Origin of the sequence: Cupriavidus agavae, from assembly GCF_004217045.1 — a bacterium.
Lineage (GTDB): Bacteria > Pseudomonadota > Gammaproteobacteria > Burkholderiales > Burkholderiaceae > Cupriavidus > Cupriavidus agavae.
In genome coordinates this window covers 573,952-631,314 of sequence record NZ_SGXM01000002.1, presented here as the reverse complement: position 1 = coordinate 631,314, position 57,363 = coordinate 573,952, and the positions used below count along the sequence as shown (strand labels likewise).

General features: G+C 68.6%; 47 protein-coding genes (2 of these 47 cut by a window edge). 23 read left to right on the top strand and 24 right to left on the bottom strand.

Translation table 11 applies throughout. The features are described from left to right. On the top strand, positions 1–315 hold the end of the coding sequence (locus EV147_RS13785) for a DUF1120 domain-containing protein (RefSeq protein ID WP_130391722.1). It extends 363 nt beyond the left edge of the window; 315 of the gene's 678 nt are visible here — the last part of the coding sequence; its start codon lies off the left edge, out of view; its stop codon occupies positions 313–315. A 77-nt stretch (positions 316–392) separates the two neighbouring features. Here EV147_RS13785 and treY read toward each other — a convergent pair whose 3' ends face one another. The 4 genes from treY to EV147_RS13765 form a co-directional block, all read right to left on the bottom strand. Next, entirely contained in the window at positions 393–3,074 is a 2,682-nt protein-coding gene (gene treY, locus EV147_RS13780) for a malto-oligosyltrehalose synthase (protein ID WP_130391721.1), read from the bottom strand. A 7-nt stretch (positions 3,075–3,081) separates the two neighbouring features. Beyond that, positions 3,082–5,031: a malto-oligosyltrehalose trehalohydrolase gene (gene treZ / locus EV147_RS13775; protein ID WP_407923234.1), complete on the bottom strand. Its 1,950-nt coding sequence runs from the start codon at positions 5,029–5,031 to the stop codon at positions 3,082–3,084. A gap of 47 nt (positions 5,032–5,078) precedes the next feature. Then, a complete protein-coding gene (gene glgA / locus EV147_RS13770; protein WP_235844733.1) occupies positions 5,079–6,677 on the bottom strand; it encodes a glycogen synthase GlgA in 1,599 nt (532 codons plus the stop codon). 272 nt (positions 6,678–6,949) lie between these two features. Beyond that, positions 6,950–9,469, bottom strand: coding sequence for a glycogen/starch/alpha-glucan phosphorylase (locus tag EV147_RS13765; RefSeq protein WP_130391808.1), 2,520 nt, complete (start codon positions 9,467–9,469; stop codon positions 6,950–6,952). A 263-nt stretch (positions 9,470–9,732) separates the two neighbouring features. Between EV147_RS13765 and EV147_RS25960 the strand changes: the two genes are divergently transcribed. Together EV147_RS25960 and EV147_RS13760 are read left to right on the top strand one after the other, a co-directional pair. Beyond that, positions 9,733–9,894, top strand: coding sequence for a hypothetical protein (locus EV147_RS25960; RefSeq protein WP_157994689.1), 162 nt, complete (start codon positions 9,733–9,735; stop codon positions 9,892–9,894). Between the two features lie 156 nt (positions 9,895–10,050). Further along, the gene (locus EV147_RS13760; RefSeq protein ID WP_235844732.1) at positions 10,051–11,991 is read left to right on the top strand and encodes a hybrid sensor histidine kinase/response regulator; all 1,941 of its coding nucleotides are present in this window, start codon (positions 10,051–10,053) and stop codon (positions 11,989–11,991) included. Positions 11,992–12,013: 22 nt separating this feature from the next. Here the strand turns inward: EV147_RS13760 and malQ are convergent, their stop codons facing one another. The 6 genes from malQ to EV147_RS13730 all read right to left on the bottom strand — a co-directional run bounded on the left by malQ (position 12,014) and on the right by EV147_RS13730 (position 26,783). Continuing rightward, the gene (gene malQ, locus EV147_RS13755; protein WP_130391720.1) at positions 12,014–14,212 is read right to left on the bottom strand and encodes a 4-alpha-glucanotransferase; all 2,199 of its coding nucleotides are present in this window, start codon (positions 14,210–14,212) and stop codon (positions 12,014–12,016) included. After that, entirely contained in the window at positions 14,209–16,356 is a 2,148-nt protein-coding gene (gene glgX, locus EV147_RS13750; protein ID WP_130391719.1) for a glycogen debranching protein GlgX, read from the bottom strand. Before glgX ends, malQ begins: the two co-directional genes overlap by 4 nt. A 100-nt stretch (positions 16,357–16,456) precedes the next feature. Then, positions 16,457–18,709: a 1,4-alpha-glucan branching protein GlgB gene (gene glgB / locus EV147_RS13745; protein WP_130391806.1), complete on the bottom strand. Its 2,253-nt coding sequence runs from the start codon at positions 18,707–18,709 to the stop codon at positions 16,457–16,459. Positions 18,710–18,716: 7 nt separating this feature from the next. Further along, positions 18,717–22,112 carry a maltose alpha-D-glucosyltransferase gene (treS, locus tag EV147_RS13740; RefSeq protein WP_130391718.1) on the bottom strand — a complete coding sequence of 1,132 codons (3,396 nt, stop codon included), beginning with the start codon at positions 22,110–22,112 and terminating at the stop codon, positions 18,717–18,719. Continuing rightward, positions 22,109–25,399, bottom strand: coding sequence for an alpha-1,4-glucan--maltose-1-phosphate maltosyltransferase (locus EV147_RS13735; RefSeq protein ID WP_235844730.1), 3,291 nt, complete (start codon positions 25,397–25,399; stop codon positions 22,109–22,111). Before EV147_RS13735 ends, treS begins: the two co-directional genes overlap by 4 nt. Before the next feature lie 364 nt (positions 25,400–25,763). After that, positions 25,764–26,783: a sigma-54 interaction domain-containing protein gene (locus tag EV147_RS13730; RefSeq protein ID WP_407923230.1), complete on the bottom strand. Its 1,020-nt coding sequence runs from the start codon at positions 26,781–26,783 to the stop codon at positions 25,764–25,766. 329 nt (positions 26,784–27,112) lie between these two features. Here EV147_RS13730 and EV147_RS13725 point away from each other — a divergent pair, with 329 nt between their 5' ends. From EV147_RS13725 to EV147_RS13705, 5 genes are all read left to right on the top strand, one after another. Beyond that, positions 27,113–28,516 carry a sigma-54-dependent transcriptional regulator gene (locus tag EV147_RS13725; RefSeq protein ID WP_130391716.1) on the top strand — a complete coding sequence of 468 codons (1,404 nt, stop codon included), beginning with the start codon at positions 27,113–27,115 and terminating at the stop codon, positions 28,514–28,516. Between the two features lie 105 nt (positions 28,517–28,621). Next, positions 28,622–29,443, top strand: a complete 822-nt coding sequence (locus EV147_RS13720) for a sensor histidine kinase (RefSeq protein WP_235844729.1) — start codon at positions 28,622–28,624, stop codon at positions 29,441–29,443. 188 nt (positions 29,444–29,631) lie between these two features. Then, complete coding sequence (locus EV147_RS13715; protein WP_130391715.1) at positions 29,632–29,991, top strand: hypothetical protein; 360 nt, start codon at positions 29,632–29,634, stop codon at positions 29,989–29,991. Between the two features lie 75 nt (positions 29,992–30,066). Next, positions 30,067–30,636 (top strand): hypothetical protein, encoded by a 570-nt coding sequence (locus EV147_RS13710; protein ID WP_130391714.1) that lies wholly within the window; start codon positions 30,067–30,069, stop codon positions 30,634–30,636. A gap of 63 nt (positions 30,637–30,699) precedes the next feature. Next, complete coding sequence (locus EV147_RS13705; RefSeq protein WP_130391713.1) at positions 30,700–31,173, top strand: PRC-barrel domain-containing protein; 474 nt, start codon at positions 30,700–30,702, stop codon at positions 31,171–31,173. An 88-nt stretch (positions 31,174–31,261) separates the two neighbouring features. On the opposite strand, the gene EV147_RS13700 is transcribed toward EV147_RS13705, so the two are convergent. Further along, on the bottom strand, positions 31,262–31,615 hold the full coding sequence (locus EV147_RS13700) for a BON domain-containing protein (protein WP_130391712.1): 354 nt from the start codon (positions 31,613–31,615) through the stop codon (positions 31,262–31,264). A gap of 200 nt (positions 31,616–31,815) precedes the next feature. Here EV147_RS13700 and EV147_RS13695 point away from each other — a divergent pair, with 200 nt between their 5' ends. From EV147_RS13695 to EV147_RS13675, 5 genes are all read left to right on the top strand, one after another. Beyond that, on the top strand, positions 31,816–32,337 hold the full coding sequence (locus EV147_RS13695; protein ID WP_130391711.1) for a low affinity iron permease family protein: 522 nt from the start codon (positions 31,816–31,818) through the stop codon (positions 32,335–32,337). A gap of 105 nt (positions 32,338–32,442) precedes the next feature. Beyond that, entirely contained in the window at positions 32,443–33,639 is a 1,197-nt protein-coding gene (locus EV147_RS13690; RefSeq protein WP_235844728.1) for a DUF3182 family protein, read from the top strand. After that, on the top strand, positions 33,626–34,546 hold the full coding sequence (locus tag EV147_RS13685) for an alpha/beta hydrolase family protein (RefSeq protein WP_130391710.1): 921 nt from the start codon (positions 33,626–33,628) through the stop codon (positions 34,544–34,546). Before EV147_RS13690 ends, EV147_RS13685 begins: the two co-directional genes overlap by 14 nt. Before the next feature lie 136 nt (positions 34,547–34,682). After that, positions 34,683–35,780, top strand: a complete 1,098-nt coding sequence (locus tag EV147_RS13680; RefSeq protein WP_130391709.1) for a DNA topoisomerase IB — start codon at positions 34,683–34,685, stop codon at positions 35,778–35,780. Between the two features lie 95 nt (positions 35,781–35,875). Continuing rightward, the gene (locus EV147_RS13675; protein ID WP_130391708.1) at positions 35,876–36,451 is read left to right on the top strand and encodes a hypothetical protein; all 576 of its coding nucleotides are present in this window, start codon (positions 35,876–35,878) and stop codon (positions 36,449–36,451) included. A 37-nt stretch (positions 36,452–36,488) separates the two neighbouring features. Here the strand turns inward: EV147_RS13675 and EV147_RS13670 are convergent, their stop codons facing one another. After that, positions 36,489–37,241: a ParB/Srx family N-terminal domain-containing protein gene (locus EV147_RS13670; protein WP_328591117.1), complete on the bottom strand. Its 753-nt coding sequence runs from the start codon at positions 37,239–37,241 to the stop codon at positions 36,489–36,491. Between the two features lie 257 nt (positions 37,242–37,498). On the opposite strand from EV147_RS13670, the gene EV147_RS13665 reads away from it, so the two are divergent. The 3 genes from EV147_RS13665 to EV147_RS13655 are packed head-to-tail and all read left to right on the top strand — an operon-like array spanning position 37,499 to position 39,492. Further along, positions 37,499–38,356 (top strand): SDR family oxidoreductase, encoded by an 858-nt coding sequence (locus EV147_RS13665; protein ID WP_130391707.1) that lies wholly within the window; start codon positions 37,499–37,501, stop codon positions 38,354–38,356. Positions 38,357–38,389: 33 nt separating this feature from the next. After that, positions 38,390–38,857: a hypothetical protein gene (locus tag EV147_RS13660; RefSeq protein ID WP_130391706.1), complete on the top strand. Its 468-nt coding sequence runs from the start codon at positions 38,390–38,392 to the stop codon at positions 38,855–38,857. Between the two features lie 2 nt (positions 38,858–38,859). Then, positions 38,860–39,492, top strand: coding sequence for a ParB-like protein (locus EV147_RS13655; protein ID WP_130391705.1), 633 nt, complete (start codon positions 38,860–38,862; stop codon positions 39,490–39,492). Positions 39,493–39,588: 96 nt separating this feature from the next. Here the strand turns inward: EV147_RS13655 and EV147_RS13650 are convergent, their stop codons facing one another. The 4 genes from EV147_RS13650 to EV147_RS13635 form a co-directional block, all read right to left on the bottom strand. After that, positions 39,589–39,777 (bottom strand): DUF3008 family protein, encoded by a 189-nt coding sequence (locus EV147_RS13650; protein ID WP_130391704.1) that lies wholly within the window; start codon positions 39,775–39,777, stop codon positions 39,589–39,591. Positions 39,778–39,820: 43 nt separating this feature from the next. Next, on the bottom strand, positions 39,821–39,979 hold the full coding sequence (locus tag EV147_RS13645) for a DUF3309 family protein (protein ID WP_130391703.1): 159 nt from the start codon (positions 39,977–39,979) through the stop codon (positions 39,821–39,823). 197 nt (positions 39,980–40,176) lie between these two features. Beyond that, the gene (locus EV147_RS13640) at positions 40,177–41,334 is read right to left on the bottom strand and encodes an iron-containing alcohol dehydrogenase (RefSeq protein WP_130391702.1); all 1,158 of its coding nucleotides are present in this window, start codon (positions 41,332–41,334) and stop codon (positions 40,177–40,179) included. A 13-nt stretch (positions 41,335–41,347) separates the two neighbouring features. Continuing rightward, entirely contained in the window at positions 41,348–42,796 is a 1,449-nt protein-coding gene (locus tag EV147_RS13635) for an NAD-dependent succinate-semialdehyde dehydrogenase (protein ID WP_130391701.1), read from the bottom strand. A 146-nt stretch (positions 42,797–42,942) separates the two neighbouring features. Between EV147_RS13635 and EV147_RS13630 the strand changes: the two genes are divergently transcribed. The 4 genes from EV147_RS13630 (at position 42,943) to ubiT (ending at position 46,342) form a co-directional block, all read left to right on the top strand. Next, positions 42,943–43,746, top strand: a complete 804-nt coding sequence (locus tag EV147_RS13630) for an IclR family transcriptional regulator (protein ID WP_130391700.1) — start codon at positions 42,943–42,945, stop codon at positions 43,744–43,746. Between the two features lie 122 nt (positions 43,747–43,868). Continuing rightward, a complete protein-coding gene (gene ubiU, locus EV147_RS13625; protein ID WP_198680239.1) occupies positions 43,869–44,933 on the top strand; it encodes a ubiquinone anaerobic biosynthesis protein UbiU in 1,065 nt (354 codons plus the stop codon). Positions 44,934–44,969: 36 nt separating this feature from the next. Then, positions 44,970–45,893, top strand: a complete 924-nt coding sequence (locus tag EV147_RS13620; protein ID WP_130391699.1) for a U32 family peptidase — start codon at positions 44,970–44,972, stop codon at positions 45,891–45,893. Continuing rightward, the gene (ubiT, locus tag EV147_RS13615) at positions 45,890–46,342 is read left to right on the top strand and encodes a ubiquinone anaerobic biosynthesis accessory factor UbiT (protein WP_130391698.1); all 453 of its coding nucleotides are present in this window, start codon (positions 45,890–45,892) and stop codon (positions 46,340–46,342) included. Before EV147_RS13620 ends, ubiT begins: the two co-directional genes overlap by 4 nt. A 36-nt stretch (positions 46,343–46,378) precedes the next feature. Here the strand turns inward: ubiT and ahbB are convergent, their stop codons facing one another. Together ahbB and EV147_RS13605 are read right to left on the bottom strand one after the other, a co-directional pair. Continuing rightward, positions 46,379–47,203 carry a siroheme decarboxylase subunit beta gene (ahbB, locus tag EV147_RS13610; RefSeq protein WP_130391697.1) on the bottom strand — a complete coding sequence of 275 codons (825 nt, stop codon included), beginning with the start codon at positions 47,201–47,203 and terminating at the stop codon, positions 46,379–46,381. A gap of 144 nt (positions 47,204–47,347) precedes the next feature. After that, positions 47,348–48,568: an MFS transporter gene (locus tag EV147_RS13605; RefSeq protein WP_130391696.1), complete on the bottom strand. Its 1,221-nt coding sequence runs from the start codon at positions 48,566–48,568 to the stop codon at positions 47,348–47,350. 97 nt (positions 48,569–48,665) lie between these two features. Between EV147_RS13605 and EV147_RS13600 the strand changes: the two genes are divergently transcribed. After that, complete coding sequence (locus tag EV147_RS13600) at positions 48,666–49,619, top strand: LysR family transcriptional regulator (RefSeq protein ID WP_130391695.1); 954 nt, start codon at positions 48,666–48,668, stop codon at positions 49,617–49,619. Between the two features lie 254 nt (positions 49,620–49,873). Next, the gene (locus tag EV147_RS13595) at positions 49,874–50,422 is read left to right on the top strand and encodes a hypothetical protein (protein WP_235844727.1); all 549 of its coding nucleotides are present in this window, start codon (positions 49,874–49,876) and stop codon (positions 50,420–50,422) included. Positions 50,423–50,448: 26 nt separating this feature from the next. On the opposite strand, the gene EV147_RS13590 is transcribed toward EV147_RS13595, so the two are convergent. Both EV147_RS13590 and EV147_RS13585 read right to left on the bottom strand, forming a co-directional pair. After that, the gene (locus EV147_RS13590) at positions 50,449–50,766 is read right to left on the bottom strand and encodes an H-NS histone family protein (protein WP_130391693.1); all 318 of its coding nucleotides are present in this window, start codon (positions 50,764–50,766) and stop codon (positions 50,449–50,451) included. 440 nt (positions 50,767–51,206) lie between these two features. Then, a complete protein-coding gene (locus EV147_RS13585; RefSeq protein ID WP_130391692.1) occupies positions 51,207–52,607 on the bottom strand; it encodes an NCS2 family permease in 1,401 nt (466 codons plus the stop codon). A 436-nt stretch (positions 52,608–53,043) separates the two neighbouring features. Here EV147_RS13585 and EV147_RS13580 point away from each other — a divergent pair, with 436 nt between their 5' ends. Continuing rightward, complete coding sequence (locus EV147_RS13580; RefSeq protein WP_130391691.1) at positions 53,044–54,006, top strand: chemotaxis protein; 963 nt, start codon at positions 53,044–53,046, stop codon at positions 54,004–54,006. Positions 54,007–54,215: 209 nt separating this feature from the next. Here EV147_RS13580 and EV147_RS13575 read toward each other — a convergent pair whose 3' ends face one another. The 4 genes from EV147_RS13575 to pdhA all read right to left on the bottom strand — a co-directional run. Beyond that, complete coding sequence (locus EV147_RS13575) at positions 54,216–54,872, bottom strand: peroxiredoxin (protein ID WP_130391690.1); 657 nt, start codon at positions 54,870–54,872, stop codon at positions 54,216–54,218. Between the two features lie 148 nt (positions 54,873–55,020). After that, on the bottom strand, positions 55,021–56,163 hold the full coding sequence (locus tag EV147_RS13570) for a dihydrolipoamide acetyltransferase family protein (RefSeq protein WP_130391689.1): 1,143 nt from the start codon (positions 56,161–56,163) through the stop codon (positions 55,021–55,023). 27 nt (positions 56,164–56,190) lie between these two features. Next, positions 56,191–57,171 (bottom strand): alpha-ketoacid dehydrogenase subunit beta, encoded by a 981-nt coding sequence (locus tag EV147_RS13565; RefSeq protein ID WP_130391688.1) that lies wholly within the window; start codon positions 57,169–57,171, stop codon positions 56,191–56,193. Beyond that, positions 57,164–57,363, bottom strand: the final stretch of a protein-coding gene (pdhA, locus tag EV147_RS13560) for a pyruvate dehydrogenase (acetyl-transferring) E1 component subunit alpha (protein WP_130391687.1). Its footprint extends 892 nt past the window's final position; 200 of the gene's 1,092 nt are visible here — the last part of the coding sequence; its start codon lies beyond the right edge, outside the window — the gene reads right to left on this strand; the stop codon is at positions 57,164–57,166. The genes EV147_RS13565 and pdhA overlap by 8 nt, the downstream gene beginning before the upstream one ends.

The window sequence follows — 57,363 nt, the reverse complement described above, 5'->3', positions numbered from 1 at the left end:
GGCAAGAACCTCGGCGCCTTCGCGATCCGCGCCCTGCCGGCCGACGCTTCGGGCGACGGCAGCGCAGTGGTGGGCAGCACCCGCTCGACGGACGGCGGCGCAACGTGGAGCGGCACGTCGTCGGTCTCCAACTACGTCGCTCCGGAAACGGTCTATGCCTGGTCGACCAGCGACGGCGGCTCGCCGTCGAGCTTCACCACGATCTCGCAGGTCCTGAAGGTCATCGGCGCGCTGAACAGCACGGCCAACCTGCCCGATCTGAAGTCGGACGTCTCGCTGGACGGCTCGGCCACGATCTCGGTCGTGTACCTGTAATTGACCGGCTGTGCCCGCCGCTGCGCGGCAACCTGGAACCCGCATCCCCGCGATGCGGGTTTTTTTCGTTCCGGCGCCTACTGGCGGACCAGCAGCGCGACGGGCAGTACGGCGAACAGGTCGCGCGCACGGAACCAGCCCGCGTGGGCGCTGACCGTGTGGCCGGTGAGGACGTCGGTCCAGGTGCCGTCAGCGCCGCCGTCGCCGAGGTGCAGCCCCGTGTCGCGCCAGCAGTGCGGTGGGATGCGCGGCAGCGCCGGCTCCACGTGGCGCGCGGCCAGGCGCGAGACCGCCACCACGGCCTGCGCACTGCCGTGTCGACGGCAAAACGCCAGTACGCTGGCCGCCAGTTCGCCGCTGGCCGCCAATGGCTCGTAGCTGCCCAGCGCAAACAGTTCGGGCTGCGCGCGCCGCGCAGCCAGCACGCTGCGAATCAGTTGCTGCTTGATGCGGCCGTCGCGCCAGTGCTCCAGCCATTGCGCCCAGCCGGCGCGGCAGCCGAGCCGGGCCCGCAGCTGCGCGTAATCGGGCGCGCGCCGGTTGTCGGGGTCGACCAGGCTGAAATCCCAGGTCTCGTTGCCCTGGTAGCGGTCCGGGACGCCGGGCGCCGTCAGGTGCAGCAGGGTTTGCGACAGGCTGTTCAGGGCCGCCGCCGGCCCGATCCTGGCGGCGAAGCGGCCGATATCTTCGAGCACGCTCCCCGCATCGCCCATCGCCAGCGCCGGCAGGAACGCTTCGCAGGCCGCCTCGTAGGCGGTGTCCGGGTGCGTCCAGCTGCCGTGCCGCTTGGCTTCGCGGATCGCTTTCTGCTGCCACGCCTGAATGCGGTCGATCAAGGCGCGCTGCGCGCCCTCGTCGTTCAGCGCGTCGCCATCGGCGGGCCAGGCACCGACCAGCGTCTGGTACAGCATGAGCCGGTCCACGCCATCGGGGCCGTGCGGCGAGGCCGCCAGCAGCGGCGCCAGCCGGCTTTCCCATCCCGCCACGGCTTCGGCCCATTCGTCAGCCAGTTCACTGAGCACCGCCAGCCGCATGCGCGCGTCTTCGCCGCGCTTGTGATCGTGCGTGGCCACGGCCAGCATGGCGTGCGGCCAGTGGGCGCTGCGCGCCCGCATGCGGTCGTGGAACCGCTCGGGCGCCATGCCGACGGTGCCGGGATCGCTGCCTACCTCGTTGCGCGAGAGCAGCCGCCCGTAGCGGTAGAACGCCGTGTCCTCGGTGGACTTGGCCGCCAGCGCGGGCATCAGTTGCTGCAGGCGGGCGCGGAGCTTGCCGGCGCGGTCTTCCCCGTCGTCGTCGGCGGCAGGCAGTTCGTCGTGCAGGAAGGTCAGGATGAAATCGAGCGCCGCGGATTCATCGGGCGCCAGTTGGGCCCGGGCAGCGCCGGCGGCGCCCTGCACCATGGCGTCATCCGCGGCGCAATCGCGCGACGCCTGCCCGGCCGGCACCGCCGCGTAGTAGCTGCGGTAGACCGGAATCTGGCACAGGAAGGCGGTCAGCGCGTGGCGCAGCGCGTGCGGTGTCAGGTCGCGGGTGGCCGCGCCGGCACGGGCCAGCGCGTGCAGCCGGTGCACCACGCCATCGAACTCGGCCACCAGGTGCCGGGCCAGCACGCGATGCCGTCCGGCCAGCACGTAGGCCGGGAACGCGCGGTCATCGCCGCTGATCTGCATCCAGAGCATGTTCAGCGGGCCGGCGCCGTGCACGTCGTGCAGTACTGCACTCACCTCGTCCATGAAGTCGTAGCCCGTGGTGCCGTCCACTTGCCAGCCGCGCGGCAGCGCTTCGTTTTCGCCGAGGATTTTCTCGATCACGAGCCACGGGTGCAGGCGCGCCAGCCCGGCCGGCCGGCCCGGGCGCAGCAGGTCGAGCCGCTCGCGCACGCGCCGGCAGTAGCCGGCCGGATCGGCCAGCCCGTCCACGTGATCGATGCGCAACCCATCGATCCAGCCTTCGCGGTAGAGCCGGAAGACCAGCGCGTGGACGGCCTCGAACACGTCGTCCGCCTCCTCGCGCACGCCGGCCAGCTCGGTGATCTCGAAGAAGCGGCGCCAGTTCAGCGCGGCCGCCCCGGTGCGCCACCAGGCGAGCCGGTAGTGCTGGCGCTCCAGCAGGCGGTGCAGCGCCGCGCTGTCCTCGGGCAGCGCATCGACACCGGGCGGCAGGCTCAGCGGCAGGTCGAGGTCGCCGTAGCGCAGCACCGGCTCGCCGGCGTCATTGCGTGCGGCCGTCAGGCTGCCGGCGTCGAGCGTGTGCTGGTAGGGATCGCCAAGAATCGGCAGCAGTACCTTGCCGCGCAGGTCGGGGTCGGGCGCTTGCCAGTCGATGTCGAAATAGTGGGCGAAGTCACTTTGCGGGCCATGCGCGAGCACGTCGCGCCACCAGGAGTTGTGGGTGGCGTCAGCTGCCATGTGGTTCGGCACGATATCGATCACGATACCCAGCCCGGCCTCGCGTGCCCGGCGTGCCAGCGCGACGAAGCCCGCCTCGCCGCCCAGCTCCGGATTGATGCGCGTGAAATCGGTCACGTCATAGCCGTGCGTCGAGCCGGGGCGCGCCGTGGTGATCGGCGAGAGGTAGAGGTGGCTGATGCCGAGGTCGGCGTAGTACGGCACCAGCGCCTCGGCATCGGCGAACGTGAAGCCCGCGTGCATCTGCAGGCGCGCCGTGGCGCGGGGCACGCCCGCGTGTTCCAGATCGGCGAGCGGGGTGGGAGCGGCCGGATTGGCAGGCACGGCGGGTCTTGCGGCGTCGGTCATCGGGTCGTCAGTCGGAGTGCAGGCAGGTCACGCAGCAGTGTTCGGCCAGGGTGCCGGCGCGCAGTTGCGCCACCGCGCCGGACTGGCTGGCGTGGAGCATGCGCCCGCCGCTGCAGTCCGCCAGCACCGGTTCATCGCCGAGGTTCAGCCAGATCGACAGGCGGCTGCCGTCGCCAAGCCGCCAGCGCGCCACGAGCGCCTTGTCTGCCAGCAGCGTCACGCCCAGCGAGCGGCTGCCCGGCAGGCGCGGCATGATCTCGTGGCGGCGCAGCGAGAGCAGTTCGCCGTAGTAGTGATTCCAGGCGCGGCAGTAACCGTCGGTGTCGTCGCAGGCTGGCCGCGACTGGTCGAAGGTTTCGGGCGCGTTGGGGTCCGGGATGCGTGCGGCATCGGCCTCGTTGCGAAACGCTTCGGAGGCCCCGAACTCGCGGCGCCGGCCGTCGCGCACGGCCTGCGCCAGTTCCGGCGGATGGTCGGTGAAGTACAGGAACGGCGTGCGCGCGCCGTGTTCCTCGCCCATGAAGACCAGCGGCACCTGCGGGCACAGCAACTGCAGCGCCACGGCCGCGCGTAGCGCTTCGGGCTCGGCCAGCGCCGCCAGCCGCTCGCCGAACGCGCGGTTGCCGGTCTGGTCATGGTTCTGCAGGAACATCACGAACGAGGTGGGCGGCAGCTCGGCGCTGGGCTGGCCGCGCCGCACCTCGCGGCCCTGCAGCGGGCCGTCGGAGTCTCCGCTGCGGTGCGGCGAGACCTCGCCCTGCCAGGCAAAGCCCTCGGCGAGGATCCGTGCCAGGTGGTGCAGCGCCGGCGTACCCTCGGGGGCGGACGCCCTGGCGCCCGGCAGGCCGGACTGGTACTCGCGATAGTAGCCGTCGGCCTCGCCGGTCAGGAGCACATGGAGTGCGTGGTGCGCGTCGTCGTTCCACTGCGCCTCGTAGCCGCTGCGCAGCAGCGCCACGTCGTTGTGGTCGTTTTCGAGCACGAGGTGAAGGTGGCGCCGTGGCAGGCAACCGCGCAGTTCCTGCGCCAGTTGGGGCAGCCAGCCCTCGTCCTCGATGGCATGTACCGCATCGAGCCGCAGCCCGTCGAAGCGGAACGATTCGAGCCAGTAGCGCGCGTTCTCGGCAAAGAAGCGGCGCACTTCGGGGCGGCGGAAGTCGATGGCGGGGCCCCACGGCGTCTGCCGGTCTTGCCGGAAAAAGGCGCTCGCGTAGCGCGGCAGGTAGTTGCCTTCGGGGCCGAAGTGGTTGTAGACCACATCGAGGAATACCATCAGGCCCAGTCCGTGCGCGGTGTCCACGAGCGTGCGCAACTCGTCGGGGGTGCCGTAGCTGTTCTCCGGCGCAAACGGCAGCACGCCGTCATAGCCCCAGTTGCGGGCGCCGGGAAACTCGGCCAGCGGCATCAGTTCGATGGCCGTGAAGCCGAGCGATGCCAGCCGGGGCAGTTGCGCCGTGACGCCGGCGTAGCCACCATGCAGGCCCACGTGCAGTTCGTAGATCACGGCCTCGTGCCACGGGCGGCCGCGCCACTCGTTGTGGCGCCAGGCAAACGCTTCGGACGGGCCGGAGGGCAGGCACAGCACGCTGGCGCCGTGCACATCCTCGGCCTGCAACCGTGAGGCAGGGTCAGGGACGATCGTGCCGTCGTCGAGCCGGAACCAGTAGCGCGCACCGTGGCAGCACGGCACCACGGCCTCGTACCAGCCGTCCTCGCGCGGCACCATCGGGGCCGGCGGCATGCCGGCGACCTCGAGCCGTACCGCCTGGCCCTGGTCGGCGGCATCGGGCGCCCAGAGCCGGAAGCGCACCCGGCCATCGGCCAGGCGTACCGGCCCGAAGCGGTACGCCTCGTCCCCCTCGTCGCCACACGGAATCAGGCGCGTGTCGGCGCCCAGGGTCTGCCAGTTGGGTCCCGGCGGCGTAGCCGGACGCGCGGGCATCGGCGCAGCGGTCATCATGATGCGCTACCTCTACAGGAACCTTGCTTGAACGATGAGCCAGGTCAGGCCGGCGAGGGCGCCGTGCCGGCCTGCGCCGGCGACAGCACCGCTGCCTCCGGCATCGGCACGGGGCGACCCTTGCGCGCGGGGACTTCCTGCGCCACCACGGGTTCGACGACCGGCATGTCGGCGAGCGCCGGGTTCAGCGCGCCGTACATGGCGAGGTACTGGCGGGCCGGACCTTCCCAGCCAAAGTCGGTCTGCATGCCGGTGCGCTGCAGGCTGCGCCAGTGGCGCGGCCGGCCATACCATCCTAGTGCACGGGCGATGGCGCTGCGCATCGCTTCCACGCTTTCGCCATCGAAGACGATGCCGTTGGCACGCAGGGCCGGCGTGGCCTCGTCGCCGACGTCGCGCACGGTATCGGCCAGGCCGCCCACGCGCGAGACGATCGGCACCGTGCCGTAGCGCATGGCATAGACCGGGGTCAGGCCGAACGGCTCGAAGCGGCTGCCGTGCAGCAGCATGTCGGCGCCAGCGTGCAGCAGATGGGCGTCTTCCTCGCGGTAGCCGATCGACACGCCCACGCGTTGCGGATGCTTTTGCGCCAGGGCGACGAAGGCTGCCTCCAGCGCGGGATCCCCGCAGCCGAGCACGGCAAACTGCACGTCCTCGTGCGTACGCACCGCCAGTTCGATGGCATCGAGCGCCACATCTGCCATCTTCTGGTGGGTCAGGCGGCTGCCAAGCGCGATGACGGGGCTATCCGGATTCTGCGGCAGCCCGTAGCGCGCCTGCAGCGCGGCCTTGCAGGCGCGCTTGCCGGTGAACGAGCGCGTGTCATAGCGCTGGGGCAGCAGCCGGTCGGTCTTCGGCGACCATGCCGAGGTGTCGACGCCGTTCGGAATGGCACCCAGCACGTCGGCGCGGTGGTTCAGGAGGCCATCGAGGCCGTGCCCGAAATGCGGCGTAAGAATCTCGCGGGCATAGGTGTGGCTGACGGTCGTGACGCGCTCCGCATAGCGGATGCCGGCCTTCAGGAAGTTCAGCTTGCCCCAGAACTCGATGCCGTCCGGGGTCAGGTAGCTGGCCGGGATGCCGAGCGCGGGGGCCGCGTCCATCGGGAACACGCCCTGGAACGCCAGGTTGTGGATGGTGCAGACCGAGGGGATATCCAGGCCGCGTGCGTGCATCAGCAGCGGCGTCAGCCCGGCATGCCAGTCGTGGGCATGGACCATGGCCGGTACGGGCAGCGGCGTCTCGCCAGCGGCAATCGCGGTAGCGGCGTGGGCCAGCGCGGCAAAGCGCTGGGCGTTGTCGCAGAAATCGCGGCCGGTCGCATCGACATAGAGCGAGCCGGGCCGGTCGAACAGCGAGGGGCAGTCGAGGAACGCCACATGCACGCCCGAATCGGGCATCAGGCCGTGCATCAGGCGCGCCGGGCTATGGCCGGGGGGCAGCGCCATCGGCAGCCGGATCGCGCCCAGGCTGCGCACGTCACGCGCGGCGGCCATCGCGCGCGGATAACCCGGCATCAGGATCGTGACGCTGGCGCCGCGCTGCTGCAGCGCCATGGCCAGTCCGCCCACTACATCCGCCAACCCGCCGGTCTTGGCCAAAGGCTGGGCTTCCGCCGCCACAAACAAAATGTTCGCGTTCAAGGTGAGACTCCCGCTCGTATGCTGTTTTTTACTTTGGTGACTGCCGCTTGCAGCGCCCGGAAAGGGACGCGAGCGAACACCAATGCGAACTTTGTGCCAGCATGCTGCGGTGCGTGATGGCCGCGCCGCCTCGTGGGTGGCGGGTGCCGGGGCCGGGCGAAGTGGCAATCCCGATGTATAAGCTGCCGCTGCCGTTGTAGAAACTGCTGCGGCGGGGAGGACGGCTGGCGGATTTGCAACGCCGGTGCAAATCCGCCAGCCTGACGAGCGCTTCAGGTGCAGCGCTCGCTGAAGCTGCCCGGCGCGCCCACGGCGTCGCCGGCGCGGCGTGGGCCCTGGACATGCCCGCTGGACCGCCGCAGCAGGCAGACCGGCACGGGGTCCACACGCCACACGCGCTCGCAGTACTCGCGGATCGCGCGGTCCGAAGAGAACCGCCCCGAACGCGCGGACGACAGCACCGACATGCGCTGCCAGCGCTGGGTGTCGAGGTAGGCCGCCGAGACCTCGCGCTGGCATTGCAGGTACGAGGCAAAGTCCGCCATCAGCATGTAGGGGTCATGCTGCAGCAGGCCGTCGAACAGCGGGCGGAACACGGCGGCGTCGCCCTTCGAAAAGAAGCCGTGCTGGACCAGATCGACCACCGCGCGCAGTTCCGGGCTGCTTTCGTAATACGTGGACGGGTGGTAGCCGGCCGCCCGCAGCGCGTAGACCTCGGTGGCGTTGAGGCCGAACGGGAAGAAATTGTCGGCGCCGATGGCGTCGCGCAGTTCGATGTTGGCGCCGTCCATGGTGCCGATCGTGATCGCGCCGTTCATCGCGAACTTCATGTTGCCGGTGCCCGAGGCTTCCTTGCCGGCCAGCGAGATCTGCTCTGAAAGATCGGCGGCTGGGTAGATCTTCTGGCCGTAGCTGACGTTGAAGTTGGGCAGGAACACCACCTTGAGCCGGTCGCGCACCTGCGGGTCGCGGTTGACCACCTCGGCCACCGAGGTCACGAAGCGGATCATCAGCTTGGCGTAGTGGTAGCCCGGCGCGGCCTTGCCCGCGAACAGGAAGGTGCGTGGCACCACGTCGGCGTGCGGGTCCGACTTGATCTGGTGGTAGAGCGCCACGATGTGGAGCACCGCCAGATGCTGGCGCTTGTACTCGTGGATGCGCTTGACCATCACGTCGAACATCGAGGACGGATCGACCACCACCCCGGTGTTGTCGCGGATCACCTGCGCCAGGTCGATCTTGTTCTGGTGGCGCACGGCCTGCCACTGATCGCGGAAGCTGGCGTCGTCGGCATACGGTTCCAGCGCATGGAGCTGGTCGAGATCCTTGATCCAGCCGTCGCCGATGGCCTCGTTGACCAGCCGCGTCAGGCGCGGATTCGACAGCGCCAGCCAGCGGCGCGGCGTCACGCCATTGGTGATGCTGGTGAATTTGTCCGGCCACATCGCGTGGAAATCCTGCAGCACGTCCTCGCGCATCAGCCGCGAATGCAGTTCGGCCACGCCGTTGACCGCATGGCTGCCGACGCAGGCCAGCCCGGCCATGCGCACATAGCGCCCGCCGGTCTCGTTGATCAGGGACAGCCGCGCCAGCCGGCTTTCGTCGCCATAGAAGCGGATGCGGACTTCATCGAGGAAGCGCGCGTTGATCTCGTAGATGATTTCGAGGTGGCGCGGCAGGATGCGCTGGAAAAGGTCGAGCGGCCACTGCTCCAGCGCCTCGGGCAACAGCGTGTGGTTGGTGTAGGCGAAGGCGTGGCGCGTGATGTGCCAGGCATCTTCCCAAGCCAGGTCGTGGTCGTCCACGAGCAGCCGCATCAGTTCGGCAATGCCGACCGCCGGGTGGGTGTCGTTGAGCTGTACCGCGAATTTCTCGTGGAACCGCGTCACCGGAATACCGTGCGAGGCCAGCAGCCGCAGCATGTCCTGCAGCGAACACGCCACGAAGAAGTACTGCTGTTCGAGCCGCAGCTCCTTGCCCTGCACTGTCTCGTCGTTCGGGTAGAGCACCTTGGTCAGGTTCTCGGACGTGATCTTCTTGCTGACGGCGCCGAGATAGTCGCCCCGGTTGAAGGTGTGGAAGTCGAACGCCTCGGTGGCCTCGGCGCGCCACAGCCGCAGCGTGTTGACCGTGTTCACCCGGTAGCCCAGGATCGGCGAATCGAACGGCACGCCGACCACGGTCTTCTCCGGCACCCAGCGCACGCGATAGCGGCCCCGATCGTCGGTGTACCGCTCGGTATGTCCGCCCAGGCGCACCTGCACCGCCCACTCGGAGCGCTGGATCTCCCACGGATTGCCGTGGCGCAGCCAGGTATCGGTGGTTTCCACCTGCTGGCCGTCGATCAGGTGCTGGTGGAAGATGCCGTACTCATAACGGATGCCATAGCCCAGCGCGGGAATTTCCAGCGTGGCGAGCGAGTCCATGAAGCAGGCGGCCAGCCGGCCCAGGCCGCCGTTGCCGAGACCCGGTTCGTCCTCGTGGGACAGAATGTCTTCCAGATCGAGGTCCAGCGTGGCCATCGCGGCGCGCACTTCCTCGACGATGCCGAGGTTCACGAGGTTGTTGCCGAGGTGCGGCCCCATCAGGAATTCGGCCGAAAGGTAGGCCACCGTGCGCGACGGCTGCATCTGGTAGGCCTCGGCGGTGCTGATCCAGCGCTGCACGAGCCGGTCGCGCACGGTGTGGGCGAGCGCCTGGTACAGATCGTTGCCGCTGGCATGCCCGGGCAGCTTGCCCTGCGTGTAGAACACGTGGTCCAGGAACGCGCGCCGGATGGTGGCGCTGGACATTGCGGTACGCGTGTCGTCGGCATGCTCGGGGAGCGGCGGACCGGCGTGGGCCGGGGTGGCCTGCGGGGGGTAAGAATCATCGGCAGGGGCCGGCCGCAGCCGGGACGCATCGGTCATTGCTGGACTCCTGAGGCAGGTAGTAGGAGAAGTGGTACTACGGGAAACGGATTCAGGCCAGCGAAAGATGCAGCGGCAGCCGGCCTGGTATGAAAACTGCAACGAGGGGTATCCTTCCTTCCACGCGAACTGTTGCGAGGCGCGCCATGGCGACCCATATTCCGCACGAACCGGTGCGCCGGCCGGACCGCCGGCCAGACCAGAGCCCCGACCACAACAAGGAAAAGGGCGATCAGCCAGCGCGCAACCTGCCCGACAAGCATCCGCCGCCGCCTTCCGCGCGTGCCCGCGAGCGGGCCTGCGGCTGAGCGGGCGGGGGCTGTAAAAATTGCGTGTCTTGCCTGGCGAGTGAGTAGCGGTGCACCGTCTATGATGGAAGGGCGACCCGTCCATGCACGCGGCGCCCCGTCATTACCCGTGCTTCCAAGAAAAGCAGCGCTCACGCCATAAGAGAGGGACCCCCTATGCCCAAGCAGGACACGGCTGCCCCGATGCCGGCGGGCATGGCACGCCGCGCGCCGCGCGTGCCGGCCGCGGCCGGCGATGCCGCCGAAGCCGCGCGCCTGCACGACTGGCTTGGCGCGCTGGAAGGAACGGCCTTGTTCGAGGTCACGGCGCAGGGCACCGTGCGCCGCTGGAGCGAGGCCGCGCGCAACGTCTACCTGTATGACGAAGACGAGGTGTCCGGCTGGCATCTGTCGCGCTTCTACGCCGCCGGATCGGTGGCGGCCGGCGCCTCCGAACGGTGGCTGGCCGACGCGCGGGCCGGGGCCCGGGCGCGGCTCAGGGGCTGGCAGGTGCGCCGCGACGGCACCGCCTTTTTCGCCGAGGCCACGCTCGTGGCCCAGCCCGAGGTCGATGGCGGGCCCGCAGGCTTTCTGGTGATCTGCCGCGACATCACCGTCGAGGCCGCCGCCGGGGAACAGGCTTCCAATGCCGGCCAGCGGGTGAGTCAGCTGCTCGATACGCTCGATGACTACGCCGTCTGCGAATTGGGGATGGAGGGCGACATCCGCAGCTGGAGCGCCGGTGCCCAGGCACTGTTCGGCTATGCCGCCGCCGAGGCGATCGGCAGCCCGGTGGGCATCCTCTATCCGCGCGGGGCGCCTGCCGAAGACGGTGTGCCAGCCGAGCGCGCTGCGCTGGAAGCGGTACGCAGCACCGGGCATTGGGCCGGCGAGGAGCGGTTGCAACGCCATGACGGCACCATGCTGCGCTGCCGGGTCCGGCAACTGTTGCTGCGCGACAGCCATGGCAGCGTCAGCGGCATCCTGTGGACGGCGCGCGACGTATCGGATGCGGCACGGCTGGCCGAACTCGAACACGCCGGACATCGCGTGCAGTCCTTCCTGGCCATCCTGGCGCACGAACTGCGCAACCCGCTGGCGCCGATCCGCAACGCGGTCGACGTGATTCGCCTGACGCCGGTGACCGACCCGCGCATCCGCCATTGCAGCGAAATCATCGGCCGCCAACTGCAACTGCTCACGCGGCTCGTTACCGACCTGATGGACGTGGGCCGCGTCACCAGCGGCAAGCTCAAGGTGCAACCGGTTCCGATTCTCTACAACGAAGCGGTGGCCGCTGCCGTGGAGGCCGTGCGGCCCGCGTTCGAGAGCGCCGCGCAGCGGCTCGACGTCAGGCTGCCGCCCAATCCGGTGTTCGTCAACGGCGATGCGGCGCGGCTGGAACAGGTGCTCTCGAACCTGCTCAGCAACGCTACCAAGTACACGGCGCGCGGCGGTTCGATCACCGTGACCGTGGCAGCCGAGGAGGGCAACGTGGTCACGCGCGTCACCGATAACGGACGCGGTATCGCCCCGGCCGCGCTGGACCGCATCTTCAGCCTGTTCGAGCAGGAAGGCGACGACACGGCGCGCAGCGGCCTCGGCATCGGGCTGGCGCTGGCGCGTGCCATCGTCGAGGCCCATGGCGGCGCGGTACAGGCCAGCAGCGCGGGCGAGGGGCAGGGCAGCACGTTCACCGTGCTGCTGCCCCGGGTGGAAATGGACGGTGCCAGCGTGCCGCGCGCCAGCGCCGGCATTGGCGCTGGCCGCCGCATCCTGATCGTCGACGACAGTGTCGATTCGGCCGACAGCATGGCCGAACTGCTGGCCGTGCTGGGGCATCAGGCAACGCCGGCCTACACGGGCATGCAGGCGCTGGCGCTGGTCGAATCGTTCGCGCCGGACGTGGTGCTGCTCGATCTCGAAATGCCCGACATGAGCGGCTTCGAAGTGCTGCCCCGGCTGCGCGCCGCGCGTGCCGGCCTGCGCGTGTTCGCGCTGACCGGGCGTGGCACGTCCGAGGACCGCCGCCGCACCGAGACGGCTGGCTTCGACGGGCACCTGGTCAAGCCGCTGACCGTCGATGCGCTGTGCCGCGCGCTGCAGACGCTCGACTGACAGCGTTGGTAGTGTTACGCGGTCAGTGCCCGCCATCGTTCCCCCGTACCGCCGCGATACGCTGCTGCACGCCGGCGTCCGAAAAGATCTGGCGCACGTCGGGTGCCAGCCGGCGCTGCCAGTTCGGATGCTCGGCGATCGTGCCCGGCAGGTTGGGCTGCTCGCGCAATGCCAGCAGGTCTTCCACCGGTACCAGCCGCAACGGCGTGGCGGCACGGCCGAGCCAGCCGAGAATGGCTTCTATCGGCGCGGCTTCGGGTCCCGGTGCTTCACCCTGCGCGGCGCCGCCCTCGCACATCGCCTGCCATAGCGCTGCCCGTTCCCGGTCGCGCAAGGCCAGCAGCCCGGCCTCGGTCTCGTGCTCGCCAAGCTGGCCGAGCCGCGCGCGCCAGCGGATCTCGTTGCCCGACCACCAGCCGACGATGGTGGGCAGGTCGTGCGTGGTGGTGGTGGCGATGGCCTGCGCGGGCCACTGGTCCGGCGGCAGGAACGGCGCAATCGCGGGCCCGGACGGCATGGTGCCCGCGTCCGCTTCGGCTTCGGCTTCGGGCTCGGCATCCTCGGCCGCCTCGCGCTCGAACCAGAGCACGTCGATGCCGAGCACGCCGCGCGTGGCCAGCGCGGTATTGAGGGTTTCGGGCACGGTGCCGAGGTTCTCGCCGATCACGATGGCGCGGTGGCGCCACGACTCGATCGCCACGAGCCGCAGCATGTCTTCGAGCGGATAGGCCAGATACGCTCCTTCGCTGGCGGGCGCGCCGGCCGGCACCAGCCACATGCGCGCCAGCCCGAGCACATGGTCGATGCGCAGGCCGCCCGCGTGCGCGAGGTTGGCGCGCAGCATCTCGATAAACGCCGCATAGCCGTTGCGGCGCAGCCCGCGCGGCGAGAACACGGCCACGCCCCAATCCTGCCCGAGCGGGTTGTAGAGGTCGGGCGGCGCCCCGGCGTGAAAGCCATTCAGGATTTCGGCCTGCCGGGTCCAGGCATGGCTGCCGCCGGGATCGGTGCCCACGGCCAGGTCGGCGATCACGCCGATCGCCATGCCGGCCTGCCGTGCCCGACTCTGCGCAGCGTCGAGCCCCGCGGCTGCGAGCCATTGCAGGAAGGCGTGGTAGCCGATTTCGTCGGCGTGGGTGGAGGCGTAGGCGGCTGCGGCGGCCGCGTCGGGACTCTTCAGCGTCTCGGGCCATTGGCGCCAGTCCGCCGCCTTCGCCCGTTCCCCGGCCGTGGTGGCGCCGGCAATCCGTTCTGCCTGGATCGCCTCGAAGCAGGCGTGCGCCAGCAGCGCCTTGCCGCCGCGCGCGCGAAACGCTGCGAACTCCTGCTGGCGCGCCACGGGCAGCAGCGTGTCGCGCTGGTCCCAAAGCCAGCGCAGGACCTGCTGGCGCACCGACGCGGTGGCCGGCCAGTCGATCTCGCTGCGCTGCCCGGCCGTGACGATGGCATCGCCCAGATTCAGCGCCGCAATGGCCTGTGCCACGGCATCGGCGCCGAAAGCATGCGCGGGATCGGCATAGAGCGGATTGAACATGATCCGGCTCGACGGCGCGTAGGGGCTGTAGCGTTCCGGCAGCGCCGAGAAGCCCGCATGCAGCGGGTTGATGGCCACGGCGTCGGCGCCGGCCTGTGCAGCGGCTGCGGCGCACTCGGCAAGCGTGGTGAGGTCGCCCAGCCCTGCCAGCGCCGCGCCATCATGGCGCAGCCCGTAGAGTTGTACCGACAGTCCCCAAGGCCGGCTGGCGGGCACGCGGCGGGGGGACGCGGCCAGCGCATCGGCCACGCTGAAACAGCGCGGCGGCGCCACCGCCAGCGTGGCTTCCACGTCGCCGAGGCGAAGCTGGTGATAGCCCCATTGCGCTACGGGCGCGATCTCCATCATGCCGTCCGCCTTGCGGTGGGCAATGCCCTCGACCACGCCGCCGTCCTCCAGCGTCAGCCGATAGGGGCGCTGCGGCATCGTATGGGCCCATGGCACGCTGACGGGCTGGTCCGCGTCGGCGGTGATCAGCGGCGGCAGCGGATGGGCGGCGTCGTCGGCGGCCAGCCGGGCGCGCGACGATTCGCACTCGCCGGGCGTGCCGCAGGGCAGTTCGAGCGCGGTGAGCACGGCATGCAGCGCGGCGTCGGAAAGCGTCTGCGGGCGGTTCCACGCGTCGCGCCATGACAGTTGCAGTCCGGCGCGCTCGCCCAGTTCCCGCAGTGGCACATTGGTAGTCATGTCGAGGGGTCCTCTTCCCTGGGTACGGCCGCCGACAGCAGCACCAGCCCATGCGCCGCCACCCTGCAGGTGGGCTGGCCGTCGGCATCGAGCGGCACGGGATCGTCTTCGAGATCGGGCGCCGCGCTGTCGAACAGCAGGCGCCAGTCCTCGCCGGGCGGCGGCATGCGGAACACGACGTCCTCGGCGCTGGCGTTGAGGCAGAGCAGGATCACCTCGACTTCTTCCTCGCGGCTGTGCGTGGCGCGGCGCAGCGCCAGCGTACGATCCTCGGGGTTGGCCCACTGCTCGCTGGTCAGCTCGACACCGTCGGCACCGAACCACGCGATGTCAGGCAGCCCGGGTGCCGGCTGCGAGCGGCCGTGCACGAAGCGGTTCTCGGTCAGCACCGGTAACTGGCGGCGCAGCGCGAGCAGGCGCGAAACCACGCGCATCATCGGGGCGTTCGACGGGTGCGCGGCATCGGCCCAGTTCAGCCACGACAGCTCGTTGTCCTGGCAGTAGGCGTTGTTGTTGCCGCCCTGGCTGCGGCCCCATTCGTCGCCGGCCGTCAGCATCGGCGTGCCTTGCGACAGCAGCAGCGTGGCCATCATGGCGCGTGCCACGCGGCCGCGCTTCTCCCGGATTTCCTCGTCGTCGCTGGGGCCCTCCACGCTGCCGTCGGCGCTCCAGTTGGCGCTCGCGTTGTCGTCGTTGCCGTCGCGGTTGTCCTCGCGGTTGTCCTCGTTGTGCTTGTGGGCGTAGCTGACCACGTCAGCCAGCGTGAAGCCGTCATGGGCGGTGATGAAGTTGATGCTGGCCCACGGTTTGCGGTGGCGGTGGTCGAACAGGTCGGCCGAACCGGTGATGCGTGCGGCAAGTTCGCCGCGCTGGCCGGGATCGCTGCGCCAGAAGCGGCGCACGTTGTCGCGGAACTTGTCGTTCCATTCCGCAAAGCCGGGCGGATGGTTGCCCACCTGGTAGCCGCCCGGCCCCAGGTCCCACGGCTCGGAAATCAGCTTGGTGCGCGAAAGAACCGGGTCCTGCAGGATGGCGTCGAAGAAGCCCGAGCCGGGATCGAAGCCGTGGCTCTCGCGCCCCAGCGTGCTGCCCAGGTCGAAGCGGAAGCCGTCGACGTGGAACACCTCCACCCAGTAGCGCAGCGAATCCATGACCATCTGCAGTACGCGCGGATGGGACAGGTTCAGCGTGTTGCCGCAGCCGGTGTCGTTGATGTAGTGGCGCTCGTCGCCCGGCACCAGCCGGTAGTAGCTGGCGTTGTCCAGGCCGCGCCACGACACCGTGGGCCCCAGTTCGTTGCCCTCGCAGGTATGGTTGTAGACCACGTCGAGCAGCACCTCGATGCCGGCCGCATGCAGGCGCCGGATGGCGATCTTGACTTCATGGTGCTGGCGGCCGGACAGGTAGAGCGGCTCCGGGGCGAAGAACGACAGCGTGTTGTAGCCCCAGTAGTTGCGCAGGCCGCGCTCGATCAGGAAGCGGTCCTGCAGGAAGGCGTGGATCGGCAGCAGTTCGATCGACGTCACGCCGAGGCGCTGAAGATGGTCGACGAAGCGCGGGTCGGCCAGCGCCGCGAACGTGCCGCGGTACTGGGGCAGCAGGTCGTCGCGCAGCATCGAGGCGCCGCGCACATGCACCTCGTAGATCGAGGTCTTCGGCCAGGGGTGATGCGGGGGGCGGTCGTCGCCCCAGTTGAAGCTCTGGTCGATGACCACGCCCTTGGGCATCGTCGGCGCGCTGTCGCGGCGGTCGGGCGTCAGGTCGGCGCGGGGGCTGTGGAGCCGGTAGCCGAACAGTGCGTCGGACCACCGCACCGGACCGCTCAGCGACCGCGCGTAGGGATCGAGCAGCAGCTTGTGCGGATTGAACCGGTGGCCGCGCGTGGGCTCGTAGGGCCCGAAGGCGCGGTAGCCGTACTGCAGCCCGGGCTGGGCATGCGGCAGGTAGCCGTGCCAGATCTCGTCGGTACACTCGGGCAGCGGCAGCCGCTGGATTTCCTTGCGGCCGTTGCCCGAGAACAGGCAGAGGTCGATACGGCTGGCGTTCGCGGAAAATACCGCGAAGTTGACGCCCAGACCGTCCCAGTGCGCGCCAAGCGGAAAGGGCTTGCCGGGCAGCAGGCGATCGACCGTGTTGCTCGCCATGCGCAATCCTCCTCGTATGCTTTGTTGTGGTTATTCTCTCGAAGCCGTCCTGCCGAACCCTGCCGATACCTGCCGTTAGCGGCTGCTCCCGTGCCGCCTCCTATCCCGTGGCACCGGACAGCGGGCGCAGCACCAGCGTGGCCAGCGGCGGCAGCGTCAGCGACACCGAATGCGCCTGCCCGTGCGACGGCGACGCCTCGGCCTCGACGCGCCCGCCGTTGCCCATGTTGCTGCCGCCGTAGATGCCGGCGTCGGTGTTCAGGCATTCCTCCCAGGTGCCCGCGCACGGCACGCCCAGGCGGTAGCCCTCGCGCGGTACCGGGGTCATGTTGACGACCACCAGCACCACGTCGGCGCTGTCCGGCGCGGCGCGGCGCAGGTAGGCGAACACGCTGTTCTGGTGGTCATCGCCCACGATCCACTGGAACCCTTCGGGCCGGTGGTCCATCGCGTGCAGGGCCGGCAGCTCGCGGTACAGGCGGTTCAGGTCGCGTACCAGCGAATGGATGCCGCGATGCGCGGGCTGGTCCATCAGTGCCCAGTCGAGTTCGTCGTCATGGTTCCATTCGCGCCACTGCGCGAATTCGCCGCCCATGAACAGCAGCTTCTTGCCGGGGTGGGTCCACATGAAGCCGTAGTAGGCGCGCAGGTTGGCAAAGCGCTGCCAGTCGTCGCCGGGTGCCTTGCCGATCATCGAGCCCTTGCCATGCACCACCTCGTCGTGGGAGAGCGGCAGCACGAACGCCTCGGACCATGCGTAGACCATGCCGAACGTCATGTCGCTGTGGTGCCAGGGCCGGTGGATCGGCTCGTGCGACAGGTAACGCAGCGTGTCGTGCATCCACCCCATGTTCCACTTGAAGTGGAAGCCAAGCCCGCCCGATTCCACGCTGGCCGTCACGCCCGGCCACGCGGTCGACTCCTCGGCAATCGTCAGCGCGCCGGGGCAACGCTCGCGCACCAGCGAGTTCAGTTCGCGCAGGAAGGCCACCGCTTCGAGGTTCTCGCGGCCGCCGAAGCGGTTCGGCACCCACTGCCCCGCTTCGCGGCTGTAGTCGCGGTAGAGCATCGAGGCCACGGCATCCACGCGCAGCGCGTCGGCATGGAAATGTTCCAGCCAGTGCATCGCACCGGCCAGCAGGAAGCCGCGCACCTCGTTGCGGCCCAGGTTGTAGATCAGCGTGTTCCAGTCCTGGTGGAAGCCCTCGCGCGGGTCCTGGTGTTCGTAGAGCGCGGTACCGTCGAACTCGGCCAGCCCGTGCGGGTCGGTCGGAAAGTGCGCGGGTACCCAATCCAGGATCACGCCGATGCCAGCCTGGTGGCAACTGTCGATGAACGCCGCGAAACGCGCGGGCGAGCCGAGGCGCGAGGTTGGCGCAAACAGCGACAGCGGCTGGTAGCCCCACGAGCCGCCGAACGGATGTTCCGTGATCGGCAGCAGTTCGATATGGGTGAAGCCGAGGTCGCGGATGTAGGGGACGAGCCGTTCAGCCAGGATGTCCCAGCCGCGCTCGGCATCGTTGATGGCGCGCTGCCACGACAGTACGTGGAGTTCGTAGACCGACATCGGCGCCGCGTAGGGATCGGTCTCGGCACGCCGCTTCATCCAGTCGGCGTCGTTCCAGGCAAACGGCGGCGCGTCGCGGCCGGTGCAGGCCACGACCGATGCCGTGGCGGGCGGGATCTCGGTGGCCAGCGCCAGCGGGTCGGCCTTGTCGGGCACGGCATGGCCGTGCGGGCCGGTCAGGTCGTACTTGTAGCGGCTGCCGCCATGGGCGCCCATCGCTTCGGGCACGAACAGTTCCCAGATGCCCGACCCGTGGCGCAGCCGCATCGGGTGCCGCGCCGGGTTCCAGCCGTTGAAGTCGCCGATCACCGAGACGCGCTGCGCATTGGGCGCCCAGACCGCAAAGCGCACGCCGGCCTCGCCGTCGATCGTCATGCATTGCGCGCCCAGGCAACTGCCCAGTTGCAGGTGCCGGCCCTCGTTGAACAGGTGCAGGTCCAGTTCCCCGAGCAGCAGGGTGTAGGCGTAGGGGTCGGTGCTGGTCTGCTCGCTGCCATCGGGCCAGCGCACGCGCAGCCGGTAGTCCTGCGCCACCGGGTGGCCTTGCGCGAAGCCGGGCAGGCGCCCGGCAAAGACGCCGTCGTCATGCAGCCGCACCATGTCGGCCACGGTCTCGCCGCGCGCGTCGGTCAACTGCATCGACGCCGCGCCGGGCATGACGGCCCGCACCACGATGCCGTACTCGTCGCGGTGCGGGCCGAGCACGCCGAATGGATCGACGAGCCGGCCGTGGCGCAAGGCGTCGATCACCGGCGCGGGCAGCGTGGGCGCCGCGAGGTCGAGCATGGCGGCGTCATTGCTTACCATCGTCATCTCCCAGCAGCTTGCGTACGAGACGGGCGAGGCCGCTCGCGGGAAGGTCGATCCAGGCCACGCGGTTGGCGGCCTCGTAACCCACCTCGTAGGCGGCGCGTTCCAGCAGGAACAGGTCCAGCAGCGGCTGGAACTGGCCCGCCGTGGCCCACGGCCGTTCGGCGTGGTTCATGGTCTGCTCGTAGCACTGCAGGAACGCGGCATTGGCGGTCTCGCGGAAACGGTCGAGCAGCGCGGCGCGGCGCTCGGCCTTGGCCGGCGGCAACTGCGCATGCGTGCGCTCCTGCCGGTCGGTGCCAACCATGGCGGCGGCGTAGTCGAGCGAGCGCAGCAGGCCCGCCACGTCGCGCAGCGGCGAGGTCTTGCGGCGGCGGAATGCCAGCGGCTGGCGCGGCTCGCCCTCGAAATCCACCAGATAGGTGTCGTTCTGCGCGATCAGTACCTGGCCGAGGTGGAAGTCGCCATGGATGCGTGTCTGCAGGCTGCCCGAAGCTGCGGCGGCAAGCCGCGCGACGAGCTTCGGCATCCTGCCGCGCGCGGCCAGCAATGTCTCGATATCGCGCGCAAAGTCGCCCTTGGCGTCAGCGCGGCGCGCTTCGAGCAGGTCGAACGCCTCGTCCAGTGATTTGAGCGCTTCGTCCGCCCATTCCCCGGACTGGTCGTCGCCGGCGGTTTCGGGCGCGAAGGCCGCCTCGTCGGTGTCGCCGGCCAGCACGGCATGGAGTTCGGCCAGCCGGCGACCCAGCGTGCCGACCATCGTGGCATAGCCCTTCATCGCCTCGTCGAAATCCTCGTCGATGTCGGCGGCCGGCAGCGCGTCGTCGATGGCTCGGCCCAGATAGTCGAGCGTCCAGTCCCAGCCGTCGCCCTGGTTGAGGATGTAGCCCTGCAGCAGCATCAGCGTGTGCGGCGTGCCATCGGCGCCGGTGCGTACCACTTCGCCCAGCAGGGCTGCCGAGTGCGTGTAGCCCCGGTGGGTCAGGTAGCGCGTCATCTCGGCTTCGGGATGGATGCCGCCGGCCACGCGCCGCACGAGCTTCAGCACGCCGGTGTTGCCGTAGGCCAGCGAGCTGTTCGACTGCTCCGCCGACATCCACTGCACCGGTTCGTCTTCGAGCGGTGCGCCGGACAGGCCCGGCTCGGGCAGGAAGCGGATGGTGCCGTGCGACGTCTCCGCCTGCACGCCGTCGCGCATGGCCTTGACCACGGCGCGGGCGAACGGCTCCACGACGAAGCCGTCGGTTGCCACGCCCACACGGGCGCCGCGCCGCACGCGGGCCATCGACAGCCCATGCACCAGCTGCGACATGCCTTCGGTGGATTCGCGGTCCCACAGCAGTGCCACGGGCAACTGGTAGCACTCGGTGCGGCCCGGCAGCGTCACCTCCACCTCGCAGTGGAAAATCTCCTCGGTATTGCCCACGCGCGCGATCGGCCAGGCATAGGCCACGTTGACGCGTTCGATCCGTTCGCCCTTCGAGGCGAACCAGCGGCGCCGCGCCAGATAGGGCGGCAGCACCTCGGTAGTCAACGCACGGCGCGCGGACTCGGTCAGCTCCGAGCGGCCGGCGTTGTTCTGCACGACAAGCGTGACCTGGTCCATCATCTGTTCCGGTGCATCCACGTGCCACGAGGGCGGTTGGGCGTCCTCGCTGAGCACGAACCAGTAGAAGCCATACGGCGGCAGCGTCAGCAGGTAGGTCAGCTGGCCGATGGCGGGAAACGGCGTGGCGCCGAGCATCTCGACGGGCACGCGGCCGGCGAACTGCGACAGGTCCAGCTCCACGGCCTGCGGCGCGCGCGACAGGTTGGCCACGCACAGGATGTGCTCGCCATCGTATTCGCGCAGGTACGCCAGGATCTTGCGGTTGCCGGGAAACAGGAAGCGCAGCGTGCCCCGGCCGAAGGCGCGGTGCTGGCGGCGCAGCGCCAGCATGCGGCGCATCCAGTTCAGCAGCGAGTGGGGGTCGCGGTTCTGCGCCTCCACGTTGACGGCCTCGTAGCCGTAAAGCGGACCCTGCAGCGGCGGCAGCACCAGCCGCTCGGGGTCGGCATGCGAGAAGCCGCCGTTGCGGTCGGGCGACCACTGCATCGGGGTACGCACGCCGTCGCGGTCACCAAGGTGGATGTTGTCGCCCATCCCGATCTCGTCGCCGTAATAGATCACGGGCGTGCCGGGCATCGAGAACAGCAGGCTGTTCATCAGCTCGATGCGGCGGCGGTCGCGCTCCATGAGCGGCGCCAGCCGGCGGCGGATGCCAAGGTTGATGCGCGCGCGGCGATCGGTGGCGTAGACCTCCCACAGGTAGTCGCGCTCGCTGCTGGTCACCATCTCCAGCGTCAGCTCGTCATGGTTGCGCAGGAAGATGGCCCACTGGCAGTTGGGCGGCACTTCCGGCGTCTGCCGCATGATGTCGGTGATCGGAAAGCGGTCCTCCCGCGCGATGGCCATGTACATGCGCGGCATCAGCGGGAAGTGGAACGACATCTGGCATTCGTCGCCCTGGATGCCGCCGTCCGGGCTGGCCGCGCCGGTGGTGTCGGCCGTGCCGCCACCGCTGGCGCCGCCAAAGTACTGCTGGGCGTCCTCGGGCCACATGTTGGCCTCGGCCAGCAGCATGCGGCCCTCGTAGTGCTCGTCCAGATGGCGCCGGATCTTGCGGATGACCTCGTGCGTCTCGGGCAGGTTCTCGTTCGAGGTGCCTTCGCGCTCCACCAGGTACGGCACGGCGTCGAGCCGCAGGCCGTCGATGCCGATGTCGAGCCAGTAGCGCATGACCGACAGCACCTCGTTGAGCACCTGCGGGTTGTCGAAGTTCAGGTCGGGCTGGTGCGAGTAGAAGCGGTGCCAGAAGTAGGCGCCGGCCTCGGCGTCCCAGCTCCAGTTCGACTTCTCGGTGTCGCAGAAGATGATGCGGGTGCCGGCGTACTTCTGGTCGTTGTCGGACCACACGTAGAAGTTGCGTGCCGCCGAGCCGGGCTTGGCCTTGCGGGCCCGCTGAAACCATGGGTGCTGGTCCGACGTGTGGTTGATGACCAGTTCGGTGATCACGCGCAGGCCGCGGGCGTGGGCAGCGGTGACAAAGCGCTTGGCTTCGGCCAGCGTGCCGTAGTCGGGGTGCACGTTGCGGTAGTCGGCAATGTCGTAGCCGTCGTCGCGGCGCGGCGACGGGTAGAACGGCAGCAGCCAGACCGTGTCGACCCCGAGGTTGACCAGGTAGTCGAGCTTGGCCAGCAGGCCGGCGAAATCGCCCACGCCATCGCCATTGGCGTCGTAGAACGACTTGATATGGAGCTGGTAGATGACCGCGTCCTTGTACCAGAGGGGGTCGGCGTTGAGCAGTGCGGCGTTGGCGCGCTCCGAGAGTCGCTTCATGCCGGGTCTCCTGATTGTTGTTGTGGCCTGACGTGCCAGAGCGCGAACGGCAGCGCGTGGGGGTCGAGGCGGATGCGCTGGTGCTTGCCCTGCCAGGTGAAGCGGCGGCCGGACATCTGGTCTTCGGCTTCCAGCGCGGCGTGGTCGGGCAGGCCCCATTCCCACAGTGGCAGTTCGATATCGCTTTCGCGCGGAGCGCGCGGGTCCAGGGTGATCGCGGCCAGCAGCACGTCATCGCCGAAGACACCGGGGCCGTCGCCCTCGCGCGGGATGAAGCGGGCGAAGTACAGCACGGCGTCGTCGCTGGCGTAATAGAAGCGCAGGCCCAGGTGGTTCTGCAGCGCCGGGTGGCTGGCGCGGATCTGGTTCAGCCGCGAGATCTCGGCCACGATGTTGCCGGGCGCGTTCCAGTCGCGCACGCGCAGCTCGTATTTCTCGGAGTCGAGATACTCCTCCTTCTCCACGCCGTTGAGGATCAGCGGTGCGCTCTCGCAGACCTCGAAGCCGTTGTACATGCCCCAGAGCCCCGACAGCAGCGCCGCCAGCGCGGCGCGGATCAGAAAGCCGGGGCGGCCGCTGTCATGGAGGAAGTACGGGTTGATGTCGGGCGTGTTGACGAAGAAGTGCGGCCGGTAGAACTCGCGCAGCGGGCTCTGCGTCAGCTCGGTCATGTACTCGGTCAGCTCGGCCTTGGTGTTGCGCCAGGTGAAGTACGTGTACGACTGCGCGAAGCCGAGCTTGGCCAGCCGCGCCATCATCTTCGGGCGCGTGAACGCTTCGGCCAGAAACAGCGTGTCGGGGTATTTCGCACGGATATCGGCAATCATCCATTCCCAGAACGGCAGCGGCTTGGTGTGCGGATTGTCCACGCGGAAGATCCGCACGCCATGGTCGGCCCAGAACATCACCACGTCGCGCAGCGCGGCCCAGAGCTGTTCGCCCGCGGGTGGCTCGGCATAGAAATCGACGTTGACGATGTCCTCGTACTTCTTGGGCGGATTCTCGGCGTAGCGCAGCGAGCCATCGGGCCGGTGCGAGAACCACTCGGGATGCTCGCGCAGCCATGGGTGATCCGGCGAACACTGGATGGCGAAGTCGAGCGCCAGTTCGATGCCAAGGTCGGCAGCCGCGCGGCGCAGCCGCTGGAAATCCTCCATCGTGCCGAGTTCGGGATGCAGTGCATCATGGCCGCCGTCCGGGCTGCCAATCGCATAGGGGCTGCCCACGTCGCCCGGCTCCGCCTTGAGGCTGTTGTTCTTGCCCTTGCGGTGCGCCTGGCCGATCGGGTGGATCGGCGGAAAGTACAGCACATCGAAGCCCATCGCGCGGATCGCCGGCAGGCGGCGGATCACGTCGTCGAATGTGCCGTGGCGGTTCACGTCGCCGCTCTCGGAACGCGGGAACAGTTCGTACCAGCTGGCAAAGCGACCGGCGAGGCGGTCGGCCTCGACCGGCATCGTGGTGGGGTAGCGGCTGGCGAACGGGCGGCCGGCTGGCGTCATCATCGCGGCCTGCATCGCAGCGTTGGTGCGCGGCGACAGCAGGATTTCCAGGCGTACGGCATCGTCGCCGGTGGCGCCGCGCAGGTCGGCCAGGATGCCGCCCGCCTCGGGGATCGCGCTGCCCTCGGGTGTGTCGAGCGTGGCGGCCACCAGCCGCGCGCCTTCCTCGATCTCCAGCGCGATGTTCACGCCGGCCTTGCGCTTCTTGCCGACTTCGTCGAGCCAGCTGGCGAAGGTGTCGCGCCATGCTTCCACGGTGTATTCGTGCCGGCCCATGGCGACGATCGGAAAGCTGCCGCGCCAGCGGTCATTGACGACGTGGGTCATCGGCGAGGCATGCCAGGCCTGTTCACCCGGCGCGCGCCACAGCACGGCGGCGGCCAGCTTGTCGTGGCCGTCCATCCAGAGGTCGGCGGTCACTTCCACGCGCTCGCCCACCGTGCGGCGCACCGCAAAGCGGCCGTGGTCGGCCGCGGGGGCCAGGTTCTCGATGGCCACGCGCGGCGCCTGCATGGCGGCGGCCAGCGTGCGATCAGCAGCCCTGGCGCCGTTGGCACGGCGCTTCGGCTGGGCCGGCGCGGGGGCCGGGCGGGCTTCGAACAGCCGGATGTCGGCCGGCGGCAGCGTGATGGCGCCGCACGGATCGAGCGGCGCATCCGTTTCCAGCATGCCGCCCGGGCCGCCCTCGGCCGGAGCCAGTGTGGCGGCCGGTTGCGGCAACGCGCTCAGCACGCGGTCCACGCCGAACGAGTTGGGCTGGATCGGGCAGGGGTTCAGCACCACGGTCAGCGCCGGCGCGCCGGCGGCGCCGTTGGCCAGGTGGCGCGGCACGCGGGCCAGCACGGTCAGCGGCGCATCGGGGCCGCTGACCTGGCGCACCGCGACCGCCGGCTCGCTGTCGCGCCCGGCCAGCCACGTGTTGGCCTGCAGCAGTTCGTGCGTCAGGTCGTAGGGTGCGTCGATGATGTTGTCGGGATGTCCGTCGGCCTGCGCGGTCGGCGAGGCATCGAGATCGTCGGCGTGCGCCGCGCCGGTTTCGTAGCCGGCCGGCACCAGCCAGCCATCGCCAATGGCGGCGGCAGTCCAAAGCGCGCGCCGTGCGGCCAGTACGTCGGCGCCGTCAGGGGCCAGGGCCGGGGCGGCCAGCACCCGGCCGAAGCGGCGCAGGCGGGCAATTTCCTCGGTCAGCCAGGCGCTGCGGTAATCCCACCACGGCAGCGACGAGAACGCGCCGTCGAACGGTGCTTCCGCCAGATCGTCGAGTTGCTGCGGGGACAGGCCGGGCGTCCAGGCCAGGAAGGTCAGTCCGCTCGTGGCGCCGTCCTGCCCGCGCAGCGTGCCGATCAGTTCACGCCAGTGGCGGCCGGCCACGCGCGACGGTGCGCGGCAGCAGAAGCCCGCGGCGCCAGCCTGCACGGCATCGGCCAACTGTTCGCTCCACCAGGCCACGAGCTGCCCGGCGGTGGCGTCATCGAACCAGCGTGCCCGGACACCGGGCAAGTGGCTGTCGCTGGCATCGGGACTGCCGGCGGGCCGGGCGTGGTCCACCCAGCCGTCCTGTGTGCCGGGGCCATCCTGTGGCAGCCGGTCCAGCGCCAGGTCGAGCAGCGGCGCAAGGCCGTGGCGGCGGCAGCTTTCCAGCGTCGCGCGCAGCGTCTCGGGCGGTACATGGGGGACTGACCAGCCGGCCAGCAGGATATGGTCGAAGCCGAGGCGCCGGGCCCGCGCAAGCGCGTCGTCGTCCACAGCCCGGCTCGGCTTCAGGTTGAATTGGCAAATCCGCACGTCACACGTCCTTGGCCGTGAGCGCCCGGGGCAGGTGGGCGCGCGAGTATCAATTCGAGTGAGGCATGCGAAGGGCATGCCAACCCACGGCGAAATTCGGCATTGGACGGAAAGTGCGGTGCAGCAACGGATTCGGCCGGGTCGGACAGATTGCTGATGCAGTCAGATATGTAAAACATACATGGAGCACCACTTGCCGGAGTAGGAAACGCCCTGAGGCGAAGACCGGCGGAGGTCCGCGCAGCAACTCACCCGATCGGGTGAGATCGTGGCAAAAGTGTGGCGAAAGCAGGGGAAAGGCCGGGAAGGCGGCAGCCATCCGGCCGTCATGTCGGGGTATCACCCGGGGAAGACGGGCCGGCCGTCAGCCCGCCCGGTAGACGTCGAGGCGGTTATAGAGCGTCTTCAGGCTGATGCCGAGCGCCTTGGCGGCCTGGCGCTTGTCGCCGTCGAACTTGGCCAGCGTGGCCAGGATGATCTCGCGCTGGGTATCGGCCAGCGTCGTGCCCACGCGCACGCTGACCACGCCATCGACGGTGGTCGGGCGGGGCGGCTGTCCGGCCAGGCCGGGATTGCCGATCTCGACCTGCCGGTCGGCCAGGATATAGGCGCGGTAGATCGTGTTCTTGAGCTCGCGGACATTGCCGGGCCAGTCGTAGCGGACCAGCCGTTCGAGCGAGCCGGGCGCAAACGTCTTGTCGGTCTGCTCCATCGCGTTGAACTCGTCCAGAAAATGGCGGGCCAGCGGCACGATGTCCTCGGTGCGGTCGCGCAGCGGCGGAATGTGGAGCGGGAACACCGCCAGCCGGTACAGCAGGTCCTCGCGCAACTGGCCGCCCCGCACGGCGTCCATCGGGTCGCGGTTGGTGGCGGCCAGGATGCGCACGTCGCTGACCAGCGGGGAATCGCCGCCTACCCGGTGGAACGAGCGGCTTTCCAGCACCCGCAACAGCTTGATCTGCATCTCCAGCGGCATTTCGGTGACTTCGTCCAGGAACAGCGTGCCGCCCTGGGCCTGCTCGAAATACCCGGCCTTCTGCTCCAGCGCACCGGTGAAGCCGCCCTTTTCGTGGCCGAACAGTTCGGATTCGATCAGCGTCGGGGCGATGGCGCCGCAGTTCACGGCCACGAACGGCCCCGACTTGCGGGTGCTGCGCTCATGTACGGCCCGCGCCACCACCTCCTTGCCGGCACCGCTTTCGCCCACCGCGAGCATCGTCACGTCGGTGGCCGCCACGCGGTTGAGCTGGCCGATCAGCCGCTGCATGGCCGGCGCGGTGCTGTCCCAGAACAGGGACACCTGTGCGGGCACGGCGCGGCGCCCCGGGGAGCGGGGCGCGGGCGGAGCGGAACGTCCGGAAGGCAGCGTGGCGGTGGTTGACACGGGTGGTGAAGTCCGGGTTGTGGAGTCCGGAGCCGGCGCCGGAATGACTGGCGGCCGGCCGGGGCGGACTCCTCGCAATGGTGGAAGATGCCTGTCATGCTATCCGCTCGCGGGCCGGGTGGCTACCGCCCGGACCCCTGTCGCGGCGTGTTCCCACAGGCGTGTCAGACGGACACCGGCATAATGGCCATGCATCGGTCGCTACACTTCAGGCTATCGTTGTGCGCCCGCCGTCCGCGTAGGTGGCCGGCCTGCGCACCGACAACCAACCCAGCCCCCGGGCCCATGACAACCAGACGCCGGTCAGACGACGCCATCCCAAGTTTCCTATGCCACATATCCTGATCGTTGACGACGACGAAAACGCCTGCGCGGCGCTGGCGGAAATCGTGGCGATCGAAGGTTTTTCTTCCGCCACCGCCGGTAACCTGCGCGAGGCGCGCCTGCAGATTGGCTGGCGCATGCCGGACGCCATCCTGGCCGACCTGCGCCTGCCGGACGGCAACGGCATGGAGCTGTTCGACGAGGTCGGCTCCAATGGCGTCGAGGTCATCCTGACCACCGGCTACGCCAGCGTGGAATCGGCTGTCGAGGCGCTGCGCCTCGGGGCCACCGATTATCTGGTCAAGCCGATCAACGTGACGCGGCTGCAGACGGTGCTCAAGCGCATCGCCACCACGAGCGAGCTGCGGGCCGAAGTGCATTCGCTGCGCGGCGAACTGCGCCGCTACGGACGTTTCGGCCGGCTGCTGGGCAGCTCCGAGGCCATGCAGGTGGTCTACGACCAGCTCAGCAAGGTCGGGCCCACCGAGGCCACGGTCCTGCTGATCGGCGAGAGCGGCACCGGCAAGGAACTGGCGGCCCAGACCGTGCACGAGTTGTCGGCACGGCGCCGCCAGCCGTTCCTGGCGGTCAACTGTGGCGCCATCTCCCCGACGCTGATCGAAACCGAGATGTTCGGCCACGAGCGCGGCAGCTTCACTGGCGCCGACCGCCAGCACAAGGGTTACTTCGAACGCGCCGATGGCGGCACGCTGTTCCTCGATGAAATCACCGAGATGCCGCTGGAACTGCAGGTCAAGTTGCTGCGCGTGCTGGAAACCGGCAGTTTCATGCGCGTGGGGACGAACCGCGAGACGCACGCCGATGTGCGCGTGCTGGCGGCCACCAACCGCAATCCCGAAGAGGCCGTAGCGGAAGGCAAGCTGCGCGCCGACCTTTATCACCGGCTGAATGTGTTCCCGATCGAACTGCCGCCGCTGCGCGCGCGTGGCGAGGACGTGGTGCAGATCGCCAATACGATGCTGGAGCAGCTCAACGCGGAGCAGGGCTCGCAGCGGCGCTTCTCGGCGGCGGTGCTGGAAAGCCTGCGCATCCACTCGTGGCCCGGCAATGTGCGGGAACTGCGCAATTTTGTGCAGCGCGCCTACATCATGGCCGACCAGGACGTCATCACAGAAGTCCAGATCCCGCTGCAGGTGGCGGCGGCGCCCACCAGCGGCACGGCCGTGGTCTCGGTGCCGGTTGGCATGTCACTGGCCGAGGCCGACCGTCAGCTGATCTTCGCCACCCTTGAACAATGCGCCGGCGTGAAGAAGCACGCCGCGGAAATCCTCGGAATCAGTTTGAAGACTTTATATAACCGCCTGGAAGATTACGCCGCGAAGGGCGAACTGCCCGAGTGGCTGCGTGCGTCGCGCAATGGCGAGGCCAGCCCGCCTGCAGCCTCGTGATGCCGGCGAGCGGCCGCCCAAAGGCGGACCCTATGCCGCAGCGCACGGTTTTTGCGTGGAGCCTGAACGGCTGTTCCCGTTTGAAGACAATGTCAATGGCTCACCATGGCTGATGCTCCCCGCGCCCACCCGGATTTCGGACCGCCTCCCCCACAGGATTGCGACGCCTGTGCCGCTCCAACGCCGATCCACGGCATAGACGAAGTCTGCGCGCTGATCGAGCAGGCTTCGCACGACCTGCGCTCGTCGCTGAACGGGATCCAGAGCTGGAGCTACGTGCTGGACCGCTCGATCGGCACGCTGGCCGCCCCGGCCCAGCGCGCGCTGGACGGCATGCGCGCCGGCATGCAGCAGCAACTGGCGCTGATCGAGGAAATGGAGGAGGGCGTACACCTGCTGGCCGACGCCCGCGCTTCGGCATGGGCCGAGACCGACCTGCGCACCGAGGCTGGCCAGGCGATTGCCGACAAGCGTCCGGCTGCCGAGGCGCGCGGCGTGATCATCGACGCGCTCGATTGCCAGGGCGAGGACGGCGCCAGCTTCCTGGTGCCCGGCGATTCGCTGCGCGTGGCGCCGCTGCTGCGGCACCTGCTCGTCCATTGCATCTGGCGCGCGCCGGCGGGCGGCACGATCCGCGTGCACCTTTCCGCGGAAGCGGACTACGTCAAGTTCCGCATTACCGAAAGCGGCCCGCTGGAACGTTCGCGCGGCGCGACCCGGCTTTCGGCGCTGTCGGATTTCTTCGACCGCCGCACGGCGCCCGAGGGCCACGCGCCGCGCCAGAGCGCCGCGCTGCTGCTGACGCGCCGCATGGTCGAACTGCAGGGCGCCCGCCTGACCGCCGAGAACCAGGAGTGCGACAGCGACAACGTGTCGGTGTGCATCGCCGTACGGTTTCCGCGCACCGCTGGCGCGGTTCCGGTCTAGGCAGTTTTTACCGCCCGGCGCACTTTCTGCCGCGCCGGCCACCCCGTCTCCCTCTCCCGTACGTCACCTGGAACGCCGCGCATGCGCAGGTGACGCCACGCGCCGGCGCTGGCCCGGCCCTTGCATCGTCTTCTCCCGGAGCCCCGCAGACAGGGGAACCGAATTCGATACCCAACAGGAGAGATGTCATGCCCAACGCCAATGCTTCCAAGGGTTCGCAAAAGCCGTCGGCGAAACCCGCCACGAAGGCCACCGAGAAGTCGGGCGCGAAGTCTGCCGCCACCGACAAGGCCAAGCACAAGACCTACCAGTCGGCCGTCGATGACGCGCTCGACATGACCTTCCCGGCCAGCGACCCGATCTCGCCGGGCGCCGCCCAGCACGCCGAACGCCAGATGCAGACCGCCCGCGACGACGTGGACTGGAAGCTCAAGAAAGGCAGCGAGCATCAGCCGGCCGGCGATACCGCCGCGGCGGACCGGGCCGGTGCCAGCGACACGTCCGGCAAGTCGGCCGCGAAGTCCGACAAGGCGGGCAAGAAGCACTGACGGCAGTAACAGCGCGGCGGCGCTGTGCGCCGCCCCCCGCATCGCAATGCAACATGCCTTGAACGGAGCCACAGGATGTCTACGATCATTGCAGGACGCTTCGACACGTTTGCCCGCGCCGAGACCACCGCAACCCGCTTGCTGGCCAAAGGCGTCAGGCAGGACGATCTGACCATGTTCTATGTGAACCCGCCGGGACAGCACGGCACCTATCCGATTGGCGGCGACGAGGCCGTCGATCCGGGCGCGCGCAAGGCAGGCAAGGGCGCCGGACGCGGCATCATGATCGGTGCCGCGCTGGGTGCCGGTATCGGCATCTGTCTGGCCGCCGCGCTGCGCGCCTGGTACGAGGCGCCGCCGCAGCCATGGGTCCTGGTGCTGGTGGTGGCGTTTGCCACGGGCCTTGGCGCCTATGCGGGCTCGCTGATGGGCGCGCTGTCGCTGACCGGCGGCCAGCGCAACGCGCGGGTGCGGCACGCCGGCGTGCTGCTGGCAGCTCATGTCAGCAACGAGAACACCACGCTCGTGGCCAATGAACTGCGCCAGAACGGCGCCAAGGACGTTGAGCGTGCCGAAGGGCAGTGGCGCGACGGGCAGTGGGAAGACTTCGACCCGCTGGTGCCGCCGGTGCCGGTTGGGCGCTGACCCCGCCATCGACGAGCATGACGTTGTGACGACTTCCACGACTTTCCACAGGAGGCACTGCATATGAACCCCAACGACCCGCAAGTACCGCCGCAATCGCCTGCCGGTGCGCCGCCGCGCGGTGCATCCATCATCGGCGATGCCGACCAGAATGGCGCAGGGTGCGGACCGTTCGTGATGGCAGCCGATACGCTAGAAGGCAACAAGGTGGTGGATCCCTCGGGCGAGGAAATCGGTACCATCGACCACATCATGCTCGACATTCTTGGGGGCCGGATTGCCTACGCCGTGCTGGCGATGGGCGGCTTCCTCGGTATTGGCGAGAAGCTGCACGCGTTGCCGTGGTCGGCCCTGACGCTGGACACGCGCCGCAAGTGCTTCGTGCTGGGCGTGGAGAAAGAGCGCATCAAGGCCGCGCCCGGTTTCGACAAGGAGCAGTGGCCGACCATGGCCAATTCGCAGTGGGCCACCAGCATCCACGAGTATTACGGCATCTCGCCGTACTGGGAAAAGGATCGTTACGATCCGTGGGGCTGACCGCTCGCCCGCGTTGAAGCGCCCTCTCCGGCAATGGAGAGGGCGTTTTTTGTTTCGGGGCCCGCGCGCGTGGCGCGGGCCTGACCCCTCAGACCTTGTGGTTGACCTGTCCGGCCGGCTTCTGGGACGGATCGGCGCGCATGCCCGTTGCCTCGACAGGCTGTCCCGGCGGTTCGGCGGGCGGGGGCACGCGCGTGGTGAGCTGGTTCGAGACGCCGAGGATGCCCGGCGGCGTCGAGGCGGCTTTCTCGATGCGCTGGGAGAGATCGATGTCCTCGACCTGCCCGGAGAGCGTCACGCGGCGGTCCACCACATGGACGGTCACGCTGTCGGGCATGTCGCCACCGCAGATTTCCGCGATACAGGTACCCACGCGCTCGCGCAGCATTTCGTCGTCTTCCTCGGGGCTGGTGCGGTCCAGGGCTTCGCTTTCAGTTGGCATGGCGATCCTTTGTCATCAGTCATGGCATGGCAATGGGACGCAATCGTCATGCCCGCGTGATGCGCTGGCCGAGGCGGGTGCGCTTGTAAAAACGACACGTCACGGTTCCGGATGACACCAGTGTAGGACGCCGCCCGGCTGCTTTGACGCACGACCGCTCCCTACAATGAAGTCAGTCTGGCAAGCAAGGGAGCCGCCTCATGGACAAGCCCGGGCGTCATCGCATCTTTCACCTGTTCGACCGTTTTGCCGGTGCGGCTACGCACCAGGCGGGGTCGCCGGCGGCATTCGTGCTGGCCGTGTTCGTGGTGGCGGTATGGGCCATCACGGGGCCGCTGTTCGGCTATTCCGAAACCTGGCAACTGGTGATCAACACTGGCACCACCATCGTCACGTTCCTGATGGTGTTCCTGATCCAGCAAAGCCAGAACAAGGATTCCGTGGCGGTGCACCTGAAGCTCAACGAGCTGTTGGCGTCACACCGCGAGGCCAGCAATCATCTGGTCGCCATCGAGGACCTCGACGAGGAAGAACTGCGCCAATTGGTCGATTTCTACCGGCATCTGGCAAAACGGGCCGACGAGGAAGGCGACATCAAGTGCAGCCACTCGATCGACGAGGCAAACCAGAACCACGAGCAGAAGGTGCAGGCGCAGCGCAGCCGGCGCGAACCGGGCCAGCGCGGGCAGCCGGCACCGCGGGAGGCCTCCAGGGCGGCGTAGGCTGCGCCCCGCAGGCATGTTTCTGGCAAGTCGGGCAACCAGGCAGTCCATCCCCCCGACCACAACGCAAGTGCAACGCGGCCACAGCCCGCACAGGAGCCCACCTTGGCAACCACGGCGACTCCCGACGCAGCAACGGCGCACGGTCTGGCGAACACGCCGGCCGTGACCCCGGACCCCGACCCGCGCGAGGTACGCGTGGTCCTTTATGGCCGTGCCGATTTCGACGATCCGGCCAGCCACCAGGGCACCACGCTCAAGGGCATTGCCGAGCGCGTGGCGCGGCTTGCCGGATTCCAGTTCGCTGGCGGCTACGATGCCGCCACGCACAGCCAGGCCGGCGGCAAGTTCTACTTCGTGCCCTCGGACACGCTGGTGGGGCTCGACGCCGCGCGCCAGCTTGGCATCGCCGGCCTGGGCGACCTGTTCGGCGGCGTGGTGCCGCACGCGTTCATCGGCACCAAGGCTATCTCGCACGGGCTGGTGTCGCCCGATGCGCGCGCGCCGGAAGGCTGGAGCGAGGATTTCGCGGCGCGCGTGCGGCCGCATGTGCTGCCCGGCTACACGGCCTTTTCGCTGGACGATGCGCGGCGCGCCGCGGTGCCGATGCTGCGCGACGGCAAGGTGCGGGTCAAGGAGCCGTGCGGCATTGGCGGGCTGGGCCAGCAGGTGGTTGCCAACGAGGCGGAACTCGACGCCGCCCTGCAGGCGCTCGACGCTGGCCGCGTGGCCGCCGAAGGCGTGGTGCTGGAGCGCAACCTCGACAGCGTGATCACGTTCAGCGTGGGCCAGGTCGAGATTGGCGGGCTGCAGGCCAGCTATTGCGGCACGCAGGATCTGACACCGAACAACATCGGCCAGCAGGTGTACGGCGGCTCGACGCTGCGCGTGGTGCGCGGTACGCTCGAAAGCCTGCTGGCGCATCCGATCGAGGCGCACCTGCGCGACGCGGTGCGTGCCGCCGTGGCCTACCATGCCGCGGCGGTCGAGTGTTTTCCCGGCGTGCTGGTATCGCGCTGCAACTATGACGTGGCGATGGGCACCGACAACGGCCAGCCACGGCTGGGCGTGCTCGAACAGTCGTGGCGCGTGGGCGGTGCCACCGGCGCCGAGCTGGCGGCACTGGCCGCGTTCCAGGCGGACCCCGCCTGCGTGCGCGCCACGGCCTGCACGCGGGAGATTTACGGCGCGGACGCACCCGTGCCCGAGGATGCCGACGTCTACTTCCAGGGCGAGGACCGCAACGTCGGCGCACTGACCAAGTACGCGAGACTGGAGTCTGTAACCGATGGCCACACATGAAGAAGCCATAAAGATTCATACCGATGGAGGCATGATCGCCGGCACGGTGATCTCCCCCGCCACCAAGCTGCCGGGCGTCCTGTTCGTGCACGGGTGGGGCGGCAGCCAGCAGCAATACCTGGCGCGTGCGCGCGAGGTAGCCGGGATTGGCGCGGTCTGCATGACGTTCGACCTGACCGGGCACGCCGGCACGTCGTCCGAGTACGAGACCGTCAGCCGCATGCGCAACCTGGCCGACGTGCTGGCCGCCTACGACATGCTGGTGCGGCATCCCGAAGTGGACCGCAATGCCATCGCCGTGGTGGGCAGCAGCTACGGCGGCTACCTGGCGGCGGTGCTGTGCGAGCTGCGCCCGGTGCGCTGGCTTGCGTTCCGGGCACCCGCGCTATACATGGACAGCGGGTGGGAATCGCCCAAGCGCCAGTTGCACCGCGACCAGGACCTCGTGGCCTATCGCCGCAAGGTGGTGCCCGCCGACACCAACCGCGCGCTGCGCGCCTGCGCCAATTTCAAGGGCGATGTGCTCGTGGTTGCCTCGCAGCATGACAACATCGTGCCGCACACGGCCGTGCTGAGCTACGTGGATGCCTGCATCCAGGCCAGTTCGATCACCTACCGCGTGCTCAAGGGCGCCGACCACGGGCTGACCAGCGACGACAGCCAGCGCGCGTACACCAAGCTGCTGCTCGGCTGGCTGCGCGAGATGGTGACCGAGGCCCGTACCGGCCCGGCAATTCCTGCGCGGCCGTCCAAAGCTTCGAGCAGCACGCCGCAACCCGACGACGGGCTTGATCCCGACGCTGGCAGGCAAGCGAGCCAGCAGGCCATGGCCGTGGCCGGCGTGGACGAGGATGACCTCAACGATCCACAGGTCATCGCGTCGCAGCCGGCGCGCGCCGCCGAATAGCGCTGGCGGTGTTGCAGGCGTTGCAAGTTTGCCGAGCGCGGCGGTTTGGGATGGTAAGAAGTGCAATCGCCATGCCCTGAGCACCGGCCAGGGGCGCGCGTGGACGATGGCATGCGTTGTGCGTTTGCGCAGCCACATGAAAACCGATGCCCCGTCCGCCCCTGCTGTCGAAACGGAACGTGCCGCCGTCAGCGCGCCGCTGGAAGCCGCGCTGCGCAAGATGGGCCTGCACCATGTGGACGACGGCGAGCCCGGCATTACGCGGCGGCGCAGCGGCAAGGGCTTCATCTACTACAAGCCGGACGGCAAGCGGGTCGATGCCCGGACACAGGCGCGCATCGACGCGCTGGCCATTCCGCCGGCCTATGAATCGGTCTGGGTCTGTTGCGACCCGTCCGGCCACCTGCAGGCGACCGGCCGCGATGCCCGGGGCCGCAAGCAGTATCTCTATCACGCCGACTGGGCGGCGCTGCGCGATGCCGACAAGTACGCGCGGCTGATGGCCTTCGGGACCGCGCTGCCGCGTCTGCGCGGCCGCGTTTCGCGCGACCTGGCGCGCAATGGCATGCCGCGCGAGAAGGTTCTGGCAGCTGTGGTGACGCTGCTCGACGCCACGCTCGTGCGCGTGGGTACGCCCCGCTATGCGCAGCAGAACCGCACCTATGGGCTGACCACGCTGAACCGCAAGCACGTGGCGGTGCGCGGCAGCCGGCTGCGTTTCCAGTTCACGGGCAAGAGTGGCGTTACGCACGACGTGTCGGTCAATGACGCGCGGCTCGCCCGCATCGTGCGCAACTGTGCCGAACTGCCGGGCCAGCGGCTGTTCAAGTACAAGGACCCCGACGGCCAGGTGCGCGAGATCGGCTCGTCGGACGTCAACGCCTACCTGCAGGAGATCACCGGGGGCGAGTTCACGGCCAAGGATTTCCGTACCTGGGCCGGCAGCGTTCATGCGCTGGCGCTGCTGCGCAAAACCGCAGCGGACACCGAAACCGCCCGCAAGAAGGCCGTGGTCGACGTCATCAAGGAAGTGGCGCGCCGGCTGCGCAACACGGTAGCGGTCTGCCGCAAGTGCTACGTGCATCCGGACGTGCTGTCCGCCTTCATGGCCGACACCTTGCACGCCTTACCGGCACCGCGTGCAGGGATGCGCCTGCGCGTGGACGAGGCCCGGCTGCTGGCGCTGCTCGAAACCACGCTGGCGCCCGCCGCGGCGCCGCGCCGCGCGGCCTGAGCGGCGGCACCGCCGGGCCGCGATACCGGCACGGCAATTGCATCAACCCTCGTACCAACAACAAGCAGAACACGCAATCGCAATCGAGGGCCAAGGTGGAACATGTCGTCTTGAGTTGCCTGCAGGCTGACAGCAGCAGCCCGGCAACGAATCTTGCGGACGCGCGATCCGATGCGCGTCCCTCTGCTGACGCTGCCGACGCAGCAACGGCTGCCGCAGAACCTGCGGGTCTTTCCGTTTCGGGTCTTCCCCAGACCTCGCATCCCGCCCGTCATCTCGATCTGGCCCGGCTCGCCACGGCGGCTGGCCGGGGCAAGGGTGGCCGCCTGCGGGCCCCGCGCGGCACCGAACTGCGCCAGACGCGCATCCTGATGCAGGCGCTGTGCGAGATCCGGCTGGAACTGGGCAAGGCTGACGGCCCCTGGTGCCCGGTCACGATCGAAAGCCGCCAGACCACCACGATGGCGCTCTGGCAGAGCCGCGAGCGCGAAGTATTCCTGCAGCCCGAGCTGGAGCGCGACATCGAGCAACGGCTCGACGCCGGGTTCCGGCACGCACGCGGCGGCAATACCCGCGAAGCCGCCGCCGAGTTCAAGCGCGCCTACCTGCTGCTCTGCTGCGTGCTGACCCACGCCCGGGACGTGGCCCGGCGCGACGCCGCCGCACACTGAGCGGCGGCGCTGCCGGCGCCGTCAGGGTCCGACGCCGTCAGGGTCCGATATAGCCGGGCAGGCCGCGCGCCTTCTTGCCCAGCGCCAGCTGCACGGCCCGGGCAAGCGCGGAGGCGAAGCCGTGGTGGGTGTCGAATGGTCCGTCGATGTGCTTGCGGAAGAAGTCGGCCCAGCGGAAATCCGGGTACGCCGCCTTGACCTTGCGATAGCCTCCCGCCAGTTGCACGAACGCCTCGATGCTGCGGTAGGGGTCGTCGCGCATGCCGTGGATGTCAGGCGGCAGCGCCGAGAGCGCCACGCGCTTGCCGTGCTCGTCGTAGGGGTGGACCATGTGGTTGGCCACCATGTACTTCCAGAAATCGCGCGTGGACAGGTGGCTCAGGTCGGCCCTTACCACGGCCGGGACCATCGCGATTCCCATCTCGTGCCAGGCGCGCACCCAGTGGTGATGATCGACGACATAGGGCACCTGTTCCGGTCCCAGCACGACATGGATGCGATGCTTGTCGAGGAAGGCCGGCAGGTCCGCATGCGACAGGCGCCGGGTCACGTGAATCTTCTGCGCGACGTGGAACGCTCCCACGGTAATCTGGGTCGGCTTCAGATGGTCGACCGGCAGCATCAGCGCCGCCCCCTCGCCAATCGCGCCCTTGCGCTTGCCCTTGCCCTTGGCCTTGGCCTTGGCCTTGGCCTGGTCCTTGTCCTTGGTCTTGTCCCTGGTTTTGACCTTGTCGCCCTTGTCCGCGGGCTGCGCCGGTTCCGCCTTGCCGTTCACGCCGGTACGTTTCACTTTCTTTCTCGGCGGCGCAGATGTCTTTTCGCTGGATTCCTTGGCCATGGCTCTGTCTGGGAGTCTTGCAACGTTTCCCGCGTTGCAAGCTTCGTGCCGTGCCGCCGTGGTGGCCGCCGGGAAATTGGAGGGGAATCCTTGCTACGCGTTGTAACGGTTACCCGGCGCGACGTCGCATCCCGTCCCGCCACGGCGAAAACTCCGGCGGCACGATACTTGCGCAGCCCCCCGCATGACATCCTGAACCGGGGAACTGCATGTCCACACCGAAGCAAGTGCCTCCGCAGCATCAGTCGCGTCAGCCGGGGCTGGAAAGCGAGATGGAACCGAAGCCCGACAGCGGCGCCGACGACTATGTCGGCAGTGGCCGGCTGAAGGGCAAGGTGGCACTCGTCACCGGTGGTGACAGCGGTATCGGACGCGCCATTGCCGTCGCGTTTGCCCGAGAGGGCGCCGACGTGGCGTTCGCCTATCTCGACGAGCATGACGATGCGCGGGAGACCGAGCGGCTGATCACCGAGGCAGGACAGGGCGCACTGGCGATGGCTGGCGACCTTGCCGAGGTGGCCCACGCCGACCAGATCGTGGCCGACACCGTGAAGCGCTTCGGGCGGCTGGACATCCTCGTCAACAACGCCGCCGAGCAGCATCCGCAGAAAGACATCGAGGACGTGACGCCGGATCAGCTGGAGGACACGTTCCGGACCAACGTGTTCGCGATGTTCCACGTCACGCGTGCGGCAATGCAGCATCTGGGCAAGGGCTCGTCGATCCTGAATACGACGTCGGTCACGGCCTATCGCGGCAGCGCGCACCTGCTTGACTATTCGGCGACCAAGGGCGCGATCGTGGCATTCACGCGCTCGCTGGCGCTACAGGTCGTGAAGCGGGGCATCCGCGTGAACGGCGTGGCGCCGGGACCGATCTGGACGCCGCTGATTCCATCGACGTTCACCGCCGAGGAAGTGGCCGAGTTTGGCAAGAAGACGCCGATGGGGCGTCCCGGCCAGCCGTTCGAGGTGGCATCGGGCTATGTGTTCCTGGCTTCCGATGCCGCGAGCTATATCACTGGTCAGATCCTCCATATCAATGGTGGTGAGGTCGTCAACGCGTAGTCCGTACGCGCGGACTCAACAGGGAGAACGATCATGTCTTCGATTGTCGCCGGGCGCTTCGCGTCTGTTCCCGAGGCCGAGGAAGTGGCCCAGAAGCTGTACGCACGGGGCTTCTCCGTGTGGGATGTTTCGGTGATGTCGGTCGATCCCGGGGGCGCCCGCGCCCCCGGTGTGCTGCTGGCGGCGCGGGCCGGCGGCGAGCGCCGCGAGGAAGTGCTGGCGGTGCTGCGCGACGGCGGAGCGAGCGAGTGCGAGCAGGCCGAAGGACAGTGGGAGAGCGGTCAGTGGAGCGATTTCGATCCAAAGCGCGCGCCGGACCTGCTCGACGTGCCGGAAGGCGAGTGCTGGCCGGTGCCCGGCAACCATGCAAACGACGCCTCCCGGCCGGCCCATGCCGCACCGGTGGCGAAGGAAGCCGTGGCCGAGGACAGCACTGGCAACGAGGATCCGGGCAGCGAGCTGGAACACTACGTCGACAACCAGGTAGCGAGCCACAACTGACAATGGCCTTCACCGCACGCAGGGAGACCGCCGATCTCGACACGCTGCGCCCCACGCAGATCACGCTGGGGCTCTACCACGTACACGAGAAGGCCGAAGTCAGCGGCAAGCCGCGCAGCCCCGAAGCGCTGCGGCGCTTCATGGACAGCCACCGCATCCAGACCGTGGTGGGTCCCGGCGACGCGCTTTACATTGCCGACCACCACCACTGGGCCCGCGCCTGGCTCGAACTGGGCTGGAACCAGGCGCCCGTGGTGATCGTCGACGACCTGAGCAGCCTGTCGCCGGGCAGGTTCTGGAAGCGCATGCGCGAGCTGGGGCACCTGCATCCCTACGACGAGCACGGCAAGCTGCTCGATGCCGACGCGCTGCCGGCCACGGTAATGGGCATGCGTGACGACCCCTACCGCAGCCTCGCCGCCTTTACGCGCAACGCCGGCGCCTACCGCAAGCCGGGTAACGCCTACGGCGATTTCCGCTGGGCGGCGTTCTTCCGGCGCCATGTGGAGGAAGACCTGCAAAGCATCGCCGGGTTTGCCCGCGCGATGACGATCGCGATTCCGCTCGCGCGCAGCAGCAAGGCGCGCAAGCTGCCGGGCTTCGTCGGCCCGTTCGTGCCCGGGCAGTCCCTCTAGCCGCTCGCCTCCGGTCTCTGGCCGCGGGCGGCGCGTGCCAATGAAAAACGCCCCCGGGAGGCTTGCTCCGGGGGCGTTCGGCTGAAAGGCCGGCCGTCAGCTCTTCGACTTGTGCTGGGGCTTGCCTTTCTGTTTGGTGCTGGCCATTTTCTTGAGTTCGGTCTCGCTCATCGATTTCGCCATCGACTTCGACGCCCCTTTGAGCGAGCTTGACTTGCGCTCGCCGCGCTTGGCGGACAACGCCGCGCCGGCCGCCATCTGCTGGGCCTTGGATTTTGCTGGCATCTCGGTCTCCCTTGAAAGATGAGAAAGAAGGAACCGCCGCGCGTTATATGCGGCCCATCACCACGAGGATGACGACAATGAGGACGATCAGCCCCAGGCCACCGCTCGGCCCGTAGCCCCAGCCGGAGCTGTACGGCCATGCCGGCAGTGCGCCGACGAGCAGCAGAATCAGAATGATCAGAAGAATGGTACCGATGCCCATGTTTTGCTCCTTTATTGTGGCGCTGGCGCGCGGCACGTAGCGTGCCGGCCGCTCGGCTGTCCCGGTATGTTCAGGTTAGGACAGCAAGGGTGCGCGCTGAGGCGGGCAGGGGCTGAAATCGGTGTAGGAATCGGACGACTTGCTGGTTTGCCCGCCTCACCTATGCGGGGGAGGCGGGCAAACCGGGGCGAAGACGGTCAATATGCCGCCCGGTAGATCGCCAGCGCGTCCGCCTCGGTGACTTCGCGCGGATTGTTGACCAGCAGGCGCGTCTGCAGCATCGCGTCGCTGGCCATGCGCGGCAGGTCGGCTTCGGTGACGCCCACCTCGCGCAGCGTGCGGGGGATGCCGGTGGCCTCGATCAGGCCCTCGATGTGGGCGATCAGCGCGGCGGCCTTGGTCTCGTCGCTGCCGGTGGTGCCCGGCAGCACCACGTCGCAGAGTTCGGCGTAGCGCCGGCAGGCGGCCGGGGCGTTGAACTTCATCACGTGGGGCAGCACCAGGGCGTTGGACAGCCCGTGCGCCACGTGGAAGATGCCACCCACCGGGTAGGCCAGCGCGTGGACGGCGGCCACTGGGGAATTGGCGAACGACTGGCCGGCGAACATCGCGCCCAGCAGCATGGCTTCGCGGGCGTTGCGGTCGTGGCCGTTCTCGCACGCCAGCATCAGGTTCTGCGACAGCAGTTGCAGTGCCCGCACGGCCAGCATGTCGGAAACCGGGTTCTTCAGGTGCGCGCTGGTGTAGGCCTCGATCGCATGCACCATGGCGTCGATGCCGGTGGCGGCCGTGGCGGCACGCGGCAGGCCCAGCGTCAGTTCGGCATCGAGGATGGCCAGGTCCGCAAACAACTGCGGCGCCACCACGCCCATCTTGGTCGTCTCGCCGGTGGTGACGATCGACACGGCCGTCACCTCGGAGCCCGTGCCGGCCGTGGTCGGCATCTGCACCAGCGGCAGGCGCGTGCCCGTGACCTTCTTCACGCCGTACATGTCCTTGAGCGACTGGGTGGCCGGCAGCAGCACTGCAATCAGCTTGGCCACATCCATCGACGATCCGCCGCCCAGGCCCAGCACCACCTCCGCATCGGCCGCCCGGGCGCGCTCGGTAGCTTCGAGCACCACGTGCTCGGGCGGGTCGGCAATGACGTCGTCGATGACGCTTACCCGCCAGCCGTGCTGGCCGAGATCGTCGAGCGCCGGCGCCAGCAGGCCGCTGCGCGCCAGGAAGCCGTCGGTCACCACGCAGAGCCGGCGCGCCTGCGGAAACGCCTCGCGCAGCAGCGCGCCAAGCCGGCGCGCCGCGCCGAATTCGACCACGACGGTGGGAACCGTCTGGAAGCGGAAGGGGTTCATGATGTCGTCGTCCTCACATCTGCAGGCAGAGATACTTGATTTCGAGATATTCCTCGATGCCGTGGCGCGAGCCCTCGCGGCCCACGCCGGACTGCTTGATGCCGCCAAACGGCGCCACCTCATTCGAGATCAGGCCGGTGTTCAGGCCCACCATGCCATATTCGAGCGCTTCGCCGGTGCGCCACGCACGGGCGATGTCGCGCGTGTAGAGGTAGGCGGCGAGGCCGAACTCCGTGGCGTTGGCCGCGGCAATCGCCTCGTCGTCGGCCTTGAAGCGGAACAGCGGCGCCACCGGCCCGAAGATTTCCTCGCGCGCCAGGCGCATCTCGGCCGTGGCGTCGCCGATCACCGTGGGCGTGTAGAACGTGCCGCCGAGCGGGTGCTCGCCGCCGCCGGCCAGTACGCGGCCGCCCTTGGCCGTGGCGTCCGCCACGAGGGTTTTCACCTTGTCGATGGCCTTGCCCTCGATCAGCGGGCCGATCACCACACCCTCTTCGAGCCCGTTACCCACGCGCAACTGGCCCGTGCGCTCGGCAAACTTCGCCGCAAAGGCGTCGTAGATGCCGTCCTGGATGTAGAAGCGGTTGGCGCAGACGCAGGTCTGGCCGCCGTTGCGGTACTTGGCGGCGATGGCGCCTTCGACCGCCGCATCCACGTCGGCGTCGTCGAACACGATGAACGGCGCATTGCCGCCCAGTTCGAGCGAGAGCCGCTTGACCGTGGGTGCGCACTGGCCCATCAGGATGCGGCCCACCTCGGTGGAGCCCGTGAACGAGAGCTTGCGCACCACAGGGCTGCCCGTCAGCACGGCGCCGATCGTCTTCGAGTCGCCGGTCACCACCTGCAGCACCCCGGCCGGCACGCCGGCGCGGTGGGCCAGTTCGGCCAGCGCGAACGCCGAGAGCGGCGTCAGTTCGGCTGGCTTGATGACGATGGCGCAGCCGGCGGCCAGCGCGGGCGCGGCCTTGCGCGTGATCATCGCGGCCGGGAAATTCCACGGCGTGATGGCCGCGCAGACGCCCACGGGCTGGCGCAGCGTGACCAGGCGCTTGTCGGCGGCCGGCGTGGCCAGCACCTCGCCGTCCACACGCTTCGCTTCCTCGGCAAACCACTCGATGAAGCTCGCGGCGTAGGCAATCTCGCCGCGGGCCTCGGCCAGCGGCTTGCCCTGCTCGCGCGTCATCAGGTAGGCCAGGTCGTCGGTGTTGGCAATCATCAGGTCGAACCAGCGGCGCAGCACGGCGGCGCGCTGCTTGCCGGTCTGCGCGGCCCAGGCTTTCTGGGCCTGCTCGGCGGCCGCGATCGCGCGTTCGGTCTCGGCGGCGCCGAGGTCAGCCACGCGGGCAATGATCTCGCCGGTGGCCGGATCGATCACATTGAACGTGGCGCCGGCGTCGGCACCGATCCACTGGCCGTCGACAAAGGCCAACTGGCGAAACAGGGTTGAGTCCTTGAGTTGCATGGCGGGGGCTTCCAGGTCAACGAACGCCTTGCTGACGTTCAATAGATTGAACTAGTATTCGGTATGTAGAACGATCAGGCGATCATACGCCCATGCTTGGCAGACCGCCAGCCATCCGCATCGTTCTCGGAAACCTGCCAATCTCCATGCCGAAGTCCGCCTACGATCTTCCCCACAACCCGACCCGGCCCACCTCGCCGGCCGTGGTGCGCGCCGTCCAGGTGCTCGACGCCATCGCCGCCGCGCCCGAACCGCTGACGCTGGCCGACCTGACCCGTCTCACCGGCGCCCCCAAGAGTTCGCTGCATGGCATGTGCGACACGCTCGTGCAATTGCAGCTCGTCAAGCGGCTGCCCGGCGGCGCGATGGCGCTCGGCCCGCACGTGATGGGCTGGGCCAGCGCCTTCCTGGCGCAGACGCGCATCACCGGCGAGTTCGACGCGCTCTGGAGCGAGACCGACGCGTTCCACGACGCCACGGTCACGCTGTCGATGCTCGAAGGGGCCGAGGTGGTCTATCTGGCCTGCCAGAACGGCGACCGTCCGCTGGGGGTGACGTTCCGCATCGGCATGCGGCTGCCGGCGCCCTATACGGCCACGGGCAAGGCCATCCTGAGCACGCTGGCGCCGGACGAGGTCGGGCGGCTGTTTGCCGAAGGACTGCCGCCGCGCCTGACGCGCGCCAGCGTGGCCAGCGTGGCGCAACTGGCGGACGAACTCCACACGGTGCGGGCCACCGGCTATTCCATCGACAACGGCCAGATGCGCGAAGGCATGACCTGCTTCGGCGCGCCGGTTTTCGACACCAGCGGCCCCCGCGCGGCCGGGGCGATTGCCGTGAGCTATCTGACCAGCGAGATCGATGCCGCTACCGGCCAGCGCATCGGCCGTCAGGTGCGGGCGCTGGCCAACCAGTTGTCGGCAAGGCTGGGCGCTCCGGCACGCACGTAAAGCCCCCGATTGTGCAGCGGGCTGGACAGTTCCCGCCCACTCGATTTCGTTTGCGCGGCATCAAAGGGCGGTTTTCGTCGAATCGCTAGCATCCTCGGGTTCCCCTTCCCGGATGCCACGCGATGACAGCAGCCACGGCCGATGCCACCGGCCGATCCTCCGTTTCAGAATCCGAGCGACCGATCCGGCGCCCCCAACTGGTGGCCCCGGCCGGTTCGCTGGCCGCGCTGCGCATGGCGCTGCAGCACGGCGCCGATGCGGTCTACCTGGGCCTGCGCGACGCCACCAACGCGCGCAATTTCGGCGGACTCAACTTCAGCGAGGACGATATCCGCAAGGGCGTGGCCGAGGCACACGCCCGGGGCGCGGAAGTCCTGTTCGCCATCAATACGTTCGCGCAGATGGGCCAGGTCGAGCGCTGGCACCACGCCGTGGATGCCGCCGCCGGCCTTGGCGCCGACGCGGTGATCATGGCAGACGCCGGGCTGATCGCCTATGCCGCGCGCCGCCACCCGTCGCTGCGCATCCATCTTTCCGTGCAGGGCTCCGCCACCCATGCCGACGCGATCGAGCTGATGCGGCAGCAGTTCGGCATCCGCCGCGTGGTGCTGCCGCGCGTGCTGTCGGTGCCGCAGATCGCCCGGCTGGCGCGCCAGACCGATGTGGAACTGGAGGTATTCGGCTTCGGCAGCCTGTGCGTGATGGCCGAGGGCCGCTGCCTGCTGTCGTCGTACGCCACCGGCGATTCGCCGAACAACAAGGGGGTCTGCTCGCCGGCCCACGCCGTGCGCTGGGACGAGCGCGACGGCACCATGGACGCGCGCCTCTCGGGCATCCTGATCGACAGCTACGCGCCGGGCGAGCCCGCCGGCTATCCCACGCTGTGCAAGGGCCGCTTCACCGTGGAAGGCGAGCGCGGCTACGTGCTGGAGGAACCCACCAGCCTCAACGCGGTGTCGTTGCTGCCGTCGCTGATCGACATGGGCATCGCCGCGATCAAGATCGAGGGGCGCCAGCGCAGCCCGCGCTATGTGGCCGACGTGGTGGGCGTGCTGCGCGCCGCCATCGACGATGCCTGCCGCGATCCGCGCCGCTTCGTGCCGCGCCAGGAGTGGCAGGCCACGCTGGGCCGCCACGCCGAAGGCGATCAGGTCACGCAGGGCGCCTACGACCGGCCCTGGCGCTGACATTCTTCCCTCCCCACACAAGAACCGAGCCAAACCATGGCCCCGACGCAATATTCCCAACCCGAGCGCTTTCGTATCGCGCTCGGTCCCCTGCTGTATTACTGGCCGCACGCCACGGTGCTGAGCTTCTACGCGGGCATCGCCGATTCGCCAGTGGATCGCGTCTACCTGGGCGAGACCGTCTGCACGCGCCGCCACGAAATGCGCTTCGCCCACTGGATCGAGATCGCGCAGATGCTGCGCGAGGCGGGCAAGCAGGTGGTGCTGTCCACGCCGGTACTGGTGGAGTCCGATACCGACATCGCCGTGATGCGCAAGATCTGCACGCAGGGGGATTTCCTGGTCGAGGCCAATGACCTGGGCGCGGTGCGCTGCATGGAGCGCCGGCCGTTCATCGGCGGCCCGCACCTGAATGTCTACCACGCCGACACGCTGGCGTGGCTGGCCGAACTGGGCGCCGTGGGCTGCACGGTGCCGGTGGAAATGGATGGTCCGACGATGCTGGCCCTGAGCGCGGCGCGGCCCGCCGGGGTTGCGGTGGAAGCGATGGTATGGGGCCGCATGCCGCTGGCGTTCTCGGCGCGCTGCTTCACGGCGCGCCATTTCCGGCTGCGCAAGGATGCCTGCGAGTTCCGCTGCGAGGGATACCCCGACGGGCTCGTGGCCAGCACGGGCGAGGGGCAGGCGTTCTTCACGCTGAACGGCATCCAGACCCAGAGCGCGACATGCCTGGACCTGTGCGCCGAGGTGTCGGCGATGGCCGATGGCGGCATCGACTACATGCGGGTCAGCCCCCACGCGAGCGGCACGGGCGAAGCCATCGCCCACCTTGACGAGATCCGGCGCGCACAGCGCCCGGCGTCGCCCAGCCCGGTCATGCCGGCGGACGCCACCCCAAGCAATGGCTACTGGAGCGGCAGACCCGGCATCGGCTGGGTGGCCGAGGAGGCAGGTACATGACGTTGATCAATACGCTGGTGACGCGCGTGAACCGGCGCCTGCCGGCACCGCTGCGTGCCGCCCCGCTGGTGGTGGCCCTGGAGGCGATGCGCCGGGCCGGCTGGCTCGAACCGCCTGAGGCGCTCGATGGCCGCACGTTCTCGCTGACCGTCGACGACATGGGTCTGGAGGTCCGCTTCCACTGCCGCGATGGACAGTTCCGGATGGGGCCGTTCGATGGTGCCGGCACCGACCTGACGCTGCATGCCGGCGCGCTGAGCTACCTGCACCTGATCAGCGGCGACGCCGACACCGATACGCTGTTCTTCCAGCGGCGGCTGTCGATCCGGGGCGATACGGCGCTGGGGCTCGAAGTGAAGTACTGGCTCGATGCCGCGCCCCGGCCCGACTGGCTCGGCCCGCTCGCGCGGCGCCTGACGCTGCTGTTCCCGGAGCCGCGTCCGGCGTAGCGGCGGTGGCGGTGGCAGCGGCGGCGCGTCGACCTGCTAGAACTCCGGCATGACGCTGCCGTAGTGCGTGCCGCGCTGCTTGTAGCAGTGGCTGGCGCGCAGCACCGCACCGGGCGCATCGGCCAGTTCGTTCATGGCACTGAAGCGTGCCAGCGTGGCGCGCAGTTCGAGTTCGCTGCGTGCGTGGACCATGGCGAACAGGTTGAACTGCCAGGACGGCAGCCGGCGTGGCCGGCGGAAGCACATCGTGACGTAGGGCACGTGCGCCAGCCGGTTGCCGATGGCGTCTACGCGCGCATCGGGCAGGTTCCAGACACACATCACGTTGTGGGTATAGCCGAAATGGCGATGGCGCAGGATGGCGCCGAAGCGGCGGATCACGCCGGACTGGCGCCACGCCGCGAGCCGCCGGAGCGTTTCGGCCAGCGGCAGGCCCAGGTCGGCGCGGTACTCACGTTCCAGCGGCAGGTCGATCGGCTTCTGGCCGACGTCGGCCGCGATGGCGGCCAGCACGCCGTCGAGCTGCCGGCGCTCCCGCGCGCCCGCCACGAACCAGAGGTTGTAGCGATGGCCGTCGCGCACGTGGCTCTGGCTGATGGCGGGATCGTTGTTGATGCGCTCGACCACGCGTTCGAGCCGCGCCACGGGGATGGCCAGCCCGGCGACGGTGCTGGCGCCGATGGTATTGGGCGCGAACACGGCGCCGATGCGGCTGATGCGGCCGCAGCCGACATCGCGCGCCAGCAGGCTCAGGACGGTGTGTTCGGCAAGGCCGAACGCCTCGCCGGTGCGGAGATAGGGACGCGCATGTAGCGGAAAGTCGTGCTGGATGCGCTGGTAGAGCAGGTTTTCATCGAACATGGCGGGCGACCGGGACAAGGCGTAGCACAAGGCGTGCGGCAGGGCGTCGATGCGCAGGGGCCTGGTGTTGCTATGAACCGGAGCACGCCCGCGTCATGCGGGCATCATCATGTGGAAGTTCGGCCGTCCTCTCGTTGACCCGTATCAAGCGGCGTCGAGATGGTAGGTCGGTTGCCCGGTGCCGCGCCGTTCCAGGCGCACGGCCAGCAGCGCAATGCCAAGCGCGGCCAGCGGTGCCAGAGCGGCAATCCAGGGCAGCGCCCCGAGACCCAGGCCGCGTTCCACCACCACGCCGCCGAGCCAGGCACCCAGTCCATTGCCGAGGTTGAACGCGGCGATGTTGAAGCTCGACGCCAGATTCTGACCTGCGCCCTGGGCGTGGCGCAGCACGCGCAGTTGCAGCGGCGAGACCGTGGCAAACGCCGCCACGCCGAGCAGCCCGACGAAGCCCACCATGCCGGCGGGGACATGCGTCACCAGGGTCATCGTGGCGAGCACCAGCGCCAGGGCCAGCAGCGCGCCGAGCAGGGCGCCGGTCGGGCGGCGGTCCGCCATGCGGCCGCCCAGCAGGTTGCCGACGATCATGCCCGCGCCAAACAGCAGCAGGATCGGTGACACCGCACTTTCTCCAAATCCGGTAACGCGTGTCAGCAGCGGCTGGATATAGGTGATCACGGCGAACACGCCCATCGACTGCAGCACGGTCATCAGCAGGCCGAGTTGCACCTGCGGCCGCACGATGGTGCGGAGTTCGTCGGCCAGGCGCGGCGGCTTGCTGTTGTCGCGGCTGGACTGCACGAACAGCGCGATCACGGCGAACGAGACCACGCCGATGGCGGTCATGGCCCAGAACGTGGCGCGCCAGCCGGCGTGCAGCCCGAGCCAGGCGCCGGCGGGCATGCCGAGCAGCGTGGCCAGCGTGAGGCCCGAGAACATGATCGAGATGGCCGAGGCGCGGCGGTTCGGCGGCACCAGGCTGGTGGCCACCACGGCGCCGACGCCGAAGAACGTGCCGTGTGTCAGCGAGGTCAGCACGCGGGCGATCATCAGCGTGGTGTAGTCGGGCGCCAGCGCGCACGCCGCGTTGCCGATCGTGTAGATTGCCATCAGGCCCATCAGCACGGCCTTGCGCGGCATGCCGCGCGTGAGCAGCGTCAGGATGGGCGCGCCGGCAAAGACGCCGAGCGCGTAGCCGGACACCAGCATGCCGGCGGCGGCGATGCTGACGCCAAGGTCGGCCGAGACCTGCAGCAGCAGGCCCATGATCACGAATTCGGCGCAGCCGATGCCGAACGAGCCGGCGGTCAGCGCATAGAGCGCGGCCGGCAGGCGGGTGCCCGCGGGGACGGCTTGGGTGGGGGACATAGGGTTCTCCATCTGGAATCGGCGCAGTCTCCGCCTTTTCCATTCTCTAAAAAACAGGGAAAATCGAGATTCACTTTCTCGAAAGCATTGAAAATCCATGGAACGTCTCGGCGACATCGCGCTGTTCCTGCGCGTTCTGGACCTCGGCTCGATCAGCGCCGCCGCGCGCAGCCTCGATCTGTCGGTGGCGGTAGCCAGCCAGCGGCTGCAACGGCTGGAGCGAGAACTGGGGGTTCGGCTGCTGCATCGGACCACACGGCGGCTGCACGCCACGCCCGAAGGCGCGATCCTGGCGGAGCAAGGCCGGACGCTGGTGGAGGAGCTGGAAGGCTTGGCGGGATCGTTGCGGCAGTCTGGGAGCGGCGTAACCGGCACATTGCGCCTGACGACCTCGGCGTCATTCGGCCGGCTTTATGTTTCGCCGCTGTTGCCGGAATTCCTCCGGACGCATCCGGGGCTCAGTGTCAGCATCCACCTCAACGACAACGTGCTCGATCTGGTGAGCAGCGGCTTTGACCTGGCCATCCGCATCGGCGTCCTCGACGATTCCTCGCTCGTGGCCCGCAAGCTGGCCGTCAACCGCCGGCTGCTGTGCGCCTCGCCGGAATACCTGGCCGAACATGGCTGGCCGCAGACGCCTGAGGATCTGGCTCGGCATCAGTGCCTGGTGCTGGTCGGCGCGCAGGGGCGTGCCGATATCTGGCGATTCGACGATGGCAAGGGAGGGGAGACCGCAGTGCGGGTGCGCGGCCGGGTGGAAGCCAATACCGGGGAATTACTGTCCGATGCGGCGTTGGCCGGTTTCGGCATCGCATTGCATTCGACCTGGCATATCTGCGAGGACCTGCGTGCGGGACGGCTCGTGCAGGTTTTGCCTGAATATCCGGTGGCTGACAGCGGCATCTATGCGGTCATGCCCCAGCGCAAGCTGGTGCCGCAGCGCGTGCGCGCCTTTGTCGATTTCCTGGCCGAGCGGTGGCGGGATTATCCACCGGGAGTGCCGCGGCCCGCAACGCCGGGAAGTCCCGCCTTGGGATTGCCACGCGTGTGAACTACAGTCGTTGGTTTGGTATGGCGCGGGCCGGGGCATGCAACAGGTTGCCTAATTCTTGAGCAGTCCGACGCGATGCCGCGAGAATTGGGCCAGAGCGGCCCGAAGCTGCAAATTATCCACAGAAGCTGTGGATATCCTCAACGTGGTCCAGCCCACCGAGTCTTTGCATCGATTCCGGCAGGCTCGGGCTTCATTGCCGCCTAATTGTCCGCTTCATGCCCGCTATGCGCAGGATCAGGTTTGCCGTTGCCATGATTGGCGCCATCGCCGCCGTCCAGTTGGGCGGTTGCGTGGCGTACTACCGCGTGCCCTCCGACGCGCCGTTCGCCAGCGTCCGGCTGGTCAGCAATACCGACGAGCGCACCACCTTCAGCGTGCTCGATCCCGCCAAATGCCCCAAGCCAATGCCGCTGGTATTGGCGGGCACCGGCAAACAACTGGCGGCGATGGGGCGGGATTCGGATCTGGGGATGGCCGGAGAATCGCCCGAGCCGCCGTCGCGCACGCGCGAACGCAAGGTGATGACGGGCCAGCGGCTGTATCTGGCGGTTACCTCGTACGCCGCGCCGCCGGCCGAGGAAATGCGCTGCGCGGTGGGCGTCTCGTTTATCCCGCAGGCCAATGCGTCTTATGAAATCCGGTATACGCGCGACGATGCCGCCGCGCATTGCGCGGTGCGCGTACAGCGTTTGCAGAGGCGTGCGGACGGGAGCGTGGGGCAGGCTCCGGAACCGACCCAGCAGGGGTTCCGGGCCTTGCGTGCGGAGTATCTTTGCGAGGGCAATGCTGCCGCCCGGTAGCGGGCGGCAGCGGCAGGACAAGGCGCTCAGGCTTCCTGTTCGATCAGGAAACGCTCGGGGCGCTTGCCCAGCCAGGCCGGCGCGCGGCCGCGGCCCGACCAGGTCTTGCCGCTCTTCGGGTCACGGTATTTCGGGGGCAGTGCCGACACCTTGCGGGCCGCTGAATTGGCGCCGGCCGGACGGCCGCGCCGACGCTTCGGGGCAATATCCTCGACGGTCAGGTCGTAATCCGACATCAATTGCCGAATCTGCTCGATCACGTTGGACACTTCATTGGCGCGAACTTCGCTGAGCTTGGCTTCGAGTGCTTCTTTTTCCGCCAGCAGTTGCTTGTAGGTCGGCATTTTATAGATCCCCGTTACAGGTTGGCGGCGGATTGCCGTGGTCGCAATCTGGCCCGCGTATCGAAAATATTACAAACTAAAACCGGAAAAGCCTAATTCAAACGCTGAATTGCGCAAAAAAAGTTCCGGTCAACGCAGAAATCCGTCGCAACGCCTTTTTATCAACCACGAATGAGGCGGCGGGATTAATGCGCCGGGTCAGATCCTAACAGACTGATAAAACGGGGCAAGCCAATGGCGCCGGCTGGATGGGGAAATTCCGGTCGCTAATCGGAACATTCCGGTGCCTTGCCGGAAATCGTCGGCGACCAGTCAGCCCTGATATTTTTGTCATGTTGCTGACTGCCGCCAATAAAAAACCCCCGCGTGGAAAGTGCGCGGGGGCTGCAATTCCACCGGTCATCCCAGGTGGAGGAGACATCGTTCTCGGTATCGGATTTTCAGATCGCCCAGCCGCCGGCATAAAACGCGGCGAGTGCCACGGCGATGGCAACCGTACCGATATTCAGCTTGCGCCATTCACCGGCGACGATGCGGCCGATCACCAGTGTGCAGAAGCCCAGCATGATGCCGGTGACGATATTGCAGGTCAGTACGATAAAGACCGCGCAGACCAGCCCGGCCAACGAATCGACCAGGTCGTCCATATGCAGGCGCGATACGCTCGACAGCATCAGCAGGCCCACGTACATCAGCGCGGGCGCCGTGGCGTACGACGGTACCAGCGCGGCCAGCGGCGAGAAGAACATCACGGCGAGGAACAGCGCGCCCACGGTCACGGCCGCCAGGCCGGTGCGCGCGCCGGCAGCCACGCCAACGGTCGATTCGATATAGGCGGCCGCCGGGGCGCCGCCGAAGAAGGCCGAGAAGATCGAGCTGACCGAATCGGCGGTCAGCGCACGGCCGCCGTTGTGGATGCGGCCGCTGGCGTCGAGCTGGTTGGCCTGGCCGGCCACCGCGCGGATCGTGCCCGTGGCGTCGAACACGGCGGTCATGACCAGCGCCAGCACGCTCGGCAGCACGGCGGCCGAGAGCGCGCCGCGGATGTCCATCGCACCGATCAGCGAGGCCTGGCCCGGCGCCGAAAGCGAGGGCAGGGCGAACACGCCGGTGTACTTGACGGCCGGGTCGAACGCGAGGCCCAGCGCGGAGATCGCCACGATGACCAGCAGGATGCCGCCCGGCACGCGGCGGCGTTCCAGGCCGAAGATCGCGGCCAGCCCCAGCACCGACATCATGACCGGAAAGGCGGTGATATGGCCCAGCGCCACGGGCAGGCCGGGACCGGGATTCTTGACCACGAGGCCCACCTCGTTCGAGGCGATCAGCAGCAGGAACAGCCCGATGCCGATACCCGCCCCGTGCGCCACGCCAGCCGGCAGGTTGCGCAGGATCCACGAGCGCACGCCGGTCACCGAGATCGCCGTAAACACCACGCCCATCAGGAACACCGCGCCGAGCGCCACGGCGGGCGACAGTTTCTGCCCGAGCACCAGGCCGAACGCCATGAACGCGGTCAGCGAGATGGCGCAGCCGATGGCGATCGGCAGCTTGGCCCACAGGCCCATCAGCAGCGAGCCGAACGCGGAGGTCAGGCAGACCGCCACGAACACGGCGCTGGTGTCGAAGCCGGCCTTGCCGAGCATGCCCGGCACCACGAACACGGCATAGACCATGGCCATGAAGGTGGTGACGCCGGCCACTACCTCGCGGCGCTGCGTGCTGCCGCGTGCGCTGATCTGGAAATACCGGTCGAGCTTGCCGCCGGCCTGTGCCGGCCGGGCGGCCACGTCCTGCGCATCCTGCGCGTCCGCTATCGACGGATAGGGCTGTTCGATCATGGTGTTGTCTCCTTGCTGGGGCGCTGCGCGCGTCCGCGTACGGATCGGGCGTCAGCCTCGTCTCACGTGGTTCTGGTGCGAGGGCGGAGCGCCCGGCGGCATCGGCAAGGGTGCGGGTGTCTCGTCCTCGGTGTCCGGCCAGGCACGGCCGGGTGCCGGTCGGCGCCTCTGGCGGGCGGGATCTGGCGAGGCTCAAAGGTAGGCGAGGCCCGGCGGCGGGTCATCATCGGGTGCGCATGCGCAACATGCCCCGCGCCGAATATCCACGGGGCGGCGGTGCTTTGCGCGGCTCAGGGATTTCCCTCGGTGGGCCGGAATCGGGCGCACGGGGCGCGCCATGCGTCACAACGCGCCGATTCCGCTAAAGCTGGCCGCCGCGCGGCCGATAGCCCTTTGGCAACACCCATATTCATAGACCGAGCCAGCGGAGCACAGCATGACCAGCGCGATGAGAGACATCGACGAGCGCACCAACCTGACCAACAACAACCAGTTCGAGTTGCTGTTGTTCCGTCTGGGCGATGCGAACCACAGCGGACAGTCCGAACTGTTCGGCATCAACGTATTCAAGGTGCGGGAAATCCTGGTCATGCCGTCCGTGACCACCGTGGTGGGCGCCGAGCCGTCCATCCTCGGCATGGCCGACATCCGCGGCCAGGTGATCCCGGTGATCGACTTGCCGCGCCTGCTCGAATGCACGCCGAAGTCGGGCCTGAACATCATGCTCGTGACCGAGTACGCGCGCTCGACCCAGGGTTTCGCGGTGGAGGCCGTCGAGGAAATCGTGCGGCTCGAATGGAGCCAGGTCATCTCGGCCGAAACCAGCGTCAAGGGCGGCCTGGTCACCAGCATCGCCAAGCTCGATGCCGGCGGCGACAATCCGCGCCTGGTGCAGGTGCTGGACGTCGAGCAGATCCTGCGTGACGTGCTGCCGACCCGCCAGCCCGATGTGGACCCGTCCACGGTGGGTCCGCAACTGACCATCCGCCCGGGCACCAAGATCCTGTGCGCCGACGATTCCGCGCTCGCACGCGGCCTGATCGAGAACGGCCTCAAGGCCATGGGCGTGCCCGTGGTGATGACCAAGACCGGCCAGGAAGCCTGGGAGATGCTTGGCCAGATCGCCGACCTGACCGCCAGCCAGGGCAAGTCGATCCGCGACGAGGTGGCACTGGTGCTGACCGACCTGGAAATGCCCGAGATGGACGGCTTCACGCTGACGCGCAAGATCAAGGCCGATGCCCGCCTGAAATCGCTGCCCGTGGTCATCCACTCGTCGCTGTCCGGCGAGGCCAGCGAGGAACACGTGCGCAAGGTGGGCGCCGATGCCTACGTGTCGAAGTTCCTGGCGAAGGATCTGGCCGATACGATCCGCGGGGTGCTGGCGCGGCATCCGTAAATCATCGGCGTTGCTTCTGCCGGTAGTCTTGCGCCCCTCTCCCGCGCTGCGAGAGAGGGGCTGGGGGGTGCGCATAAATCCGTCGCCAACGCAACATTACCCCTGCATTGCCGTTTGCCCAAAAAAAAGGCAGTCCAGCTCGATCCAGCGCCGGCGCGGCCTGGCGGGCTGTCAAGAGGGCAGATATCCACGCAAGCTGTGGATAGTTCCTACTTCGGCTGCTGCACCGTGCGCAGGTACGGCTTCAGTGTCTTGAACCCTTCCGGATACTTCTTCTTCGCGTCCTCGTCGGAGACCGAGGTCGGGATGATCACGTCGTCGCCCGGCTTCCAGTTGACGGGCGTGGCCACCGTGTGCTTCGCGTTGAGCTGGAGCGAATCGAGCAGGCGCAGCACCTCGTCGAAATTGCGCCCGGCGCTCATCGGATAGACCATCATCGCCTTGACCTTCTTGTCCGGGCCGATCCAGAACACCGCGCGGATCGTGGCGTTGTCCACGGCGGTGCGCGGGCCGCTGCCGCTGGCCTCGGGGTGGATCATGTCGTAGAGCTTGGCCACGTTGAGGTCGGCGTCGCCGATCATCGGGTAGTTCACGGCCGTGCCCTGCGTTTCCTCGATGTCCCTGGCCCAGCGCGAGTGGTCGGTCACGGGATCGATCGACAGGCCGATGACCTTGGTGTTGCGCTTGTCGAACTCGGGCTTCAGCTTGGCCATGTAGCCCAGTTCGGTGGTGCAGACGGGCGTGAAGTCCTTGGGATGCGAGAACAGGATGGCCCAGCTGTCGCCGATCCATTCGTGGAAGTTGATCTTGCCCTCGGTGGTGTCTGCGGTGAAGTCGGGGGCGGTTTCGCCAATGCGGATGGCCATGGTTCAGGCTCCTTCGATGCAATGCACAGGGTTGGATGGGACAACGGATACCTGCGGGCGTGCGTGGGCAGGCACGCGGGGCGCAATCCAGTATAGGAACTGGCGCGGCCGATGCAGGGTATCACGCGCGTCACACCGGGCGGCAAGGCTAGTCCGGCCGCTCCAGGTCGGCAATCACCGCCCGCAGGAAGCGCGCGGCCTCGCCGCCGGTGACCACGCGGTGGTCGAAGGTCAGCGAGAGCGGCATCACGCGGTGTACCGCCGGCACCCCGCCCGCGGCCACCACTTCGTCGCGGATGCGGCCGGCGCCGAGAATGGCCACCGTGGGCGGCACCACGATCGGCGCGGCGTAGCGGCCGGCGATCATGCCGAAGTTCGAGAGCGTGATCGTGTTGCCGCGCATTTCCTCGGGGGCGATGGTCCGCGCCAGCACGTCGCCCCGCATGCGGTCGAGCCCGCCGCGCAGGTCGGCCGCATCGCGCTGGCCCACGTTGCGCAGCACCGGCACGAACAGCCCCTCGGGCAGGTCTGCGGCAATGCCCACGTCGATCCGCTCCAGCAGGTGCCGGCGCCCGGTCTTGCCCTCGTACCAGGCATTGAGCGCCGGCTCGGCGCGCACGCCGGCCACGAGTGCGCGCACAAGCCGGATCGTCACGTCATGGCCGGCGCCGGATGTCCCCGACGTGCCGGGTGCCTGCCAGGCATGCAGGTCGGCGTCGTCCATCACGGTCGCGGCCGCCACCTCGCTCTGGGCGCGCGCCATGTTCTGGGCCATCGCGCGCCGCACGCCCCGCACGATGTCGGCCGGGCCGTTCTCGGCCAGCGTCGTGGCCACGCGCTGTACATCCGTGGCGGTGATCACGCCATCGCGGCCCGAGGGCGTGACCATGGCGAGGTCAACGGCCAGCTTGCGCGCCAGCGCCCGTACCGCCGGCGTGGCGCGCAGGCCGTGGCCGCCCGGTACGCCAGCGGCGCCCACGCGTGTCTCGCCCTCGCGCACCACGTGCGTGCCGACCTTGACCGCGCCCACCACGGTGCCGGCATCGTCGGACGCGCCGGCCCCCTCGAAGCCCACCAGCGCGGCGCCCAGGTGCACGATGTCGCCAGGCTGGGCGAACAGCCGCGCCACCTGCCCGCTGAACGGCGACGGAATCTCGACGATGGCCTTGGCGGTCTCCACCGACAGCAGCGGACCGTCAGCCTCGATGCGGTCACCGGGTTTGACATGCCACGCCACGATCTCCGCTTCCTGCAGGCCCTCGCCAAGGTCGGGCAGCTTGAAGATCCGCATCGTCGTCTCCTTGTCGGCGCAATCCCGTCATGCGGCATCGAGCGCGCGGCGCGCGGCATCGACGATCTGGGCCACTGATGGCAGGTAGCTGTGCTCCAGCCGTGCCAGCGGTACCACGGTGTCATAGCCGGTCACGCGCTGCACCGGGGCGCTCAGCGAATAGAGGCCGGCGTCGGCAAGGTTGGCCGCGATCTCGGCGCCCAGTCCGGCCGTGCGCGGCGCCTCGTGGACAATCACGCAGCGGCCGCTCTGCGCCACCGATTCGAGGATGGTCTCCATGTCGAGCGGCTTCAGCGTGGCCACGTCGATCATGGCCGCCGAGATGCCTTCGTCCGCCAGCGCATCGGCGGCGGCCAGCGTCTCCTGCACCATCGCGCCCCAGCTGACCAGCGTCACGTCGGCGCCTTCGCGCAGCGTGAAACAGGCGTCGAGCGGCAGCGCCTGCCCGTCGTCGGCCACCTCCTGGCGGAACAGCCGGTACAGCCGGGTTGGCTCGAAGAAGATCACCGGGTCGGGGTCGCGGATGGCGGCCAGCAGCAGCCCGTAGGCCCGGGCCGGCGATGACGGCATGACCACGCGCACCCCCGGCATATGCGCGAACAGCGCCTCGGGGCTCTCGGAATGGTGCTCGGGCGCGTGGATGCCGGCGCCGCTCGGCGCACGCACGACCATCGGGCAGCTCAGCCGGCCGCGCGTGCGATGCCGCATGTGGCCGGCGTGGTTCAGGATGTTGTCGATCGCCGGGTAGATGAAGCCGGCGAACTGGATCTCGGGTACGGGCCGGAGCCCCATGGCCGCCATGCCGACGGCCGCGCCGACGATGCCGCCTTCGGCCAGCGGGGTGTCGATCACGCGCGCCTCGCCAAAGCGGGCCTGCAGGCCCACCGTGGCGCGGAACACGCCGCCGTTGACGCCGATGTCCTCGCCGAGCAGGACCACGTCAGGGTCGTGCGCGAGCGCGTGGGCCAGCGCCAGGTTCACGGCTTCGACCAGGTTCAGTTCAGCCATGATCGGTCTCCCCGGGCTGGGTGGCGTACTGCCGGGCCGTGTCGAGCTGCGCGGCCAGGGCATCGGGCAGCGTTTCATACAGGCAGTCGAACATCGCGGACACATCGGGGTGGGGCAGGGCGAGATAGGCCTGCACGGCATCGCCGACGGCCTGCTGGCATTCGGCGACCAGCGCCTCCTCGCGCGCCGCAT

What these genes read in the sequence shown, in the direction of transcription:
- treY (WP_130391721.1), bottom strand. Translation starts at nt 3,074, where the DNA reads ATGACCGACGCCGCAAGACCCGCCGTGCCTGCCAATCCGGCCGCTCCC.
- treZ (WP_407923234.1), bottom strand. Translation starts at nt 5,031, where the DNA reads ATGACCGCTGCGCCGATGCCCGCGCGTCCGGCTACGCCGCCGGGACCC.
- EV147_RS13765 (WP_130391808.1), bottom strand. Translation starts at nt 9,469, where the DNA reads ATGTCCAGCGCCACCATCCGGCGCGCGTTCCTGGACCACGTGTTCTAC.
- EV147_RS25960 (WP_157994689.1), top strand. Translation starts at nt 9,733, where the DNA reads ATGGCGACCCATATTCCGCACGAACCGGTGCGCCGGCCGGACCGCCGG.
- EV147_RS13760 (WP_235844732.1), top strand. Translation starts at nt 10,051, where the DNA reads ATGCCCAAGCAGGACACGGCTGCCCCGATGCCGGCGGGCATGGCACGC.
- malQ (WP_130391720.1), bottom strand. Translation starts at nt 14,212, where the DNA reads ATGACTACCAATGTGCCACTGCGGGAACTGGGCGAGCGCGCCGGACTG.
- glgX (WP_130391719.1), bottom strand. Translation starts at nt 16,356, where the DNA reads ATGGCGAGCAACACGGTCGATCGCCTGCTGCCCGGCAAGCCCTTTCCG.
- glgB (WP_130391806.1), bottom strand. Translation starts at nt 18,709, where the DNA reads ATGCTCGACCTCGCGGCGCCCACGCTGCCCGCGCCGGTGATCGACGCC.
- treS (WP_130391718.1), bottom strand. Translation starts at nt 22,112, where the DNA reads ATGAAGCGACTCTCGGAGCGCGCCAACGCCGCACTGCTCAACGCCGAC.
- EV147_RS13725 (WP_130391716.1), top strand. Translation starts at nt 27,113, where the DNA reads ATGCCACATATCCTGATCGTTGACGACGACGAAAACGCCTGCGCGGCG.
- EV147_RS13720 (WP_235844729.1), top strand. Translation starts at nt 28,622, where the DNA reads ATGGCTGATGCTCCCCGCGCCCACCCGGATTTCGGACCGCCTCCCCCA.
- EV147_RS13715 (WP_130391715.1), top strand. Translation starts at nt 29,632, where the DNA reads ATGCCCAACGCCAATGCTTCCAAGGGTTCGCAAAAGCCGTCGGCGAAA.
- EV147_RS13710 (WP_130391714.1), top strand. Translation starts at nt 30,067, where the DNA reads ATGTCTACGATCATTGCAGGACGCTTCGACACGTTTGCCCGCGCCGAG.
- EV147_RS13705 (WP_130391713.1), top strand. Translation starts at nt 30,700, where the DNA reads ATGAACCCCAACGACCCGCAAGTACCGCCGCAATCGCCTGCCGGTGCG.
- EV147_RS13700 (WP_130391712.1), bottom strand. Translation starts at nt 31,615, where the DNA reads ATGCCAACTGAAAGCGAAGCCCTGGACCGCACCAGCCCCGAGGAAGAC.
- EV147_RS13695 (WP_130391711.1), top strand. Translation starts at nt 31,816, where the DNA reads ATGGACAAGCCCGGGCGTCATCGCATCTTTCACCTGTTCGACCGTTTT.
- EV147_RS13685 (WP_130391710.1), top strand. Translation starts at nt 33,626, where the DNA reads ATGGCCACACATGAAGAAGCCATAAAGATTCATACCGATGGAGGCATG.
- EV147_RS13680 (WP_130391709.1), top strand. Translation starts at nt 34,683, where the DNA reads ATGAAAACCGATGCCCCGTCCGCCCCTGCTGTCGAAACGGAACGTGCC.
- EV147_RS13665 (WP_130391707.1), top strand. Translation starts at nt 37,499, where the DNA reads ATGTCCACACCGAAGCAAGTGCCTCCGCAGCATCAGTCGCGTCAGCCG.
- EV147_RS13660 (WP_130391706.1), top strand. Translation starts at nt 38,390, where the DNA reads ATGTCTTCGATTGTCGCCGGGCGCTTCGCGTCTGTTCCCGAGGCCGAG.
- EV147_RS13655 (WP_130391705.1), top strand. Translation starts at nt 38,860, where the DNA reads ATGGCCTTCACCGCACGCAGGGAGACCGCCGATCTCGACACGCTGCGC.
- EV147_RS13650 (WP_130391704.1), bottom strand. Translation starts at nt 39,777, where the DNA reads ATGCCAGCAAAATCCAAGGCCCAGCAGATGGCGGCCGGCGCGGCGTTG.
- EV147_RS13645 (WP_130391703.1), bottom strand. Translation starts at nt 39,979, where the DNA reads ATGGGCATCGGTACCATTCTTCTGATCATTCTGATTCTGCTGCTCGTC.
- EV147_RS13640 (WP_130391702.1), bottom strand. Translation starts at nt 41,334, where the DNA reads ATGAACCCCTTCCGCTTCCAGACGGTTCCCACCGTCGTGGTCGAATTC.
- EV147_RS13635 (WP_130391701.1), bottom strand. Translation starts at nt 42,796, where the DNA reads ATGCAACTCAAGGACTCAACCCTGTTTCGCCAGTTGGCCTTTGTCGAC.
- EV147_RS13630 (WP_130391700.1), top strand. Translation starts at nt 42,943, where the DNA reads ATGCCGAAGTCCGCCTACGATCTTCCCCACAACCCGACCCGGCCCACC.
- ubiU (WP_198680239.1), top strand. Translation starts at nt 43,869, where the DNA reads ATGACAGCAGCCACGGCCGATGCCACCGGCCGATCCTCCGTTTCAGAA.
- EV147_RS13620 (WP_130391699.1), top strand. Translation starts at nt 44,970, where the DNA reads ATGGCCCCGACGCAATATTCCCAACCCGAGCGCTTTCGTATCGCGCTC.
- ubiT (WP_130391698.1), top strand. Translation starts at nt 45,890, where the DNA reads ATGACGTTGATCAATACGCTGGTGACGCGCGTGAACCGGCGCCTGCCG.
- ahbB (WP_130391697.1), bottom strand. Translation starts at nt 47,203, where the DNA reads ATGTTCGATGAAAACCTGCTCTACCAGCGCATCCAGCACGACTTTCCG.
- EV147_RS13605 (WP_130391696.1), bottom strand. Translation starts at nt 48,568, where the DNA reads ATGTCCCCCACCCAAGCCGTCCCCGCGGGCACCCGCCTGCCGGCCGCG.
- EV147_RS13600 (WP_130391695.1), top strand. Translation starts at nt 48,666, where the DNA reads ATGGAACGTCTCGGCGACATCGCGCTGTTCCTGCGCGTTCTGGACCTC.
- EV147_RS13595 (WP_235844727.1), top strand. Translation starts at nt 49,874, where the DNA reads ATGATTGGCGCCATCGCCGCCGTCCAGTTGGGCGGTTGCGTGGCGTAC.
- EV147_RS13590 (WP_130391693.1), bottom strand. Translation starts at nt 50,766, where the DNA reads ATGCCGACCTACAAGCAACTGCTGGCGGAAAAAGAAGCACTCGAAGCC.
- EV147_RS13585 (WP_130391692.1), bottom strand. Translation starts at nt 52,607, where the DNA reads ATGATCGAACAGCCCTATCCGTCGATAGCGGACGCGCAGGATGCGCAG.
- EV147_RS13580 (WP_130391691.1), top strand. Translation starts at nt 53,044, where the DNA reads ATGACCAGCGCGATGAGAGACATCGACGAGCGCACCAACCTGACCAAC.
- EV147_RS13575 (WP_130391690.1), bottom strand. Translation starts at nt 54,872, where the DNA reads ATGGCCATCCGCATTGGCGAAACCGCCCCCGACTTCACCGCAGACACC.
- EV147_RS13570 (WP_130391689.1), bottom strand. Translation starts at nt 56,163, where the DNA reads ATGCGGATCTTCAAGCTGCCCGACCTTGGCGAGGGCCTGCAGGAAGCG.
- EV147_RS13565 (WP_130391688.1), bottom strand. Translation starts at nt 57,171, where the DNA reads ATGGCTGAACTGAACCTGGTCGAAGCCGTGAACCTGGCGCTGGCCCAC.